The organism is Corallococcus sp. Z5C101001 (genome assembly GCF_007352635.1).
In the GTDB taxonomy this organism is placed as follows: Bacteria; Myxococcota; Myxococcia; order Myxococcales; family Myxococcaceae; genus Corallococcus; species Corallococcus silvisoli.
Genome location: NZ_VKLU01000010.1, coordinates 229,586 through 287,256, shown reverse-complemented (window position 1 = coordinate 287,256; position 57,671 = coordinate 229,586). Strand labels below are relative to the sequence as shown.

General features: G+C 72.1%; 42 protein-coding genes (2 of these 42 running past the window's edge). 21 read left to right on the top strand and 21 right to left on the bottom strand.

Annotated elements, in window-relative coordinates; genetic code table 11:
* The 7 genes from FOF48_RS23545 to FOF48_RS23515 all read left to right on the top strand — a co-directional run.
* A protein-coding gene (locus FOF48_RS23545) for an ATP-binding protein (RefSeq protein ID WP_255442575.1) crosses the window boundary here: on the top strand, positions 1 to 683 show its end. It extends 1,453 nt beyond the left edge of the window; 683 of the gene's 2,136 nt are visible here — the last part of the coding sequence; its start codon lies off the left edge, out of view; the stop codon is at positions 681 to 683.
* A complete protein-coding gene (locus tag FOF48_RS23540) occupies positions 680 to 2,023 on the top strand; it encodes a sigma-54 dependent transcriptional regulator (protein WP_143905008.1) in 1,344 nt (447 codons plus the stop codon). The genes FOF48_RS23545 and FOF48_RS23540 overlap by 4 nt, the downstream gene beginning before the upstream one ends.
* A gap of 166 nt (positions 2,024 to 2,189) precedes the next feature.
* Positions 2,190 to 2,600: a response regulator transcription factor gene (locus tag FOF48_RS23535; RefSeq protein ID WP_143905007.1), complete on the top strand. Its 411-nt coding sequence runs from the start codon at positions 2,190 to 2,192 to the stop codon at positions 2,598 to 2,600.
* Between the two features lie 154 nt (positions 2,601 to 2,754).
* Positions 2,755 to 3,144, top strand: a complete 390-nt coding sequence (locus FOF48_RS23530) for a response regulator (protein WP_143905006.1) — start codon at positions 2,755 to 2,757, stop codon at positions 3,142 to 3,144.
* Between the two features lie 61 nt (positions 3,145 to 3,205).
* The gene (locus FOF48_RS23525) at positions 3,206 to 5,284 is read left to right on the top strand and encodes an OmpA family protein (RefSeq protein ID WP_255442573.1); all 2,079 of its coding nucleotides are present in this window, start codon (positions 3,206 to 3,208) and stop codon (positions 5,282 to 5,284) included.
* A complete protein-coding gene (locus tag FOF48_RS23520) occupies positions 5,281 to 6,456 on the top strand; it encodes a FecR domain-containing protein (protein WP_255442572.1) in 1,176 nt (391 codons plus the stop codon). The genes FOF48_RS23525 and FOF48_RS23520 overlap by 4 nt, the downstream gene beginning before the upstream one ends.
* A gap of 1 nt (position 6,457) precedes the next feature.
* Positions 6,458 to 7,945, top strand: a complete 1,488-nt coding sequence (locus tag FOF48_RS23515) for a CHASE2 domain-containing protein (protein ID WP_143905005.1) — start codon at positions 6,458 to 6,460, stop codon at positions 7,943 to 7,945.
* Positions 7,946 to 7,981: 36 nt separating this feature from the next.
* Here the strand turns inward: FOF48_RS23515 and FOF48_RS23510 are convergent, their stop codons facing one another.
* Entirely contained in the window at positions 7,982 to 8,884 is a 903-nt protein-coding gene (locus tag FOF48_RS23510) for a ribosomal protein L7/L12 (protein WP_143905004.1), read from the bottom strand.
* A gap of 234 nt (positions 8,885 to 9,118) precedes the next feature.
* On the opposite strand from FOF48_RS23510, the gene FOF48_RS23505 reads away from it, so the two are divergent.
* Both FOF48_RS23505 and FOF48_RS23500 read left to right on the top strand, forming a co-directional pair.
* Positions 9,119 to 10,918, top strand: a complete 1,800-nt coding sequence (locus FOF48_RS23505; RefSeq protein WP_143905003.1) for a diguanylate cyclase domain-containing protein — start codon at positions 9,119 to 9,121, stop codon at positions 10,916 to 10,918.
* A gap of 171 nt (positions 10,919 to 11,089) precedes the next feature.
* Positions 11,090 to 12,121, top strand: a complete 1,032-nt coding sequence (locus tag FOF48_RS23500) for an LLM class flavin-dependent oxidoreductase (RefSeq protein WP_143905002.1) — start codon at positions 11,090 to 11,092, stop codon at positions 12,119 to 12,121.
* Here FOF48_RS23500 and FOF48_RS23495 read toward each other — a convergent pair.
* From FOF48_RS23495 to FOF48_RS23480, 4 genes are all read right to left on the bottom strand, one after another.
* Positions 12,072 to 12,578, bottom strand: coding sequence for a DUF6232 family protein (locus FOF48_RS23495; RefSeq protein WP_143905001.1), 507 nt, complete (start codon positions 12,576 to 12,578; stop codon positions 12,072 to 12,074). The genes FOF48_RS23500 and FOF48_RS23495 overlap by 50 nt on opposite strands.
* Entirely contained in the window at positions 12,571 to 12,936 is a 366-nt protein-coding gene (locus FOF48_RS23490) for a DNA-binding response regulator (protein ID WP_143905000.1), read from the bottom strand. The genes FOF48_RS23495 and FOF48_RS23490 overlap by 8 nt, the downstream gene beginning before the upstream one ends.
* A 117-nt stretch (positions 12,937 to 13,053) precedes the next feature.
* Positions 13,054 to 14,421: a sigma-54 dependent transcriptional regulator gene (locus FOF48_RS23485; RefSeq protein WP_143904999.1), complete on the bottom strand. Its 1,368-nt coding sequence runs from the start codon at positions 14,419 to 14,421 to the stop codon at positions 13,054 to 13,056.
* Complete coding sequence (locus FOF48_RS23480) at positions 14,399 to 16,531, bottom strand: ATP-binding protein (protein WP_143904998.1); 2,133 nt, start codon at positions 16,529 to 16,531, stop codon at positions 14,399 to 14,401. The genes FOF48_RS23485 and FOF48_RS23480 overlap by 23 nt, the downstream gene beginning before the upstream one ends.
* A 196-nt stretch (positions 16,532 to 16,727) precedes the next feature.
* On the opposite strand from FOF48_RS23480, the gene FOF48_RS23475 reads away from it, so the two are divergent.
* Genes FOF48_RS23475 through FOF48_RS23455 form a run of 5 tightly spaced genes read left to right on the top strand, consistent with a single transcriptional unit; the run spans position 16,728 to position 21,338 of the window.
* A complete protein-coding gene (locus tag FOF48_RS23475) occupies positions 16,728 to 17,414 on the top strand; it encodes a TetR/AcrR family transcriptional regulator (protein ID WP_143904997.1) in 687 nt (228 codons plus the stop codon).
* Entirely contained in the window at positions 17,411 to 18,211 is an 801-nt protein-coding gene (locus tag FOF48_RS23470) for a CoA transferase subunit A (RefSeq protein WP_143904996.1), read from the top strand. Before FOF48_RS23475 ends, FOF48_RS23470 begins: the two co-directional genes overlap by 4 nt.
* A complete protein-coding gene (locus tag FOF48_RS23465) occupies positions 18,211 to 18,957 on the top strand; it encodes a CoA-transferase subunit beta (RefSeq protein ID WP_143904995.1) in 747 nt (248 codons plus the stop codon). The genes FOF48_RS23470 and FOF48_RS23465 overlap by 1 nt, the downstream gene beginning before the upstream one ends.
* A gap of 44 nt (positions 18,958 to 19,001) precedes the next feature.
* Positions 19,002 to 20,039: a zinc-binding dehydrogenase gene (locus tag FOF48_RS23460; RefSeq protein ID WP_143904994.1), complete on the top strand. Its 1,038-nt coding sequence runs from the start codon at positions 19,002 to 19,004 to the stop codon at positions 20,037 to 20,039.
* Positions 20,040 to 20,081: 42 nt separating this feature from the next.
* Complete coding sequence (locus tag FOF48_RS23455; protein WP_143904993.1) at positions 20,082 to 21,338, top strand: hydroxymethylglutaryl-CoA synthase family protein; 1,257 nt, start codon at positions 20,082 to 20,084, stop codon at positions 21,336 to 21,338.
* A 209-nt stretch (positions 21,339 to 21,547) separates the two neighbouring features.
* On the opposite strand, the gene FOF48_RS23450 is transcribed toward FOF48_RS23455, so the two are convergent.
* From FOF48_RS23450 to FOF48_RS23425, 6 genes are all read right to left on the bottom strand, one after another.
* On the bottom strand, positions 21,548 to 22,840 hold the full coding sequence (locus FOF48_RS23450) for a hypothetical protein (RefSeq protein ID WP_143904992.1): 1,293 nt from the start codon (positions 22,838 to 22,840) through the stop codon (positions 21,548 to 21,550).
* 100 nt (positions 22,841 to 22,940) lie between these two features.
* Positions 22,941 to 23,882 (bottom strand): hypothetical protein, encoded by a 942-nt coding sequence (locus FOF48_RS23445; RefSeq protein ID WP_143904991.1) that lies wholly within the window; start codon positions 23,880 to 23,882, stop codon positions 22,941 to 22,943.
* Between the two features lie 59 nt (positions 23,883 to 23,941).
* Entirely contained in the window at positions 23,942 to 31,996 is an 8,055-nt protein-coding gene (locus FOF48_RS23440) for a non-ribosomal peptide synthetase/type I polyketide synthase (protein ID WP_143904990.1), read from the bottom strand.
* The gene (locus tag FOF48_RS23435; protein WP_143904989.1) at positions 31,993 to 35,022 is read right to left on the bottom strand and encodes a type I polyketide synthase; all 3,030 of its coding nucleotides are present in this window, start codon (positions 35,020 to 35,022) and stop codon (positions 31,993 to 31,995) included. Before FOF48_RS23435 ends, FOF48_RS23440 begins: the two co-directional genes overlap by 4 nt.
* A 2-nt stretch (positions 35,023 to 35,024) precedes the next feature.
* Positions 35,025 to 40,526 carry a type I polyketide synthase gene (locus tag FOF48_RS23430; protein ID WP_186002044.1) on the bottom strand — a complete coding sequence of 1,834 codons (5,502 nt, stop codon included), beginning with the start codon at positions 40,524 to 40,526 and terminating at the stop codon, positions 35,025 to 35,027.
* Positions 40,527 to 40,830: 304 nt separating this feature from the next.
* Positions 40,831 to 41,346, bottom strand: coding sequence for a carboxymuconolactone decarboxylase family protein (locus FOF48_RS23425; protein ID WP_143904987.1), 516 nt, complete (start codon positions 41,344 to 41,346; stop codon positions 40,831 to 40,833).
* Positions 41,347 to 41,674: 328 nt separating this feature from the next.
* Here FOF48_RS23425 and FOF48_RS23420 point away from each other — a divergent pair, with 328 nt between their 5' ends.
* The 5 genes from FOF48_RS23420 to FOF48_RS23400 all read left to right on the top strand — a co-directional run bounded on the left by FOF48_RS23420 (position 41,675) and on the right by FOF48_RS23400 (position 46,265).
* Complete coding sequence (locus tag FOF48_RS23420; RefSeq protein ID WP_143904986.1) at positions 41,675 to 42,226, top strand: carboxymuconolactone decarboxylase family protein; 552 nt, start codon at positions 41,675 to 41,677, stop codon at positions 42,224 to 42,226.
* Positions 42,223 to 42,699, top strand: a complete 477-nt coding sequence (locus FOF48_RS23415; RefSeq protein WP_143904985.1) for a redoxin domain-containing protein — start codon at positions 42,223 to 42,225, stop codon at positions 42,697 to 42,699. Before FOF48_RS23420 ends, FOF48_RS23415 begins: the two co-directional genes overlap by 4 nt.
* A gap of 84 nt (positions 42,700 to 42,783) precedes the next feature.
* On the top strand, positions 42,784 to 43,413 hold the full coding sequence (locus tag FOF48_RS23410) for an RNA polymerase sigma factor (RefSeq protein WP_143904984.1): 630 nt from the start codon (positions 42,784 to 42,786) through the stop codon (positions 43,411 to 43,413).
* 111 nt (positions 43,414 to 43,524) lie between these two features.
* On the top strand, positions 43,525 to 44,904 hold the full coding sequence (locus FOF48_RS23405; protein WP_143904983.1) for a ferritin-like domain-containing protein: 1,380 nt from the start codon (positions 43,525 to 43,527) through the stop codon (positions 44,902 to 44,904).
* Positions 44,905 to 45,107: 203 nt separating this feature from the next.
* On the top strand, positions 45,108 to 46,265 hold the full coding sequence (locus FOF48_RS23400; RefSeq protein WP_255442567.1) for a methyltransferase domain-containing protein: 1,158 nt from the start codon (positions 45,108 to 45,110) through the stop codon (positions 46,263 to 46,265).
* Here the strand turns inward: FOF48_RS23400 and FOF48_RS23395 are convergent.
* Positions 46,243 to 47,289, bottom strand: coding sequence for an isopenicillin N synthase family oxygenase (locus FOF48_RS23395; RefSeq protein ID WP_143904981.1), 1,047 nt, complete (start codon positions 47,287 to 47,289; stop codon positions 46,243 to 46,245). The genes FOF48_RS23400 and FOF48_RS23395 overlap by 23 nt on opposite strands.
* Before the next feature lie 143 nt (positions 47,290 to 47,432).
* On the opposite strand from FOF48_RS23395, the gene FOF48_RS23390 reads away from it, so the two are divergent.
* Complete coding sequence (locus tag FOF48_RS23390) at positions 47,433 to 48,440, top strand: oxidoreductase (RefSeq protein WP_255442594.1); 1,008 nt, start codon at positions 47,433 to 47,435, stop codon at positions 48,438 to 48,440.
* 61 nt (positions 48,441 to 48,501) lie between these two features.
* On the opposite strand, the gene FOF48_RS23385 is transcribed toward FOF48_RS23390, so the two are convergent.
* The 8 genes from FOF48_RS23385 to FOF48_RS23350 all read right to left on the bottom strand — a co-directional run bounded on the left by FOF48_RS23385 (position 48,502) and on the right by FOF48_RS23350 (position 56,768).
* The gene (locus tag FOF48_RS23385) at positions 48,502 to 49,326 is read right to left on the bottom strand and encodes a GNAT family N-acetyltransferase (RefSeq protein WP_143904979.1); all 825 of its coding nucleotides are present in this window, start codon (positions 49,324 to 49,326) and stop codon (positions 48,502 to 48,504) included.
* Between the two features lie 31 nt (positions 49,327 to 49,357).
* On the bottom strand, positions 49,358 to 50,971 hold the full coding sequence (locus tag FOF48_RS23380; RefSeq protein WP_186002043.1) for a glycosyl hydrolase family 18 protein: 1,614 nt from the start codon (positions 50,969 to 50,971) through the stop codon (positions 49,358 to 49,360).
* A 160-nt stretch (positions 50,972 to 51,131) separates the two neighbouring features.
* Complete coding sequence (locus FOF48_RS23375) at positions 51,132 to 52,136, bottom strand: hypothetical protein (protein WP_143904977.1); 1,005 nt, start codon at positions 52,134 to 52,136, stop codon at positions 51,132 to 51,134.
* Between the two features lie 1,522 nt (positions 52,137 to 53,658).
* Positions 53,659 to 54,153 (bottom strand): endonuclease V, encoded by a 495-nt coding sequence (locus tag FOF48_RS23370; RefSeq protein WP_143905126.1) that lies wholly within the window; start codon positions 54,151 to 54,153, stop codon positions 53,659 to 53,661.
* Between the two features lie 73 nt (positions 54,154 to 54,226).
* Positions 54,227 to 54,883 (bottom strand): carbonic anhydrase, encoded by a 657-nt coding sequence (locus FOF48_RS23365; RefSeq protein ID WP_255442566.1) that lies wholly within the window; start codon positions 54,881 to 54,883, stop codon positions 54,227 to 54,229.
* A gap of 96 nt (positions 54,884 to 54,979) precedes the next feature.
* The gene (locus FOF48_RS23360) at positions 54,980 to 55,789 is read right to left on the bottom strand and encodes a sigma-70 family RNA polymerase sigma factor (protein WP_143904976.1); all 810 of its coding nucleotides are present in this window, start codon (positions 55,787 to 55,789) and stop codon (positions 54,980 to 54,982) included.
* A gap of 57 nt (positions 55,790 to 55,846) precedes the next feature.
* Positions 55,847 to 56,332 (bottom strand): DUF6691 family protein, encoded by a 486-nt coding sequence (locus FOF48_RS23355; protein ID WP_235685810.1) that lies wholly within the window; start codon positions 56,330 to 56,332, stop codon positions 55,847 to 55,849.
* Between the two features lie 10 nt (positions 56,333 to 56,342).
* Positions 56,343 to 56,768 (bottom strand): YeeE/YedE family protein, encoded by a 426-nt coding sequence (locus FOF48_RS23350; RefSeq protein WP_143904975.1) that lies wholly within the window; start codon positions 56,766 to 56,768, stop codon positions 56,343 to 56,345.
* Between the two features lie 99 nt (positions 56,769 to 56,867).
* Here FOF48_RS23350 and FOF48_RS23345 point away from each other — a divergent pair, with 99 nt between their 5' ends.
* Complete coding sequence (locus tag FOF48_RS23345) at positions 56,868 to 57,575, top strand: MBL fold metallo-hydrolase (protein WP_143904974.1); 708 nt, start codon at positions 56,868 to 56,870, stop codon at positions 57,573 to 57,575.
* 57 nt (positions 57,576 to 57,632) lie between these two features.
* On the opposite strand, the gene FOF48_RS23340 is transcribed toward FOF48_RS23345, so the two are convergent.
* On the bottom strand, positions 57,633 to 57,671 hold the final stretch of the coding sequence (locus tag FOF48_RS23340; protein WP_143904973.1) for a glutathione peroxidase. 513 nt of this gene lie beyond the right edge of the window; 39 of the gene's 552 nt are visible here — the last part of the coding sequence; its start codon lies off the right edge, out of view; the stop codon is at positions 57,633 to 57,635.

Sequence of the window (57,671 nt, the reverse complement as noted above, 5' to 3'; positions counted from 1 at the left end):
CGGGCGTGGCCCACGAGGTACGCAACCCCCTGTTCTCCATCTCCGCCGTGGTGGACGCGGTGGAGGCCACCTTCGGAACGAAGCCCGAGCTGCAGCCGTACCTGGAGGTGCTGCGCGGCGAGGTGCGCCGGCTCACCCACCTCACCCAGGAGCTGTTCGAGTACGGCCGCCCCGCGCGGGGCGAGTGGACCGACGGCGCCGTGGGCTCCGTGGTCGCGGACGCCCTGTCCGCCTGCGAGCTCGCGCGGGACAAGGCGGCGGTGACGCTGCGCCGCGAGCTGGCGGAGGGGCTGCCTCCGGTGCGCATGGACGCGCGCCGGCTGTTCCACGTCTTCCGCAACGTGGTGGAGAACGCCGTGCAGCACTCGCCCCAGGGCAGCACCGTGTCCGTGACGGCCCAGGCCGTGGAGGAGGCGGGCCGCCCCTGGGTGCGCTGCACCATCCACGACGGAGGGCCCGGGTTCAGGAGCGAGGATCTCCCGCACGTCTTCGAGCCCTTCTTCAGCAAGCGCCGGGGCGGCACCGGCCTGGGACTCTCCATCGTCCAGCGCATCCTGGAAGAGCACCAGGGGCGCATCCGCCTGTCCAACCACCCCCAGGGAGGCGCCGAGGTGACCATCCTGCTGCCCGCCCTGACCCCGGCCGCCGACGCCGGCTCCACCTTGAAGTCGCAGGCATCATGACCCGCACCCGCATCCTGCTCGTGGACGACGAGCCCGGCGTCCGCCTGGGCATGAAGGGCTACCTCACCCAGCACGGGTTCGACGTGGCCGAGGCCACCAGCGTGGCCGAAGCCCAGGAGGGCTTCCGCGCCCACCGGCCCGACGTGGCCGTCATCGACTACCGGCTGCCGGATGGCACGGCGCTAGAGCTTTTGCCCCGGCTCAAGGAGCTGGACGCGGCCGTGCCCCTGGTGGTGCTGACGGGCCACGGCTCCATCGAGCTGGCGGTCCAGGCCGTGAAGGAGGGCGCCGAGCAGTTCCTCACCAAGCCCGTGGAGCTGGCGGTGCTGAAGGTGGTGCTGGAGCGGCTGGTGGCCCAGCGGCGCGAGCGGCAGCGGCAGCTGGCGGACCGCTCGCGCACCGCGCGCACGCAGGTGGATCCCTTCCTGGGCACGAGCCCCGCGATCACCGCGCTTCGCGATCAGGCGGAGCGCATGCGCGACAGCGACAGCCCGGTGCTCATCACCGGGGAGACCGGCAGCGGCAAGAGCGTGCTCGCGCGGTGGCTGCATGAATGCGGGCCGCGCAAGGAGGCGCCCTTCGTGGACCTGAACTGCGCCGCGCTGTCCAAGGACCTGCTGGATTCAGAGCTGTTCGGACACGAGAAGGGCGCCTTCACCAGCGCGGTGGCCGCGAAGCAGGGCCTCTTGGAGGTGGCGGACCGGGGCACGCTGTTCCTGGATGAGATTGGCGACATGGACGTGGCCGTCCAGCCCAAGCTGCTCAAGGTGCTGGAGGAGAAGCGCTTCCGGCGGCTGGGCGACGTGAAGGACCGGCGCGTGGACGTCCGGTTGCTGGCCGCCACGCACCAGGACCTGTCGCTGGCCTCTCGCGAGAAGCGCTTCCGCAGCGACCTGTACTTCCGCATCAGCACCCTCATCCTCCACGTGCCCGCGCTGCGCGAGCGCGCGGAGGACGTGCCGGTGCTCGCCCGCCACTTCCTCGCGGAGATGGGGCGTGCCCGGGGCCGGGGCCAGGTGGAGCTGGAGCCGGACGCGGAGCGGGCCCTGATGACCTACGGTTGGCCGGGCAACATCCGCGAGCTGCGCAACGTGCTGGAGCGCGCCGTGCTCCTGTCCGGCACGCCCCGCCTGTCCCGGAGCGCCCTGCGCTTCGAGTCGCTCCCCGCCGAGGAGGAGTCCCTGGGCGCGGACCTCACGCTGGAGGAGCTGGAGCACCGCCACATCGAACGGGTGCTGGCGCGCGAGGGCGGCCACGTGGAGCGCGCGGCCACGAAGCTGGGCATCTCCCGCAGCTCGCTCTACGCGAAGATCAAGGGCTGGCAACACAAGGGGTCCTGACGGGCCGTACGCGGGTGATGGGCGGGCGCCGTCCGGATTCCGGAGTCCGGTCCACAAAATGGAAACGCCTCCTCACGCCCGGGCCTGCCCTGCCCTCAATCCCTTGCATTGACTCGGGCTGGCGCGGCACGCCGTGCATGGCACAACCGCTGCACTGTCGCTGTGCATGCACGGCAAAATCCTCCTCCTCGATTCGAAGCCCCCGGTTCGTGGGGCGACGGCGCGTCACCTGACGGCCGCGGGCTTCACCGTCCTCACCGCGCGCACGGACGCGCAGGCGCGGAGCCTGGTGGACACGCATCTGTTCGACGCGGTCCTCATCGACCATCCGTTCGGGCGGCCCGGCCTGGACGAGGGGCTGCGCTTCGCTCGTGATCTGCGGATGCAGGACCCCCGCGTTCCGCTGCTGTTGATGACGGCGCTGCCGCTGGAGGAGGTCCGGGACTCGGCCTGGGCGAGCGGCATCACGAAGCTGTTGCCCAAACCCCAACTGATGCCGGTGCTCATCCTCCACCTGTCCGCGCTCATTCCCGCGGCGGCCAACGAGGACCTGCCGCATCCCGTCCCGATGCGCTAGACACGCGGCCCGCTCGATTCCAGACTCTGGTCCGGATTCCGGAAAATGGATCCGCAAGCTGGACACCTCCGTCGCGCGGACGCGGTTTCGCGGGGCCAAGTCCCTGGAAACACATCCCCGCTTCTCACCGCCGCCCCTGGCCCTGGCCTTGCTCATGCCGCCCCGCGTGCCCCGGAACCTGCTGATCATCGACGACGAGACGGTGCTGTGCTGGGTCCTGGGTCGCTTCTTCTCCAGCGCGGGTTACGCGGTCGACTCGGCCACGGACCTGCACGAGGCGCTGGAGCGCGTGAAGCATGGCCGGTACGACCTGGTCATCAGCGATCTGCGCCTGAGCGGCACGCAGTCCGAGGAAGGGCTGATCATCGCGGAGCGAGTGCGTGAGGCCTCCCCCGACACGCGCATGGTGCTGCTGACGGCGTTCGCGACCCCGGACCTGGGCACCCGCGCCCAGGCGCTGGGCGTGGACCTGGTGCTGAGCAAGCCCCAGCCGCTGCCCGCCCTGGCGGAGCACGTGTCGCAGCTGCTGGAGGCTCCGCGCTAGGCGCCGTGCCTCCGCGCGCCCTCCCCCGGCTTCGCGGGCGCGACGGGCGGGCGAGGAGGGCGTGAGCAATACCCGCGAATGGAAGCGAGGCCTCGCTCCGTTCCTCCCCAACACCGATGGTGACGGGATTCTGGACGGGCTGGATGGGATCATCGACACCGGTGGCGATGGATTCATCGACGCGCGCGACGCCGACGACGACAATGATGGACTCCTGGATGGCGAGGAAGACGTGAACCACGACGGCATCACCCATGCCCCCGAGACCGACCGGCGCGACGACGCCATGGACGCCGACGGCCTGTCCGACGGCCTCGGGGCGAAGGGCGGCACGGATCGGCTGGATGCCGACGATGACTTCACGGTGCTCGGCCGGCGCCGCTCCCTCGTGGGCCGGGCGCTGACGGTGGCGGTGGCGGTGGGGCTGACGCTGGGTGCCGCGACGCGGGCGGAGGCCCAGGCCTCGGTGTCGCAGGCCATCGACGTGCAGCAGTACAAGCCGGGTCCGGGCGCGTATGACGTGCTCGGGCTGAACAGCGCCCGCGTCGCGCCGCACCTGACGTGGAACGTGGGCGCGTCGCTCAACTACTCGCACCAGCCGCTCAACTTCTATGACCCGCGTGAGGACACCTTCGTCTATCGCATCGTGGCGCGGCAGGTGTCCCTGGACCTGATGGGGGCGGTGTCCCTCTTCGAGCGGCTGGAGGTGGGCCTGGTGCTGCCCCTGACGGTGACGGGCTCGGAGCCCGCGGCCGCGGTGTCGGAGCAGTTCGCGAGCGGCGTGGGCAAGACGGGACTGGGCGACCTGCGGGTGGTGCCCAAGCTGGCCCTGCTGTCGGAGGGCGCGCTGAACCTGGCGGTGCTCGCCCCCTTCACCCTGCCCACGGGCGGCGCGGACCACTTCCTGGGCGCGAGCGGGCTCACCTTCCAGCCCCGCGTGGCCGGTGAGTGGGCCACGCCGTCGCTGCGGCTGCTCGCGAACGTGGGCATCAACCTGCGCAAGACGGAGCAGCTGCGCAACCTGCGCGTGGGCAACGAGCTGGCGTTCGGCGTGGGCGCCGAGGTGCCCATCACCCAGGCGCTGTCCGCCCAGGCCACCCTCAAGGGCGCGATGGGCCTGAAGGAGGCCGACACGGAGGAGATCCCCCTGGAGGTGCTGGGCGCGGTGAAGTACCGCTTCGCCCAGGGGTTCGCCGCGAACGTAGGCGCGGGGCCGGGCCTGACGCGCGGCTATGGCACGCCCACCTTCCGCGTCCTCGCGGGGCTGACGTACACGCCGGGAGGCACGAAGGCCCCGGTGGCCGCGGCGCCCCCGTGCGCGCTGGGCCCCGAGGACTTCGATGGGTTCCAGGACGACGACGGCTGCCTGGATCCGGACGACGACAACGACGGCATCCCCGACGTGAACGACATCTGCCCCACCGAGCCGGAGACGGTGAACGGCTACCGCGACGAGGACGGCTGCCCGGACACGCTGCCGGAGTCGATGACGGCCAACGGCGCCCCGCCGGCCCCGCTCGCCCTGGCGCCCGCTCCAGCGGACATGGACGGCGACGGCATCCCGGACACCGAGGACCGGTGCCCGATGGTGGCGGAGGACCTGGACGGCTTCGAGGACGAGGATGGCTGCCCGGATCCGGACAACGACCAGGACGGCATCCCGGACGACAAGGACCTGTGCCCGCTGGAGGCGGAGGTCATCAACGGCGTGAAGGACGAGGACGGGTGCCCGGATCAGGGCGAGTCGAAGGTGCGCCTGGAGAGCTCGCGCATCGTCATCCTCGACAAGGTGTACTTCGCCACCAACAAGGACGTCATCCTGCCCAAGTCCTTCGGGCTGCTGGCGCAGGTGGCCTCCATCCTGCGCACCCACCCGGAGCTGGAGCGGGTGCGCGTGGAGGGCCACACGGACAGCCAGGGCGACGACGCGAAGAACCTGGACCTGTCGCAGCGGCGCGCCAACCACGTGCGCGACTGGCTGATGAAGAGCGGCATCGCGGGGCAGCGCCTGGAGGCGGTGGGCCATGGCGAGACGAAGCCGGTGGACACCAACGCCACCGCGGCCGGACGCGAGAACAACCGCCGCGTGGAGTTCAACATCGTGAAGACCGCCGGTTCGGCGGAAGGAGGGTCGCCGTGAGGACCCCGGGCGCCCCGCTGCTGCTCTCCCTGATGCTGTGCACCGTTCCCGCGGCGGGCTTCGCGGAGGAGGACACCGCCTGCGGCGGCCTGACGTTCGACGATGGGAGGATGATCACGGGCCTCCGACTGGAGCCCCGGGGCGCCCGGACGGAGGCGTGCCTGCGCGAGGTGGCGGAGGCCGTGAAGGCACGCCCCGCCATCCGGAGCATCACCGTGGCCGCGAAGCTGCCGGACGCGGAGCGGTTGGACGGCCAGGGCCTGGCGGTGGCGAAGGCGGCGGCGGAGGTGCTGGTGTCCGCGGGCATCCCCCGCACGCGGGTGTCCTTCGTTGCGCCCATGAACGAGCCCCGCGCCCCGGGCCAGCTGCAGCTGGCGTACGTGGAGCGTCCGGCCCAGCCGGCGGTGGCCAGGGTGCGCACGGCCAGCGGCCCGGTGACGGCCCGCCTGGGCGAGGCGGAGCCCCGGCCGCGCGTGGCGGGTGACTCGCTGTATTCGGGGGAGCTCGTGGCGACGGGCGACACCGGCCGCGCGGAGCTGGCGCTGGCGGATGGCAGCAACCTGTTCCTGTCGCCCCAAAGCGCGGTGCGCCTGGGCACGCTGGAGCTGACGGCCGAGCGCCAGCGCAAGGTGCTCCTGGACCTGGTGAAGGGCACGGTGGAGACGGAGGCGGCGCCGGGCGGGACGGGCTCCACCTTCGAGGTGCGCACGCGCGGCGCGGTGGCCGGGGTGCGCGGCACGCGCTTCCGCGTCTCCCAGCAGGAGGACGGCACCAGCCGCGTGGAGACGCTGGAGGGCAAGGTGGCCCTGGGCGCGGAGAGGGGCTCCGTGGACGTGGGCGCGGGCTTTGGTTCGCGCGCGAAGCCGGCCGAGGCACCGGAAGCGCCCCGCGCGCTCCTGGCGGCCCCGGCGCTGGAGCGGCCGCGCGGCGGCATCTACCCCAAGGCGCCCGCGCTCGTCTGGAAGGCGGTCCCCGGGGCGAAGGTGTACCGCGTGGAGCTGGCGGGGACGGCGGACTTCGCGGGCGACGTGCGGGTCCAGGAGACGGCCACGCCCACCCTGGACGCGTCGGCGACGGGTCCGGGCAAATGGTTCTGGAGGGTGCTGGCGGTGGACGCCGACGGCTTCGTAGGCTACCCCTCCCGAATCTTCAGCTTCGACGTCCCTGGATGAGATGACGCTGCCTACCCGCGCTCCCCGGTCCTCGCTGTCCTCGCCCGCGGTGCTGCGGGGGCTCGGCGTGGGCGTGGGGCTGCTGCTCGCCGTCGTCACGGCGGTGACAGGGGGAGCGCCGGGCCCGGGCGAGCGGGCCCTGTACGACGTCGCGGTGAGCCGGCTGTTGCCGCCGCTGCCCACCACGGCGGACCTGGTGCTGGTGGAGGTGGACGACCGCGCGCTCGCGGCGCTCGGCGAGCGCTGGCCGCTGTCGCGCGCCACCTGGGCCCGGGCCTTCCAGGCGCTGGCGGCGCACCGTCCCAACGCGGTGGTGGTGGACATCCTCTTCGACCAACCGGAGTCGCGCGACGCGCTGGACCTGGGCGAGGACGTGCTGGAGCGGCTGCGCGCGTCGGGGCTCACGCGGACGCCCGAGGGCGCGGCGCTGGCCACGGACCTGGAAGCCCGGCTGCACGCGCAGGACGGGGATGCGCGCCTCGCGGAGGCGTTCTCCGGCCTGGGCCGCGTCATCCTGGGCAGCATGGCCCTGGCCGAGGACGCGGGGCCCCTGCCCGGTGAAGGCAATCCGCTCACCGCGGTGCCCCTGCGCGCGGACCGGCTGCGGCTGGAGGCGAAGGGGTTGTCCACGAACCTGTCCGCGCTGCGGCTGGCGGCCTGGGGCAGTGGGACGCTGAACGTGCTGCTGGACGCGGACGGCGTCATCCGGCGCTATCCCTACGCGGTGGGGGTGGGCGGAAAGGCGTGGCCGTCGCTCGCGCTGGCGACCGCGCTGCGCCTGTGGCCGGAGCGTTCGGAGGCGCTGCTGCGCGTGGCGTCCACCGACGATGGCGCCCCCCTGATGCGGTTGCCCGCGCCGGACTGGCTGCCGCGCGTGAGCCTGGCGGACGTGCTGGCGGCGGGGCCGTCCTCGGTGGGGTTGGACCTGGCGCTGCGGGAGAAGACCGTCTTCGTGGGCGTCACCGCCACGGGCTTGCACGGCCAGAGCACCCTGCCCGGCCAGCTCGCCGTGCCGGGCGTGGAGATCCACGCCTTCGCGATGGACAACCTGCGCACCGGCCGGGTGCTGCGCGCCACGGGCGGCGCGGCGCTCGTGGGCATGGGCGAGACGGCCCTGGTGCTGGGCCTGCTCCTGTGGCGGCGGGGGCGCGCGCGAAGCCTGGGCCGGGTGGTGGGACAGTCCGCGGTGATCCTGGTCGCTCACGTGGCGTTCGTGGCGTGGCTGGCGGCGGACATCGGCTGGGTGGTGCCGCTCCTGCCCGGCGTCGTGGGACTGGTCCTGGTGACGCTCGCGGAGGCCGTCGTGCGGACGGGAGACCTTCAGCGCCAGAGCGGCGCCCTCAAGCGCCTGTTCGGCCGCTTTCCGACCCAACCCGGCGCGCCCACACTCAAGGGAACGGACACCGGAGCGGGCCCGGGCGACACGGATGCGCCGGATGCGCCGGATGCGGCGGCCGCGCGGTCCGGGACCGACGGGCCCCGGCGCTAGGGGCGGGCCAGCGGCACGGGCTCGCCGAAACGCGCGCTATGCCTTCGCGTCCTCCTCATGGGCGAGTCGCCGGACCTCGGAGACGCGCTGGAAGGCCAGTTCCTGGATGAACCGCGCCATTTGCTTCAGGTGCTCGGGAAACGCCGTGCCCAGGAGGGCCGTCAAATCCTCGAAGTGCTCCAGCTCGCGCAGGATCTCCGCGCTCAGCAAGCGCTGCGTCACGTCGTCAGGCGCGCACAACGCCAGGAGCGCGTGCAGGTTGTCCCGGGATGCGCGACCGCGCCGTGAGAATGGCAGCCACGCAGCGCCCCCGCGATAGGGCTTGTTGCCAGCCCACCAGGCATGGAGGCGCAGCTCCCGCTCCTCGTCGGGTCGCGGTGCCAGACCTTCCGCGATGGCCTCCAGGTACCCCGCCTCATCTGGCGCCTCGATCCAGGGCGCGGACCTCCATTCGGCGGGGATCGTGGCTCGTTGGAACCCGGTCGCCTCCTGCCTCAGCACCACCCGGGCCCCCAGATCCTCGAAGCGGGCAGCGAACTCCCTGGCTTCGCCCGGGCTGAAGTACCGCCCGAGTTCCACTGGCAGCCTGTCCATCCGCTGCTTCACCTCCTGGAGATTCACGCCGCTCGCTCTCCGGACCAGATGCATGACCTCGACCCGGCGCTTCCCGACAGCCTCCAGCGTGACGATGGTGACGAACTCAGGGGACTCCAGGAAGGGTGAAGGAATCTCTCCCAGCTCCCTGGCCCTACTGACCCAGAAGAGACGCTGGCAGGCCCCACACCGAGAGACGCGAGGCGGCAGCGGCAGCATCGGCATGTCGCACCAGCCATCCGTCCAGACCACGGCACCGAAGGTATTGCTCGAGAGCAGCGAGGGCTGCCTGAGGGGCGCCTCGCACATCGGGCATGCAACGACGATGTCGGGACCGGGCATCATGGAGGTAGACCTCCGACGCTACCGCGCGAGACCTCGAGGCACCACGGGCCCCCCAACCGCCAGGCACTCAACCGGCAGGGGCGCCGCGGCCCTCGTGCGCCGCGGACGGCTCGTACGGAGGCCGCGGGATTCCCACACGTGTCCCCACGTCCGGCCCCTGGGCCCGGCAGCGCGTGTCCCCACGCAAGGCCGAGTACACGGACGGGGCAGGCGTGGCACCATGCTCCGACCGCCATGCCACGCTACGCACTCATCGCCGAACCGGATTCCCACCGCGCCACGGGGCTGCTCGCGCTGGCGCAACAGGAGGGCCTGGAGGGCGTGGTCGCTCGGGATGGCGCGGAGGCCCAGGAGTTCGTGCGCAAGCGCGGCGCCCCCACCCTGCTGTTGACGGACCTGGCGCTCCCGAGAGTGGATGGCTTCGCGCTGCTCGCGTGGCTGCGGGGCCGCCCGGACGCGAGCGGCACGACGGTGGTGGTGGTGACGGCCTTCGACGAGCTGCGCGTGCGCGCGTGGCAGCTCAAGGACACCCTGGGCATCCACGCCCTGCTCAGCCGGCGCTCCGGCCCGGAGGCGATGCGCGACGGCGTGCGGCGCGCGCTCGCCGGACAGCTCGCGGGCAGTGGCCTGCTGGAGCCCAGCTCCGACGAGGAGAAGCGGCGCCTCCAGCGCATCGACGAGCTGAGGCTCGTGGACGCGGGGCCTCCCGACACGGAGCTTCAGGAGCTGGTCTCGGAGGTGGCGCAGGCCTTCGGCGTCCCGGTCGCGCTGCTGACCCTGGTGCTGGGCGACCGCCAGTGGTTCAAGGCGCACGTGGGCCTGCCCGCCGCGCTCGCCCGCGACCGGGGCACCCCGCGCGACTGGTCCTTCTGCCACCACGTGGTGCAGGGCCGCGAAGCCATGGTGGTGCCGGACGCCACCCGCCACCCCGTGTTCCGCGACAACCCGCTGGTGCGCGACGGCATCGTCGGAAGCTACGCCGGCGCGCCGCTCGTCACCGCCAGCGGCGATGTGCTGGGCTCGCTGTGCGTCATCGACACGCGGCCCCTGATGCTCGGCCCGGAGGACCTGGCGGCGCTGCGCGAGCTGGCCGGCCGCGTGGCGGAGAACCTGGAGCACACCACCGGAGGCAGGCGGGGGCGCTCCGCCGCGCCGCGCCCCCAGGGCTCCCTGGAACCGGTCCTCACCGAGGCCTCCGCCCTGGCGCTCGTGCGCGAAGCCGTGCGCGCCCTGGACGTACCGGTCCTGGTGGTGGCCCCGGACCGCCAGCCCTTCGCCGCCAACGCGGCCCTGGCGGAGCTGCTGGGCCTGCCGGAGGAGCGCCTGTCCGGGATGGCCTACGACGCCCTGTGCCAGCACGTCGCCAACCTGAGCACGGATCCCGGCGGCACGCTCCGGCAGCTGGACCTGGCGGCGGAGGGCTCCCGAGGCCTGCACCTCACCCTCACCCTGGAGCGGCCCCGGCACCGGGCGGTGCGCTGGGTGGCGCGCCCCTTCCTGGTGCCCGGCGGCGTCGCGCAGTTGCTGTCCTTGATCGACCTGGGCGTCGACACCGACCCGAGGGGCCAGCGCGAACGGCTCCTGCGCCAGGACGCGCTCACGGGCCTGGACACCCGGCGCGTGGGCGAGGAACGACTGGCCAAGGAGATCGGCCGCTGCCGCCGCGAGGACCTGCCCATCAGCCTGGTGCTGGTGGACCTGGTGGGCCTGGGCGACCTCAACCGCACGCGCGGCTTCGACGCGGGCGACGGGGCCCTGCGGGAGCTGGCCCGCCGCGCGGACGCGCTGTGCCCCCCGCCGGGCTTCGCGGTGCGCTGGAACGGAGACACCTTCCTGCTCGCGCTGCCCGGCGCGGATGCGGTGGGCGCGGAGGCCGTGCGCCAGCAGCTGCACGCCGTGCCCGGCCTGCCCGAGCTCGCCTCCACCGCCGTCACGGTGCGCGGCGAGGAGGATCCCCACGGCACGCTGGCCCGGGCCCACGCCGCGCTCGCCCGCTCGAAGCCAGAGCGGCCCCCGGGCCCGCCGGGCGCCTGAGCGCCAGGGGCAAGCCTGGCTGATGGATGGGGTGGGGCCCGCCTGGGGAGGCCCGGGAGGCCCCGGGGCCTCAATGGCGTGAAAACCCGGGGGGCCCCGGCTATCGAAGGGCCTCTCTCCCGCCTTGCGCGCGCATCTTCCGAGCCCTCCCGGGGCTCAGGGGTCCCGACGATGATTCCCTTCTCCGTACTCGACCTGTCTCCCGTCATCGCGGGAGGCGACCCCGGACAGGCCCTCCGGTGCACCTTGGATCTGGCCCGCCACGCGGAGGCCTGGAACTACCAGCGCTACTGGCTGGCCGAGCACCACAACATGACGGGCATCGCCAGCGCGGCCACGTCCGTCGTCATCGGGCACGTCGCGGGGGGCACGTCCAAGATTCGCGTGGGCGCGGGCGGCATCATGCTCCCCAACCACGCGCCGCTGGTCATCGCGGAGCAGTTCGGCACCCTGGAGACGCTCTACCCCGGCCGCATCGACCTGGGCCTCGGCCGTGCGCCAGGCACCGACCCGCGGACCTCCGCCGCCCTGCGCCGCGGGCTGATGGGCGCGGACTCGTTCCCCCAGGACGTGGTGGAGCTGCAGAACTACTTCAAGGACCCCACGCCGGGGCAGGCCGTGCGCGCGGTGCCGGGCGCGGGCCTCCACGTGCCGCTGTGGCTGCTGGGCTCCAGCACCTTCAGCGCGCAGCTGGCCGCGGCCATGGGCCTGCCCTTCGCCTTCGCGTCGCACTTCGCGCCCGCGCAGATGATGAGCGCGCTGCACCTGTACCGCACGCAGTTCCGCCCGTCGGACGTGCTCCAGAAGCCGTACGCGATGATTGGCGTCAACGTCTTCGCGGCGGACTCGGACAAGGAAGGCCAGCGCCTCTTCACCTCCCTGCTCCAGGCCTTCATCAACCTGCGCCGGGGCCGCCCGGGCCCGCTCCTGCCGCCGGTGGACAGCCTGGACGGTCAGCTCAATGAGATGGAGCTGGCGGAGATCGAGCACATGCTCGCGTGCACCGTGGTGGGCTCGCCCGACAGCGTGCGCGACGGCCTCCAGTCCCTCATCGAGCAGACCGGGGCCGACGAGCTGATGATCACCGCGCAGATCCACGACCACGCCGCGCGGCTGCGCTCCTTCGAGATCGTCGCGAAGGTGCGCGACGGCCTCAAGGCTGGGGACGCGCCGCCCGCACCGTCCCCGCAAGCCTCGCGATGAGCTGCGCGTCGCGGCTGCCGAAGACGCGCCGCGCGCCGCCGGGCAGGCCCAGCACCAGGTAGTGCATGTCCTCCACCAGGAGCAGCGCGGCCATGGAGGCGAAGAAGCCCAGCGCGGTGAAGACGAGCCCCGCCTCGTAGGCACCGCGCATCGCCGTGACGCTGACGGACAGCCAGGACAACAGGGGCAGCCCCACCACGGCGCCCAGGCCCACCACGAGCAGGTAGGGCCACACCTTCGGCGTGCGGCGCACGGTCTCCACCTGGAGCACGTCGCGCAGCGCCCAGGTCCGGCCACCCACGACGAGCCGCTCACGGGTGACGCGGACCTGGCCCTCCTGGAACAGCACGGGCTCCGCCGCGTCCGCCGTCTCCAGGGGAGCCACGGGCCGGCGCTCGACTTCACGGCGGGGGACGACGGGGTGCAACACGGTGACGGCGGCCATTGGTTCACCCATGGGTGGTCTCCAACGAGGGAAAGTGCGAGCGCAGCAGGTCGCGCAGCTCATCGAGCGGACGGCCCAGCGCGAAACATGCCCGGGCCCCCTGACACAGGGCGCGTGACACCAGGCGCTCGTCCGCGAAGGGAAGGAGGATGACCACCGGCGCGGCGGAGGCACAGGCCCGCGCGCGGGTCAGCACCGGGAGGATGGCCTCTCCGCGCTCCACGTGCGCCAGCACCAGGTCCGGCCGGGCCGCGTCCGCCGCGTCCAGGAACAGGGCGATGCCCAGGTCGCCCAGCACGTCCGCCAGCAGCGATGCCAGGGACTCATCCGCACCGAGCAGCAGGGCCCGGGTTGTGCGCAGGGACGCCACGCTCCCACGTCACAGCAAGCAACATGCCGGAGCCACCGTCCCGGGGGACGGTGGGAGTGGTCACCGGTGGACCGTGGCAATCCGCCATCACCCCATGGCGGATTGCCAGACCGCGGTTCAGCGCTCCCGCTCGCGACGATGGATGGTGGACACATCGATGCCCAGGAGTTCAGCGGCGCGGGTCTTGTTCCCCCCGCAGTGCTGGACCATCCAGTGGATGTACTCCCCCTCCAGCTTGCGCAGGGTCCACACCCCTTCCTGGGCCTGGCTGAGGGGATTCGCCGGCCCCTCGGGCACCGGCGCGTGGGGGCGCAGGTCCTCCAGCCCCACCGTCTCCCGCGGCACCAGCACCACCAGCCGCTCCACCAGGTTCTCCAGCTCGCGCACGTTGCCCGGCCAGGGCATGGCGCCCAGCGCCGCCACCACCTCCGGAGACAGCGCCGTCACGCGGGAGCGCGGGTTGCGCGCGCGGGAGCGGGCGGTGAAGTGCTCCACCAGCTGCGGGATGTCCTCCCCCCGCTCCTTCAGCGAAGGCACCCGCAGCGTGACGACGTTGAGCCGGTAGAACAGGTCCGCCCGGAAGCGCCCCTCCCGCACCCGCGCCTCCAGGTCCTGGTGCGTCGCCGCCACCACGCGCACATCCACCGTGCGGCTGGCGTCCGAGCCCACCGCCCGCACCTCGCCGTCCTCCAGCACGCGCAGCAGCCGCGCCTGGAGCTCCGTGGGCATGTCCCCAATCTCGTCCAGGAACAACGTCCCGCCGTGCGCCTCCACGAACAGGCCGCGCCGGACGGAGGTCGCCCCGGTGAAGGCCCCCTTCACGTGGCCGAACAGCTCGCTCTCCAGCAGCGGCCCCGGCAGCGCCGTGCAGTTGACGGCCACGAAGGGCCCGGAGGCGCGCGGGCCCTCGACGTGCAGCGCGCGGGCCACCAGCTCCTTGCCGGTGCCGCTCTCGCCCCGGAGCAGCACCGGCGCCGCCGCGTGCGCCACCCGGTCGATGAGCTCGTACAGCGCGCGCATGGGCGCGCTCCGGCCCACCAGCGCGCCCAGCCCCGAGCGCTCCTGCGACGCCTGCTTCAGCGCCCGGTGCTCCGCCCGGAGCCTCCGGTCCTCCAGCGCGCGGCCCAGGTACAGCCGCACCTCGTCCAGGCGGAAGGGCTTGGTGAAGTAGTGGTACGCGCCCCGGCGCATCGCCTCCACGGCGCTCTCCACGCCGCCGAAGGCCGTCATCAGCAGCACCGGCAGCTCCGGGTCCACCGCGCGAGCCGCGCCCAGCACGTCCAGCCCGTCCACCTTCTCCATGCGCAGGTCGGTCAGCACCGCGTCGTACACGCGGGAGCGCAGGAGCGTCAGCGCCTCCTCGCCGCCCGTCGCCAGGTCCACCGTCCAGCCCGCGTCCACGAGCGGCTCCTGGAGCATGCGCCCCATCTCCACGTGGTCGTCGACGACCAGGATGCGGGCCTCAGCCGGCGCGTTGCTCGACATGTCGCTCCTCCGGCACGGCGCGGGCCACCGGCCACAGCACGGTGACGCGGGTGCCCTGCCCCGGCGTGCTCTCCAGCTCCACCCGCCCGCCGTGGTTGCGCACGACGTGGGCCACCATCGTCAAGCCCAGCCCCGTGCCCTGCCCGCGCTTCTTCGTGGTGAAGAACGGGTCGAACACCTGGTTGATGCGCTCCTTCGGGATCCCGCACCCGTCGTCGCGCACCGTGAGCGCGACCAGCCCCCACGCGCCCTCCTCCGGCCCGGCCAGCGCGGAGGCGGACACCTCCACCCGGCCCCCCTCGCGGCACGCGTCGCACGCGTTGAGCGTCAGGTTGAGCAACACCTGCTGGAGCTGATCCGCGTCCGCCGCCAGCGCGGGCACCGACTCCGGCACGTCCAGCGTCAGCGTCACCTGGCGCCGCTCCGCCTCCACGCGCAAGAGCTCATGCAGGGCCGTGGCGAGCGGCCCCAGCGCCACCGGCCGCACCATCGCCGGCTGCAAGCGCGAGAAGTCCAGGAGCTGGCGCAGCGTGCGGCTCACCCGGTCGATCTGCTCGACGATGACGCCCAGGCCCGGGCCCTGCGGGTGCGCGGGGCCCAGCTTCCCCTGCACGTACTCCGCCCGGCCGCGCACCACGCCCAGCGGCGTTCCAATCTCATGCGCGATGCCCGCCGCCAGCACGCCCACGGTGGCCAGCTTCTCCGCGCGCAGCAGCTTCGTCTCCAGCGCGCGCACGTCGCTCAGGTCCTCCACCACCAGGAGCACGCGCGCCTCCTCCTTGGGGTCCTCCACCGTCAGGGGCACCGCGTGCAGGTTGTACGTGCCCTCCTCCCCGAAGAGCGCCAGCGGTTCGCCCAGCAGGCTCAGCGTCCGGTCCTCCCGGCCCGCGGACGCGACCAGCGCGTCGAGCCGCTCCACCACCGGCGCCGGAGCCCCGGGGAACGCGGCCAGCAACGGCGCGCCGGTGACGTTGCCGGGCACGCGCGCGCGAAGCGCCTCGTTGACGGCGCTGATCCGCCCGTCCGCCGTCAGCGCGAGGACGCCCGTGGGCAGGTGGTCGAGGATCTTCCGCGTCCGGTCGTGGAGCGCCGCCAGCCGGGCCGCGTGCCGCCGGCTCTCCTGGAGCGCCACCGCGCGCCGCCGCGCCAGCACCACGTACACCGCGAAGGCCACCAGGAAGAACGCCACCAGCGCGCCCGCGCCCAACAGCCGCACCACCAGCGACTGCTCATGCGAGCGCAGCGTCGCGGTCGAGACCAGCGCCGCCACCGCCCAGTGACTTCCGCCGCGCATGCGGATGGGCGTGTAGACGGCCACCACCTCCGCGCGCCCCAGCCCCAGCCGCTCCGCCTCGTGCTCGGACAGGGGCAGCATCCCGCGCGCCCCGGCCTTCAGCCTCGTGACGAGGAAGGCGAAGGCGGGCACGCCCGCGTCCTTCTGCCCCACGCGGCCGAACCACTCCGCCAGGCCCGGGTCGCTCGCGGGCGTGGGCTGCCCGTGCGTGCCCACGAGCAGCATCCGCGCCTCCAGGTCGGAGGTGACGATGCGCAGCGGCGCGAAGAAGGTCTCCGTGTCCACCAGCACCGCCACCGCGCCCTCCGGCTTGCCGTCCGTCGCGGGCAGCGCCGTGGCCAGGATGCGCAGCCACCCGCCGTTGGCCGCGTCCAGGATGGGCGACGTGGTGACGTCGCCGGGAGGCCGCAAGAGGGCCCGCCGCGCCGTCCCCGCCATCTCCGCCACCAGCCCCTCGCGCGACACCGGCGTCTCCGGCTTGCGGTCGAACAGGAGCAGCCGCTCCGCGCCCTCGCCGTCGTAGGCCGCGATGGCCTTGTACTGCCCCACCGCCTCCAGCAACGCGCGTAGCTCGCGCCGGTGCTCCGCCAGGCTCCCGGGCTGGGACATCAGCTCCCCGGCGAAGCGCAGGTTGCGGCCCACCTCCTCCAGCGAGTCCGTGACGCCGCCCACGGCCTCGTCCAGCTGCTTCTGCCGGTCCCCCGCGAACTGCTCCACCAGGGCCGTCCGGCTGCGCTTCACCAGCGTCCACACCCCCACCCCCACGCTCGCCAGGGCGGCGCACAGCAGGAGGATGGGCAGGAGCGTGGACCGCATGGGTGGCCCACAACCTAACCCGGCAAGGGGTCCCAAGTCCTTGTTTCCAGGACCTTTTGTCTCACCCGCCCTCCAGTACGTGACCATTGACGAACCGCGTCGGGCAGTGCTACCTACCGGTCGGTAGGCGAATTGACCTACCGGTCGGTAGGTGGTTCTTCCGGGCGGGAGCAGGCCGCCGGCAAGGAGAGCACGCGTGACACCCACGGGGCGCAAACCGGACGAGGGCGAGCGGTACCGGACCATCCTGGAGACGGCGGCCCGGCTCATCTGCGAGCGGGGCTACGAGGGCACGTCGATGCAGGAGATCGCCGCCGCGTGCCGGATGACGAAGGCGGGGCTCTACCACCACATCCAGAACAAGGAGCAGCTGCTCTTCGCCATCATGAACTACGGCATGGACGTGTTCGAGGAGCAGGTCCTCGGGCCCGTGGCGGACGTGGCGGACCCCATCGAGCGGCTGCGCCAGTGCATGCGGCAGAACATCCACCTGGTGACGAGCGGCCGCAGCAAGGAGGTCATCATCATCCTCCACGAGCACGCCACGCTCACCGGCGAGGCGCGCGAGTACATCGACCGGCGCAAGAAGCGCTACGTGCGCTTCCTGGAGGACGCGTTCGCGGAGGCGAACCGGCTGGGCCGCCTGCGCGGCGTGGACCCCACGGTGGCGGCGTTCTCGCTCCTGGGGATGATCCTCTGGGTCTACAAGTGGTTCAAGCCGGACGGCCGCCTCACCGAGGAGCAGATCGCCGACGGGATGGTGGAGCTGCTCTTCCCCAGCCTCTCGCTGGGTGCCTCGGCGCCCGCGCCCTCGGAAGCCCCCGACGACACACCCGCGCTGCGCATGGTGCCGCGCGCCGCCTCCGGGGAGGAGCCCCAGTGAACCGCGCCCGGTGGTGTTCCCTGACGGAGGCGGTGGCCTCCATCCCGAACGGCGCGTCGCTCGCGGCGGGCGGGTTCATGCTGGGCCGCGCGCCCATGGCGCTGGTGCTGGAGCTGGTGGCGCAGGAGAAGCGCGACCTCCAGCTCATCTCCCTGCCCAACCCGCTGCCGGCGGAGTTCCTGGTGGCGGGCGGGTGCCTGAAGCGCGTGGAGCTGCCCTTCGGCGCGCTGGTGCTGGAGAACCGCGTGCGCCCCCTGCCCTGCCTGAAGCGGGCCATCGAGGCGGGCGACATCGCGTGGCGTGAGCACGACGGCTACCGCGTGGTGCAGCGGCTGCGCGCGGCCTCCATGGGGCTGCCGTTCATCCCCGCGCCGGACGCGGACGTGTCGGAGCTGGCGGAGGTGGATGCGCCGCGCACGGTGGAGGATCCCTTCACCGGCCGCCGCGTGCCGGTGGAGCCCGCCTACTACCCGGACGTGGCGCTCATCCACGCGCGGGCCGCGGACGACAAGGGCAACCTCCTCATCGAGGACCCCACCACGGACCTGCTCGTCGCGGGCGCGGCGAAGCGGGTCATCGCCACCGTGGAGGAGCGCGTGTCGAAGCTGTCGCGCGTCACCGTCCCGGGCTTCCAGGTGGAGCGCGTGGTGCTCGCCCCCGGCGGCGCGCTGCCCACGGGCTGCCTGGGGAAGTACCCGCACGACGACGCGATGCTGTCCGCCTACCTGGCCGCGGCGGAGGCCGGCGGCGCGAAGGACTTCCTGATGTCGCTGCGCGCGACGCGGAGCGCGGCGTGATGGCGACGACGACGGTGGACCCGACGCCCGCGGAGACGGTGGTGTCGCTGCTGGCGCGGGAGATTGAAGACGGCTCGGTGGTGGCCACCGGCGTGGCGTCTCCGCTGGTCATCCTGGCGATCGCCGTGGCGCGGGCCACGCATGCGCCGGGGCTGACGTACCTGGCGTGCGTGGGCTCCCTGGATCCGGCGCTGCCGGAGCTGTTCCCCTCCTCGGAGGACCTGCGCTACCTGGACGGCCGGTCCGCGGAGGTGAGCATCGCGGACCTGTTCGACCACGCGCGCCGGGGCCGGGTGGACACGGTGTTCTTCGGCGCGGCGGAGATCGACCCGGCGGGCCGCACCAACATGACGGCGTCCGGCAGCCTGGAGAAGCCGCGCGCCAAGTTCCCCGGCGTGGCGGGCGCGGCCACGCTGCGCCAGTGGGTGAAGAACCCCGTCCTGCTGGTGCCCCGTCAGTCGCGCCGCAACCTGGTCCCCCAGGTCCAGGTGGCCACCACGCGCGACCCCAGCCGCCCGGTGCGGCTCATCTCCGACCTGGGCACGTACGAGCTGGGCGGGCCTCGCGGGGCGCGGCTGCTGTCGCGTCACCCCTGGGCCACGGTGGACGCCATCGCCGAGCGCACCGGCTTCGAGTTCGCGGTGCCGGACGCGCTGCCCGTCACCTCCCTTCCCGACGCGCGCACGGTGGAGGCCATCCGGGCGCTGGACCCCCGGAACCTGCGCGACGCGCTCGTCGGCGGCTGAAGCGTTTCCTCTCCCCTTTGTCGCGCTACGAAATGAGGCACCAGATGGAAGCTGTCGTTCTTCGCCAGTTCGGGAATGCAGAGAACCTGCGTCTGGAGACCGTGCCGGTGCCCCGGCCGGGCAAGGGCGAGGTGCTTCTGCGCGTGCACGCGTGCGGCGTCTGCTACCACGACGTCATCAACCGCCGCGGCAACCTGCCCCGCACGCACGTGCCCGCCATCCTGGGCCACGAAGCCGCGGGCGAGGTGGTGGAGGTGGGCCCGGAGACGGTGGGCTGGAAGGTGGGCGACCGCGCCGCCACGCTCCAGCGCATGTCCTGCGGTGAGTGCGCGCTGTGCCTCTCCGGCCGCAACAGCCTGTGCAAGCAGGACAACCGCTTCTTCGGCGAGGAGCTGCAGGGCGGCTACGCGCAGTTCATGGTGGCCCCGGTGCGCGGCCTGGGCCGCGTGCCCGCGGACCTGCCCTGGGCGGTGGCCGCGACGGTGTGCTGCACCCTGGGCACCGCGGTGCACACGCTGCGCACGCGCGCGAAGGTGAAGGCCGGGGAGACGGTGCTCATCACCGGCGCCAGCGGCGGCGTGGGGCTGGCCGCCGTGCAGCTGGCGAAGGTGGACGGGGCGCGCGTCATCGCCATCACCTCCGGCGAGGCGAAGGTCGCCGCGCTCAAGGAGGCGGGCGCGGACGAGGTCATCGTGTCGCGCGGCCTGGACTTCGGCTCGGAGGCGCGCAAGCGCACGCAGGGCCAGGGCGTGGACGTGGCGGTGGAGATCGTCGGCAGCGCGACCTTCGACCAGACGCTCAAGGCCATGGCGCCCGGTGGACGCGTGGTGGTGGTGGGCAACCTGGAGTCGGGGGTGGTGAACCTGAACCCGGGGCTCGTCATCGTGAAGGAGCTGGAGATCCTGGGCGCGTACGCGACCACGCGCGTGGAGCTGGATGAATCCCTGCGGCTCACGGCGAAGGGCCTCATCCGTCCCTTCGTGTCGGAGGAGGTGGCGCTGGCGGACGCGGGCCGTGCGCACTTCCGGCTGGAGAACCGGGAAGTGGCGGGCCGGCTGGTGCTGGTGCCGCCGGCGGCGTGAGGCCTTTCGCGGTCGCGACCTTTTGCTCTTGAGGAGTTCCCCATGAAGAAGCGGGTTGGAATCGAAGCGCTGGCGGTGGCGGTCCCTCGCCGGTACGTGGACATCGAGGACCTGGCGCGGGCGCGCGGCGTGGACCCGGCGAAGTTCACCGCGGGCCTGGGCGCGAAGGAGATGGCGGTCAACGACCCGGGCGAGGACTCCGTGTCGCTGGCGGCCACGGCGGCGGCGCGGCTCCTCCAGCAGCAGGACGTGGATCCCGCGAAGCTGGGCATGCTGGTGGTGGGCACCGAGACGGGCGTGGACCACTCGAAGCCCATCGCGTCGCACGTGCACGGCCTGCTCAAGCTGCCGCGCGCCATGCGCACGTTCGACTCGCAGCACGCCTGCTACGGCGGCACGGCGGGGCTGATGGCGGCGGTGGAGTGGATCGCCTCCGGCGCCGCGGCGGGCCGCTCCGCGCTGGTGGTGTGCACGGACATCGCGCGCTACGGCCTGAAGACGGCGGGCGAGCCCACCCAGGGCGGCGGCGCGGTGGCGCTCCTGGTGTCGGAGACGCCGGACCTGCTGGCGATGGACGTGGGGCTCAACGGCGTGAGCACCGCGGACGTGTATGACTTCTGGCGTCCGGTGGGCCGGCGCGAGGCGCTGGTGGACGGGCACTACTCCATCACCTGCTACCTGGACGCGATGGCGGGGGCGTACCGCGGCTGGCGCGAGCGCGCCCTGGAGCAGGGCCTGGTGCGCTGGGACTCCAAGCTGCCCAGCGAGCAGCTGGCGCGGATCCTCTACCACGTGCCCTTCTGCAAGATGGCGCGCAAGGCGCACGCGCAGGTGCGGCTGTGCGACCTGGAGGACTCCGGCAACGGGCCAGCCACGCCCGAGGCGCGCGATGAGGCCGCGAAGTCCCAGGCCAGCTACGACGCGCAGGTGGCGAAGTCGCTGGGGCTGAACGCTCGCGTGGGCAACGTCTACACGGCGTCGCTGTATCTGGCGCTCGCGGGCCAGCTGCACGCGGAGGGCGCGGCGCTGGCGAACCAGCGCATCGGCCTGCTGTCCTACGGCAGCGGCTCCTGCGCGGAGTTCTACTCCGGCGTGGTGGGCGAGAAGGCCCCGGAGCGCATGGCCCGCGCGGACCTGGACACGGTGCTGGCGAAGCGCGAGCGCGTGTCGGTGGAGGAGTACGAGCGGCTGATGAACCTGCCCTACGACGCGCCGGAGGCGATTGCTCCGGAGCCGGGCACGTTCCGGCTGGCGGAGATCCACGAGTACCGCCGCAAGTACGCGGGCGGCGCGGCGTAGCCACGGCGTGCCCGTCGCGGGAGCCCTCCTCCTGGCTCACACCCCCAGGAGGGAGAGCACCGCGCCTTGGGCTTCGTCCTCCAGTGTCGGCACCTCCGGAGGGCCCTTCGGGTTCGCGCCGTGACAGGGGCCCACCGCTCCCGCCGCGAGGACGGGCGGCCTCCGGGAGCAAGGTCAGGAGCGACGTTCACCCTGGCGCATTCGCGCCCTCACATCCGGCGTCCCCGGAAGCTCCACCGCGAGCGGCGGCCCCATGCCGCCGCGACCAGCACGAGCGCCCCCGGCACCAGCCCGGGCGCCGCCGCGCAACCATCCTTCGGCGGCGGCTGCTCCACCGAAGGCCCGGGGGTCACGGGCTCCACCCCGGCGTCGCTGCCGGGAACGGGCGCTCCGAAGAGCTGCGCCAGCTGGGGCCAGAGGGCCGGACATCGCTGCTGCACGGGCGTCGTGGCGGGACACTGGTGCGCGCCCTTCACGTCGCTGAGTCGGAACATCGGCTCCCAGGTCGTTCCCTCGTCGGCGCTGCGCGCCAGCGCCCAGCCCCCGGTCCAGCTCGCGCCACAGGCGTAGAGGGAGCCGCCGCGCTTCAGGGAGCAGGCGTTTCCGTTCGGCTCCGCGAGCTCCACGAAGGGCTCGTCGTCGTGGCCCCGGAAGAGGCGGGTCGTGGTGGAGACCCAGACCGTGCGCCCGTCCTCGGAGGACTCCACGCTGGCGATCCGCTCGTAGGTGTCCATCACGGGCGTCAACGTGGCGCCGCCGTCCGTGCTCTTGAGCAATGAGTCGCGGCCCTGGGCGGAGACCCGCGCCCAGAGCACGTCGGGCGAGGTATCGCTCACGCGCAGCAGGACGAGATCGTACGGGAGCTGGAAGCGGGTCAGCGGCTGGGGCAGCCGGGTCCAGGTCTGGCCGCCATCCTCGCTGCGGGTGAGGAACTGGCCGTCCGCGTCCTGGCCCGAGGCGTAGACGCGCAGCGGATCCGAAGCGGCGACGCGGATGGACGTGAAGCGGGAGGTCGGCGTCGGCGCGAGCACGAGCGTCCACGACCCGCCGCCATCCTCGGAGCGGTAGAGCCCGTTGCTCAGGGAGGGCCGGCCGGTGCTGACGTAGAGACGCTGCTCGTCGGACGCATGCATGGCCAGGCTCGTGACCCAGGTGTCCTTGAAGAAGGCATCCGGAGTCCACGTGCAGCCGGCATCGTCGGAGCGCACCAGCGCGCTCCCCGTGGCGGCGAGCAGCGTCCCTCCGGACAGCCAGAAGTAGCGCTCCGGGCGCCAGATGGCGATGCCCATGCCCTCCGGGCAGATCCACCGCCACGTCGCGCCGTGGTCGCGGGAGATGAGCGCGCCCGACGGGTCGCCCATGATCCAATCGTCCTCGTGACCTCGGCGTACGCTGATGCTGCTCGCCTCGTCAGGCATGCCCCAATGCGCCACCGCCGGCGCCGCCCACAGCGACAGGAGGAGCGGCAGCCTCCAGGACAGGAGGACGGAAGTCTTCGTCACGGTGTGGCTCCGGTGCGGCGATGCGCCTCGCGGGCGAGGAGGAGGGGTGAAACTCCGCGCGCCGGGGCCTCCGGCGCGCGGCACTTCGATGGACCGCGCGTCAGTTCGCCGCGTTCCGGTACTCGAAGTCCTCGAGCGTCATCAGGTAGTCGCCCTTGTCGGCGCGGTAGCGCATGCAGTAGCGCGTCGGGTAGAGGCCCGAGGCCTCCATCGCCGGAGGCGCCTTGATGACCCGGCAGTCATCGGCCGGCTTGCTCTTGGCGAAGCTGCCCTCGACGACGGTCTCGAAGTACGTGATGTGGCCGTCGTACGCGCCGTAGACGAACGCCTGCGTGAAGGGCTCGCCGTTGAAGGGCGACTCCGCGATGTCCGCCAGGTGGTTGCCCATGCGCGCGGAGACGCCGCGCTGGTTCTCGAAGCCCGTCGGGTAGAAGGGCGCCGGAGGGTCCTTGATGGCCTTCGCGTAGTCGTTGCAGTCCGTGTAGACGCCGCACGGCCCGGTGCGGATGAAGTTCCGCTTCACGAAGTCCTGCATGAAGAAGTGCAGGTCGAAGTGCCCCTTGTCGAACGCGCCGATGGGGCCGTGCCCCCGGCCCTGCCAGTTGAACATGATCCACTGGAAGGGGACGTCCTTGAGCTTGGGGAACCAGAGCACGCGCTCGTGCCCGCCGTTGCACTCCTTCTCCGGGTCCGTCACCCCGTCGTTGTTCATGTCCCAGCACGTCTGCCCGTCGTTCGTCGGCACCATGGGCAGGGTGTCCATGGCGGCCTGGTCCACGGTCACGCCAATGGCCTTCACCGAACCGTCCGCGTTCTTGTGGACGATGGACTGCACGTAGCCATCGCCAAACGACACACGGTTCTCCATCAGGTCGCATGGGCCTCGGTAGGCACCGTGCTTCATCTCCGAGGACAGCTCCTTCTCGGAGACCTTCTTGGACTGGTTGTCGATACAGGCATCGACGGTCTCCCCTTCATCGGAACAGCCAGCCATGCCCAGCAGGGCCACACCCAGGATCCACGGACTCAGACGCAGCGACACGGTGCACTCCTTGTGAACGAAGAACGAATCCAGACGACGCAGGACAGCCCCGCCCCTGCTCACGCGCGAAGGGCGGACGAAAGCGAGCCCACGAGCGCGTCGAGCCCGTGGCTGAACAGCGTGTAGTGATTGCCTTCCAGCTCCACGAGCTCGCCGCCCGAGGACAGCTGGAGCCACGCCTCCGCGTTCTGCCGCGAGGCGCCTCCGGGCTGCGCGCCCCGACAGAACCAGACGCGGCCGGCGTAGGGCCGGGCCTGGTACGCCGTGAGCGCGCGCATGTTCGCCTTGAACACCTCCGCGTGCGCCCCCAGCGTCGCGCGGTCGAGCTCCGGCGCGATGGCCTCCTGCGCTCGCAGGTCATCCACCACGCGCTCCAGCACCGCCTCCGAGGGCAGGGACCGCAGCGCGCCGGCATCCACCTTCACCCGGCGGGCGGACAACGCGCCCAGGTCCTCCGCGAAGCGCGCCATCAGCGCCGCCTCGTCCATCGCGTCCCCGCCCTGCCCCGCGGGCGGCACGAGCACGTCGATGAGCGCGAGCGTGGCGACCGTGTCACCCGCCGCATGGAGCTGGCGTGCCATCTCGTAGGCCACGACGCCGCCCATGGACCACCCACCCAGGTGATACGGGCCGCGCGGCTGGACCTCGCGGAGCGAGTCCAGGTAGGCGGAGGCCATGGCCTCGATGGACCGGGGCGGCGCACCAGGCGGAACCTGGAGCCCGAAGACGGGCTGCTCCGTCCCCAGCTTGCGCGCCAGCTCCGCGTAGCAGAGGACGCTGCCCCCCACGGGGTGCACCAGGAACAATGGAGGCTTCGTGCCCGCGGGCTGGATGGGCACCAGCGCCCCCCTGCCCTCCTGGGACGTCCCTTCCGCCCCGGACAGCGACGCGGCGAGCAGCTCCACCGTGGGCATCTCGAAGAGGGTCGCGAGCGGCAGCTCCCGGCCCAGCTCCTGGCGCAGCCTCGCCATCAGCCGCACCGCGAGCAGCGAGTTCCCGCCCACTTCGAAGAAGTTGTCGTGGATGCCCACCGGTCCCGGCAGCAGCCCTTCCCAGAGGTGCACCAGCTGCTTCTCCAGGTCCGTGCGGGGCGCCACCCGGGCCACGGGCTGCTTCGGCTGCCGCGCGTCCCCCAGCGACGGCAGCGCGGAGCGGTCCACCTTCCCGTTCGCGCTGAGCGGCAGCGCGTCCAGCGTCACGAACGTCTGCGGCACCATGTACTCCGGCAGCTTCGCGCGGAGCGCGTCGCGCAGCGCGTCCATCGCGGGAGGCGCCTCGGCGTCGAGCACCACGTACGCCACCAGCCGCTTGTTGCCCCGCTTCTCACCCACGGCGGACGCCACGGCGGCGCGCACGCCCGGGTGCTGGAGCAGCGCGGTTTCGATCTCGCCCAGCTCGATGCGGAAGCCCTGGACCTTGACCTGGAAGTCCTCGCGGCCCAGGAACTCGATGTCGCCGCTGGGCAGGAAGCGCCCCAGGTCGCCCGTCCGGTACAGCCGCTCTCCGGTCAGCGGATGGCGGATGAAGCTGGCGCGGCTCTTCTCCTCGTCCTTCCAGTAGCCCCGCGCGACGCCCACGCCGCCAATGAAGATCTGCCCCGGCACCCAGGTGGGGCACGGCACCAGCGCCTCGTCGAGCACCAGCATCCGCTGGTTCACCATCGCCTTGCCGTAGGGAATGCTGGGCCAGGCCGGGTCGACGTCGCCAATGGGATACAGGATGGACCAGATGGACGCCTCGGTGGCGCCGCCCATGCTGTAGAGCGCGGCCCGGGGCGCCACGGCGCGGATGCGCTCCGGCAGCGACACGGGGATCCAGTCCCCGCTCATCATCACCGTCCTCAACTGGGGCCAGGTCTCCCCACAGCCCGCCAGATGGTCGGCCAGCATCTCCATCAACGCCGGGACGCTGTTCCACACCGTCACGCGGTGCTCGCGCACGAGGTGCAGCCAGCGGCCGGGCTCCCGCAGCTCCCCGGGGTCCGGGATGACCAGCGCTCCGCCCGCGGCCAGCAGGCCGAAGACGTCCCAGACCGACAGGTCGAAGTTCATCGCGGACAGCGCGAACCCCCGGCTGTCCGCGGTGATGTCGAAGCGCGTGTTGACGTCCAGGAGCGTGTTGAGCGCCGCCCGGTGTTCAATCATCACGCCCTTGGGGTGGCCCGTGGACCCGGACGTGTAGATGACGTACGCGAGGTCGTCCGGCCGCTGCACGCTCGCCAGCGGGCCGGCCTCCGGGCGCAGTGCCTCCGGTCCATCGATGGCCAGCACGGCGCCCGGATCCACGCCGGACAGGTCCAGCTTCAGCCAGGACTGGGTCAGCACCTGCCGGGCCCCCGTGTTCTCCAGCAGGTAGCGCAGGCGCGCGGGAGGCAGGTGGGCGTCGATGGGCACGTAGGCCGCGCCGGACTTGAGCACGCCCATCGCGGCCACGACCTGCTCCCAGCCCTTCTCCATCACCACGGCGACGAGCGCGTTGGGCCGCGCACCCTGCTCTCGCAGCCAGCGCGCGACGCGGTTGGAGGCGGCGTCCAGCTCCGCGTACGTGAGCGTGCGGCGCGCGGTGATGACCGCGGGCCGGTCCGGCCCCAGCGCGGCGGCCTTCACGAAGGGCTCGTGGATGAGGCCCTGGACGACCGGGGCCGCGGTCGCGTTGGCCTGCTGACGGGCCTCCAACTGCTCCGGCGGCACGAGCAGCCGCGTGCGCTCCGTCCAGGCGGACTCCTCCGCCGCCAGACGCAGCACCAGCCCGGAGTAGGCCTGGAACATGGCGTCGATCATCCCCGCCGGGAACAGCTCCTCGACCACGTCCCAGTTGAGGATGAGCCCCCCGGCGTCCTCCACCACCTGATGGTCCAGGAACACCTGCGGCGTGCGGATGCTGCTGTGGATCTCCTCGCCGCCGGTGCCCATGGCGAGCAGGTGCTGGGCCAGGCCGGCCGGCGCCGCCTCGCCTTCGCGCGAGTGGAAGTTGATGGTGCTCGCGAAGACGACGGGCATGCGGGCACGCCGCATGTCCCCGTCCCGCCGGTTCAGCTCGCGCAGCACCCGGACCCCGCTGAACGAGGCGTGGTCCAGGTCGTTCCACAGCTGCTGCTGAAGCCGCTCCGCCCGGGCGGAGAGGGACTCCGCGCGCTGCACGTCCACCTCCAGCAGCGTGGTGGCGCTGAAGTTGCCAAGCACGCGGTCCACGTGCGGGTGCAGCGGGACGCGGTTGAAGAACAGCACGTTGAGCGTGAAGGCGCGGCTGCGGCCCCACGTCGCCAGCACCTCGGCGTAGGCCGCGCACAGCACCATGGAGGGCGTCACGCCCGCCCCGCGTGCCAGCTCCTTGAAGCGCGCCCACTGCGCCTTCGGCAGCCGGAACGAACGGTGCGTGAAGCGCGGCAGCTCCAGCGTGCCCGGGTGGCGCGCCATCGGGAGCTCCGGCGCCGGGGGAAGCCTGGGCACGCGCTCGCGCCAGTACCTCTCCGCGGCGGCGTAGTCGGGGCCGCTTTCAAGCGCCTGCACGCCCAGGACGTAGTCGCGGAAGGTGATCTCGATGGGCCGCAGCGCCCCCGCCCCCTCGCGGTACACCGTGGACCACTCCTTGAACAACAGCGACGTGCTCCACGCGTCCACCACCAGCGCGTCGAAGCCCAGGTGCAGCCGCGTGCGCTCGCCGTCGATGCGCGTGGCCCGCACGTCGAACAGCGGGAAGCGGTCCGTGCGGAAGACCTGCGTCGCCATCTCCGTCCGGAGGGCCGCCAGCGCCTGCTCGACGTCGGAGGCCTCCTGCCCCCGGAGGTCCACCGTACGGATGACGAACGGGGGAACCGTGGGCAACACCCGCTGCTGCCCGTCCGGCGTGACCACCGCGCGCAGCATGTCGTGGCGCTGGATGATGACGTCCAGGCTCGCGCCCAGCCGCTCCAGGTCCACGCCCAGCAGGTCCACCTCGATGAAGAAGTAGGTCGACACCCCGCCCAGCTCGAACGAACGCGTCCGGCCCAGCAGGTACGCCTGCTGGAGGTCGGTCATGCCGAAGGGCTGGTGGCGTGCCTCCTCGTCGTGCCGCAGCACCCCCACCGGCCCCGAGGAGACCTCCGCCCGCACCGCCAGCGCCTGCTCCGGAGCACCCGCCGCGGTGGCCTCCATGCCGAGCTGGCCCAGGACCTCCGCGCACAGCGCCTTGAGGTTGGCCCCCGCCAGGAGGCCGCCGAGCGACAGCGCCACGGACAGCTCGTTGGCGACCGCGCTCTTGAGCTCCAGCGCCATCAGCGAGTCGAAGCCCGCGTGGCCCAGCGGCGCGTCCAGGTCGACCTCCGCGGCCGTGGCGCGCAGGATGATCGCGACCTGTCCACGCAGCCACTCGAGGAGCCGGGGCGCGCGCTCCGGCACCGGGAGGCGCGCGAGCACGTCCCGCAGGCCCGTCGACGCGGGACGCGCGGCACGCAGCGGCGCCACCTCCGCGCGCGTCGCCTTCTGGAGCCCTTCGGTCGTCGTGCGCTTGAGCAGCGCCCCTTCCGCGCGCAGGAAGACACGGCCCTGGGCGTCGGCCAGGTCCACGTCCGCGACGAGCGTCGTGTCGCCCTGCTTCCAGGGACGCAGCCGCACGTGGGCCTGGCTCGGCCCCGCCGGAGCGGTGGTTCCGACGACGAACCGCGCCACCTCGACGATCATGTAGATGGCGTCCGCGGGCACATCGCCCGGCAGGCACGCGAAGACCGCCTGGAAGAGCGCATCCACCAGCCCCGGGTGGACGCGGTAGTCCTCCGCCTCCCGGCCCTCCGGCGCGCGCATCATCGCGAGCGCCTCGCCCTCGCGGAAGTGGACCTGCTCAATCCAACGCGCCGAGTGCCCCAGCACCAGCTGACGCTGCTCCATGCGCGCGTAGAACTCCGCGCCGTCCAGCTTCCGTGTGCAGTGTTCGAGGACGGCTTCAGCGGACTCCAGGCGTGTGGCCTCTCCGGCCCCCGCAAGCCGCCCCTCCACGTGCATCGCCCAGGCGCCCGAGTCCTCCGGCGCTCCGGGCGGCACGCTGTAGAGCGCGAAGCCGCGCTCCCCCTTCGCGTCCTGCGCGTCCACCACGAGGTGCGCGACGCGCGTCTCCTCCTCGTCCAGCAGGAGGCCGCGCCGGACCGAGAGGCCCTCCACGCGGCACGCACCGCCCCCCGGCGTCAGGGCACTCCAGGCCTGGAGCGCGGCCTCCAGGAAGACGCCCACGTTGACCACCCGCATCCCGCCCATGCGGCAGTCGCCCAGACAGGGGTGTTGGGCGGCGTCGTACCGCACTCGGAACTGCGCGGAAGGCAGCGGCGACGGCAGCCGGTGTCCCAGCAGCGTGGGCGCCCCGTCCTTCTCCTCGAGCACCGCCGCGCGACGCGTTCCCGCGCCCGACGCCGCCGTGGGATACCAGTACCGCTTCCGCTCGAAGGCATACGTCGGCAGCGGGACGCGGTGGGGATCGAGCCCCGTCCCGAACGCATCCCAGTCCAGGTCCGCGCCCCGCGTGAACAGGGCTCCGGCGGCCTCCAGCATGGAGCGCAGGGGCTCCAGGCCCTTGCGCATCGAGGGCAGGAAGCTCCGCGCGTCACTGGCCGCGAAGCGCTTCACCATGCCGATCAGGTGCGGCGCGGGCCCCACCTCCACGAAGGTGTCGAAGCCGCTCTCGAGCAGCCACTCCATGCTGGCCTGGAACCGCACGGCCTCGCGGGCGTGGTCACGGAGGTAGCGCGGCCCCAGCGTGGCGGCGTCCACGGGCCGGCCGGTCAGGTTGGAGATGAGCGGAATGGACGGCTCGCGGAACGTGAGCCGGGACGCGGCGCGCTCCAGCTCGTCCAGCATCGGGTCGAGCAGCGGCGAATGGAACGCCTGCGAGACGTTGATGCGCTTGTGCTTGAGCCCCTGCTCCGTCAGGCCCCGCAGCACGTCCTCCACGACGCCCGCGTCACCGGAGATGACCACGTTGTCCGGCGCGTTCACCGCGGCCACGGACACGCGCGCCGACCGCCCCTCCAGCGCCGCGCGCACCTGGGCCTCGCTGGCGAAGACGGACGCCATCGCGCCGGCCTCGGGCAGCGACTGCATGAGCGCGCCGCGCACGGCGAGCAGGGCCACCGCCGCCTCGGGCTCGAAGACGCCCGCCACGCAGGCCGCGACGTACTCGCCCACGCTGTGCCCCAGCACGGCCGAGGGCGTCACGCCCCAGCTGCGCCAGAGCATCGCGAGCGCGTACTCCACGGAGAAGAGCGCGGCCTGGGTGTACCGGGTCTGATCCAACAACCCCGCCGTGAAGCCCTCCGCGCGCAGGAGCGTGAGCAGGGGCACGTCCCAGTGCGGCGTCAGCGCCGACGCGCAGCGCTCCAGGGCCTGCCGGAACACCGGCTGCGTGGCATGAAGCTCCACCGCCATGCCCGGGAACTGACTGCCCTGCCCCGTGAACAGGAAGGCCACCTTGGGCCCCTGCCCGACCTGCGCACGCCCCAGCGAAGCGCCCGCGGGAAGCTCTCCCGCCGCGACAGAGGTCAGCGCGCGCTGGAGTTCGTCCAGGTTGTTCGCGGGGAGCGCCAGCCGCTCCGTGAAGCGGGCCCGCCCCGTGTTCACGCTGAAGCACACGTCCTCCAGCGGGAGGTCGCGCTTCGAGGCGAGGTGCGCCGCGTGACGGCCCGCCAGCTCCGTCAGCGCCGCCGGGCTGCGCGCGGACAGGGTGAAGAGCTGGGCGGAGGGCTCGAAGGCCCTCGCCTCGCGCGCCACCCTCGGAGCCTCCTCCACCACCAGGTGGGCATTGGTCCCGCTCGCGCCGAACGAGCTCACGCCCGCGACGCGCGGACGCTGGGCGCGAGGCCAGGCCTCCGGCTGGGTGACGATGGCCACCGGCAGCGCGTCCAGGTCGATCTCCGGGTTCAGCTCGCGGAACTGGACCTGCGGCGGCAGCTCTTCGTTCTGGAGCGCGAGGATGACCTTCATCAGCCCCGCCGCGCCCGCGGCCGGCTCCAGGTGCCCGATGTTGGCCTTGATGGACCCGATGCGGATCCGCTCCGCGTCGGTGCGGCCCTCGCCCAGCGCGGCGCCCAGCGCGCGGACCTCTATCGGGTCGCCGAGCGGCGTCCCCGTGCCGTGCGTCTCCACGTAGCTGACGCGCTCGGCCCCCACCCGGGCCGCCCGGAGCGCGCCTCGGATGACGTCCTGCTGGGCGGCGGGATTGGGCACCGTGAGGCCACCGCTGCGGCCATCCTGGTTGACGCACGAGCCCCGGATGAGCGCGTGGATGTGGTCCTTGGCCGCCACGGCGTCCGACAGACGCTTGAGCACGAAGACGACGCAGCCCTCGCCCCGGGTGTAGCCATTGGCATCGCGGTCGAAGGTCTTGCAGTAGCCGTCCGGCGCCAGCATCCCCGCCCGCGACAGCACCACGAACCACTCCGGTGACAGCAGCACGTTCACGCCGCCCGCCAGGGCCAGCGAACACTCCCCCGAGCGCAGGCTCTGACAGGCCTGATGGATGGCCACGGCGGAGGACGAGCAGGCGGTGTCCACGGACAGACTGGGACCGCGCAACCCCAGCCAGTAGGACAGGCGCCCCGCCGCGAACGTCGACGCGTTGCTGGTGAGGCAGTACGCGTCCAGCTGCTCGATGGGCGTCTCCTGCATCAGCTTCTGGCAGTAGTCGTAGTTGGTGATGCCGACGAACACGCCGGCAGTGCTCCCCTCCAGCTTGTCGAAGGGCTGCGCGGCGTTCTCCAGCGCCTCCCAGCTCACCTCCAGGAAGAGGCGCTGCTGTGGATCCAACGTGGCCGCCTCTCGCGGCGAGATGCCGAACACGCCGGCATCGAAGCGGTCGACCTGCTCAAGAAAGCCGCCCCGGAAGGGCTGCCCCTCCGGCGTCGCCGCGTGCCCTCGCTCCGGCGGGAACGCGCGGATGCCGTCGCCCCCGGCCCGGAGAAACCGCCACAGCGCGGCGGGGTCGTCGTTGCCACCCGGAAGGCGGCAGGACATGCCGACCACGGCGATGGGCTCGGTCCGCTGGGACTCGACGGCATCGAGCTTGCCGCGGAACTCACGGATGCGCTCCAGGGCGCGCTGAAGCAGCTCGTCGCGGTTGGGCGCTTCGGTGGAAGCCGGCTGGTGGCTCATGACAGGTCCTTGCTGGAAAGGGAGGAGGTCTCTTCGAGCTCCCGGGCCAGGAGGTCGGCGATGCTGTCCGCGCCGGCTCCTGTCTCCAGGGGCATGAACCTCGAGGGGGTCGCCTCGGTGCGGTGCGCGGTGGACGGTGCCGGGGGCGGCACCAGGAAGGTGGCCAGCTGTCGGGACAGCCGCTCCACGGAGGGGTTCTCGAAGATGACGGTGACGGCGAACTTGCGCCCCAGCTGCTGCTCCATCCGGTTGCGCAGCTGCCCTGCCATCACGGAGTCCATGCCCATCTGGAAGAAGCCCTCCTTCGGGTCGAGCCGCGCGGCGTCGAATTTCAGGATGCGCGCCACCTCCGTGTGCACCAGGCTCCGCAGCCGGGTGCCTCGCTCACGCTCCGGCAGCGCGGCCCACTCGGCCTGCCTCGCCGTGACCGGCGCGCGAACATCGCCGACGCGCCGGGAGGCGGGCTCCGGGGGCGTGTCACGCACCGCCGCGAGGGGAAGCTCCAGGCTGGTGCCCCGCGTGGAGGTCCGCAGGTTCACCGGCCGCTCCTTGAACCAGAAGGACTCGCGCTCGAAGGGATAGAGCGGAAGGCGGCGGAAGCGCTGATGCGGCGCGAGCAACCCCTCCAGCCGCACGCCCAACCCCGCCGCGTGCAGCGCACCCGCGGACTCCAGCAGGGCCTCCAGCCCGTCCTGGCCCGCACGCAGACTGGGCACCGCGAGCGCATCCGTCGGGCCCTGCCGAGCGGCGACCTCCATCACCGTCGCGACGAACACCGGCTCGGGGCTCAGCTCGACGAAGAGCGCGTGACCCGCGCGCAGCGACTCCTCGAGGGCCGGCAGGACCGACGCCGGATGGCGCAGGCACCGGGACCAGGAGGCGGCGCCCTGAACCTCGCCGTCCAGCTCTGTCCCTTCCGCCGAATACATGGGCACCGACGTGGGCCGAGGGGTCAGCCCCAACCGCTCCGCAGCCAGTGCTTCGGGGGACGCGGTGCCCTTCGTCAGCAGGGCGCCACACCGGGCCGCCACGCGCGCGGCGTCGTCCAGCGAGAGCGCGCCCGCGACATGGGCCGCGGCGATCTCCCCCACGCCCTGCCCCACCACCGCGCCCGGCTCGACGCCCCACGAACGCCACAGCTCGGCGAGCGCCACCTGCACGGCGAAATGCTCACCGACGCTGTCGACGCCTCCGCGCGGACCTGCCGCCAATTGGAGCGCGCCACGACAGCGCTCCAGGGCCTGGGCGAACACCGGACAGTCTCGGCCCAGCGACTCCAGCCGAGCTCCGGAGAGCGGCTGCTGCGCGGGGAAGACGAACACCGCGCGCCCGGGCCTCCCCGCGGGCCCCGACCGCATCGCCGGGGCACCCTGGTGGAACGCCCGGAGCTTCTGGATGGCATCCTCGCGCGACCGGACCACCAGCCCCACCCGGTGGTTGTGGTGCGTCCTGCGCAGCGCCGCCGTCGCGCAGAGGTCCTCCAGCGGCTCGTGCTGGCCGGGACCGCTCGACAGGTGATCCGCCAGACGCCAGGCCACGTTCGCCAGCGCGGTGCGGCTGCGAGCGGAGAGCACCAGCAGGTGGGCTCGCTCCGCCACGGCCGCGGTCGGACGCGGCGCCGCCTCGGGCCGCGAGGACTCCACGGATCCCAGCACGACGTGCGCGTTGGTGCCGCCCGCGCCGAACGAGCTGACCGCGCCGTACCTGCGCTCGGCGGGGCCCGGCCACGGCGTCAGCTCGGTCGGGACGAAGAGGCGCGTGCCGTCCAGCGAGATGTGGGGGTTGAGCGCCTGGAAGTGCAGGTTCGCCGGGATGGCGCCGTGCTTGAGCGCCAGCGCCACCTTGAGGAGGCCGACGATGCCCGCGCCCGCCTCCAGGTGTCCGATGTTCGTCTTGATGGAGCCGAGCGCGCAGGGCCGCCGCTCCCCTTCCGAGCCCCCGTAGATTTCGGACAGGGCCTCGACCTCGATGGGGTCGCCAAGCGAGGTGCCCGTCCCGTGCGCCTCGATGAGGCCCACCTCCGCGCCGGTGAGCCGCGCCCGCTCCAGCGCCTTGCGGATGACCGCGCGCTGCGCCCCGCCGTTGGGGGCGGTGAGGCCGTTGCTGAGCCCGTCCTGGTTGACGGCCGAGCCGTGGATGACGGCCCAGATGTTGTCACCCGCGGCGAGCGCGTCCGACAGGCGCTTGAGCACCACGACGCCGCAGCCCTCGCCGCGCACGTAGCCGTCCGCACGGGAGTCGAACGTCTTGCAGCGACCGTCGGGCGCCAGGGGCAGGCCCTTGGAGTGCGCCACCGACACGACGGGCGACAGCAGAAGGTTGAGCCCGCCCACGATGGCGGTGGAGCTCTCGCCGCCGCGCAGGCTCTGGCAGGCCTGGTGCACCGCCACGAGCGAGGAGGAGCAGGCCGTGTCGAAGGCCATGCTCGGCCCGCGCAGGTCCAACAGGTACGAGAGGCGGTTGGGGATGATGCAGTTCGTGCCGCCCACGAGCGAGTACGTGTCGAGGACGTCCGGCTCGGAGAGCTGGAGCTGGAGGTAGTCGTTCCCGTTGGCCCCCACGAAGACGCCGGTGTCGCTGCCCGCGAGCGCCTTCGCGCTCAGGCCCGCGTCCTCCAGCGCGTGCCACGCTACTTCCAGGAAGAGGCGCTGCTGCGGATCCATCTGCGACGCCTCGCGGGGCGAGATGCCGAAGAAGTACGGGTCGAACCGGTCGGGCGCGTCGAGGAAGGCGCCGTACCGCATGTGCATGCGCCCCGGCGTGGCCACGTCCGCGTCGAAGTACCGCGACACATCCCACCGGTCCGCGGGCACCTCGCTGACCGCGTCCACCTTCCCGCGGAGCATCTTCCAGAGAGACTCCGGGGTCTCTCCTCCCCCTGGGATGCGGCACCCCAACCCGATGATGGCGATGGGCTCCCGGCCACGTGACTCCAGGGCCTCGAAGCGGGCCCGGAGGTCCTTCAGCGCGTCGAGGCTGCGCTTGAGCAGCGTGGGATCATTCGCGGTTGGCAATGGGGCCGTCATGGTCAGGACTCCTCGATGAGCTGTTGGACCTGGGCGAGCTCGGCCTCCAGCAGCCGCTCGAGATCCAGGTCGGAAGGGACTTGCGCGACGGGCGGCGCGGAAGGCGGCGGCGCGGCCCGCTCCGGAGGCGGCCGGGACACGGCCGCGGCGGCGGGGGTGGCCTGCTTCAGGACGAAGCCGGTCAGGGCCTCCACCGTGGGGTGGTTCCAGAGCGCGGTCGCGGAGAGCCGGATGCCCGTGCGCGCTTCGATGCGATTGCGCAGCTCCAGCGACATCACGGAGTCCATGCCCAGCGTGCGCAGCGGCTGGTCCATGGGGACCCGAGCCGGGGCCAGCTTGAGCACGGTGGCGACGACCTGCCGCAGCTCCTCCTCCGCGCGAGGCCGCCGCCGCGTCGGCTCCAGCGCGGCCAGCTCGTCGAACAGCGTGCGGGGCACGACGGCCGACGCGCGGGCCTCCTCGCTCCGGGGCGCGGGGCGCGCCACGTCGAGCACGCGGACCTTCAAGCCGTCGACGTGGAACAGCGGCTCGCCCGCGTCGGTGAACGCCACCACGTCTACGCGGAACAGCGGGCCTTCATCCCCCGGACGCAGCCGCGCATGGGCGTGGAAGGTTCCTTCCGGAACGCGGTGGAGCGCGAACGCGTCCACTCCGACGCTGATGAGCTGCCGCCCCCGGAACACGAGGCTGGGAGGCAGCGTGGCGATGGCCAGCTGGAGCGCGGAGTCGATGCAGGCCACCGGGGCCAGCTCCGGATCCACGGACGCGGCGGGCGCGACCACGCGCCCCAGCGCCTGAGCATCGCGGGACCAGACGCACTCCACGCCGCGGAACGCGGACCGGTACTCCAGCCCACAGCCCGCCAGCAGCTCGTAGTACCGGACCTGATCCAGGAGCATCGCCGCGGAGCCCCGCAGTGCGTCCCGGGCCGCGAGCGCTTCGAGCGCCCGTTCACGCCCGGCCTGCTCCTGGCCCGCGTCCAGCCAGGCCCGCGCGTGGGGGACCCAGGCTCCGCCCTCCCCCTGGGAGAAGGTCTGGAGCTCCCGCTGGGAACCTCGGACCGAGAGCACGGTCTGCACGCGTGGGGCAGGTCCGGCTCCCAGCACGAGCGGGTGCGGGAAGGTGATGTCCTTCAGCGCCACCGGCGCGCTCCCCATCGCCAGGCGCGCGGCCCGCACCGCCAGGGTCAGGTAGACAGCCCCGGGGACCACCGCGTCGCCGCCCACCCAGTGGTCCGAGAGGAAGTCGGACACCTCCGGGCCCCACTCCGCCTGCCAGTGGTGGAGGCTCGGCTCCACGGCGGACGGCAGGTGCCCCCCCAGAAGCCCTTCACTGCCGCGGCGAGCAGGCCCGGACGAGCGGGCCACGGGCGCGGGCTCGATCCAGAACCGCTCGCGCTGCCACGGATAGGTGGGCAGGGTGACGCCAGGGCGGCCGGCGCGAGCGACCGCGCCCCAGGACACGTCCATTCCCCTCGCGTAGAGCGCCGCCAGGGAGCGGAGCGCCGTCTCCCGTTCGGACTCGTTGCGGCGGAGCGAGGGCAGCACCTCGCCCGCCTCGCCCACGTCCGCCAGCTCCTGCTCCACGGCGGGCAGCAGGATGGGATGCGGGCTCATCTCGATGAAGACGTCATGGCCCGCCGCGCGCGCTCGCCGGACCGCGGAGGCGAAGAGGACTGGATCCCGCAGGTTGCGAACCCAGTAGGCGGGCTCGAAGTCGCGGCCGTCCGTCTCGGCGTCCAGCACCGTGGAGTAGATGGGCACCGCCGCCGTCGTCGGCGCGACGCTGGCCAGCACCTCCAGCAGCTCCGCCTTGATGACGTCCATCTGCGGGCTGTGGGAGGCGACATCCACCTTGACCCAGCGCCAGAAGACGCCCCGGGCCTGGAGCGCCTGGGAGATGACCTCCAGGGACTCACGGTGGCCGGACAGCACGGTGGACCGGGAGCTGTTGCTCACGGCCACGGAGACGCGCTGTTCGTGGCCCACGAGTGCGTCCCGGGCCTCGTCCAGCGTCAGCTCCGCCGCGAGCATGGCGCCCTGCCCGCTCACCCGGCGGAGCAGCTGGCTTCGGCCGCAGATGATCCGCGCGGCATGCGCGAGGCTGAGCGCGCCAGCGACATAGGCCGCCGCGACCTCGCCCATGCTGTGGCCGATGACCGCCTTCGGCTCCACGCCCCAGGAGCGCCAGAGCGCGGCCAGACCCGCCGCCACGGCGAAGAGCACTGGCTGCACCACGTCCACCAGGGCCATCCGGGACGCCTCCGCGGAAGCCTCCAGCTCCTCCAGGACGGACCACCCGGTGAGCGCGCGGATGGCGCCATCGCACCGCTCCAGCTCCGCGCGGAAGGCCGGCTCCTGGCGAAGCAGCTGCCGCGCCATCCCGTGCCACTGCGAACCCTGCCCGGGGAAGACGAAGACGACCGACGGCTGCTTCGCGAGGGCTGGCGTCACCAGCCGCTCGTGGGGCTCGCCGCGAGCATGCGCCTCCAGCGCCAGGGCCAGGGACTCTCCATCGCGCGCGACCACCGCCAGCCGCTCCGCGTGGTGCGTCCGGCGCGTCGCGACCGTGGCGGCGACATCCTCCACGCTCACCTGCGGCCGGGCGCGCAGGGACGCGGCCACCCGCCCCGCCAGCTCGCGAAGCGCCTGCGGCGTGTGAGCGGAGAGCGGCACCAGCTCATCGCGCGAGTCACCACCGCCCGTCCCGGAGCACCCCAGCCGGAACAACGTGGCGCGCGCCTCGTGGAAGGCCAGCCGTTCGTCCTCGTCCCGCGTGGTGGACGGAAGCACCACGGGAGGCGGTCGGCGCCCCTCCGCGGCCTGCTGGAGCGCGCCCACCAGCACGGGGTGGGGGCTGAGCTCCACCAGCGCGTCCACGCCCTCGGCCACGAGCGACGCGAGCACGGGGGCGAGCCACACGGGCGTCCGCAGGTTCTGACCGAAGTAGCGCCCATCCACCTCCGGTCCGTCCAGACGCCGTTGGAAGGCGGTGGAGATCATCGGCAGCCGCGCGGGCTTCGGCCGGAGGCCCTGGAGCACCGCTTCGAGCTCCGGGAGGATCGCGTCGATCTGCGGGCTGTGCGCGGCGACGTTCACTCGGATCCGCGCGCAGAGCTCCTTGCGGCGCTTCAGCTCGGCGAGGAGCGCATCGAGCGCGACCGGCTCTCCCGAGAGCACGGTGGACCGGGGACCGTTGTGGCCCGCCAGGACGACCGCGCCGTTCGAGTCCTCCAGGAGTCCGGCCAACGCCACGGGCGGCAGGTTGACGACCGCCATGCCGCCGCGATCCGCCAGCAGCTTCTGGAGCCGGCTGTAGTGGTGGATGACGAGCGCCGCCTCGTCGAGGTCGAGGATCCCCGCGATGTGCGCGGCCGCGATCTCTCCCAGGCTGTGCCCCACGACCACGTCCGGCGTGATGCCCCAGGCGCGCCACTGCTCCGCCAGGGCGACCTGGAACGCGAAGAGGAGCGGCTGGACCACGTCCACGTCGTCGTAGCGGGCGGAGCCCTCCGCCTTGAACAGCTCCTCCCGGAGCGATTCGCCGGAGTGGACCGCCAGGGCCGCGTCCGCGCGCTCGAAGGCGGCGCGGAAGGCGGGCTCGGTGAGCAACATCCGCCGCCCCATGCCGACCCACTGTCCCCCCTGGGGAGAGCAGACGAACGCCACCTTCGCGGGCCGGTCCAACGCGGTCCCGCGCGTCACCGGCGCGGGCTCCGCGCCCTCCAGGAACGCGCGCAGGCGCCCCTCCAGCTCCACGGTGGAGCGGACGCAGAGCGTGATCCGCTCCCGCCCCGAGCCCTCCGCCGTCAGCGTCTGACAGAGCCTGTCCAACGGGGCCCCGCTCCGCACGGCCTCGAGCGCGAGCCGGGCCCGCGCCCGAAGGACCTCCGCGTCGTCGGCCGCCAGTCCCAGCCAGGCGAGCCGGGGCGACGGTGCCTCCTGGAGCACGACGTGGGCGTTGGTGCCGCCCCAGCCAAAGGCGCTGACGCCCGCCACCGCGGGCCCGTCCGGCAGCGGCCACGGCTGGGCCGCGCGCGCGACCTCCAGGCGGAGCGCGTCGAAGGGGATGAGCGGATTGGGGCGCTCGAAGTGGAGGCTCGGCACGACGGTGCGCCGCTCGACGCACAGGCACGCCTTGAGGAAGCCCGCGATGCCCGCGGCCCCCTCCAGGTGGCCGATGTTCGTCTTCACCGAGCCGATGAGCAGGGGGCGTCCGTCGGCGCGCGCCTTCGCGAACACGGCGCCCAGGGCCCCCGCCTCGATGGGATCCCCCAGCGCGGTGCCCGTGCCGTGCGTCTCGACGTAGCCGACCGCGCCCAGCTCCACCCTCGAGCGCGCATACACCTGACGGAGCAGCTTCTCCTGGGCCTCCGGGTTGGGCGCCGTGAGGCCGTTGCTCGGCCCATCGTTGTTGCTGTGGGTCGCCCGGATGACGCAGCGGATGGAGTCACCCGCGGCGAGCGCGGCGGAGAGCGGCTTGAGGATCACCACGCCGCCCCCCTCTCCCCGCCCGAACCCGTCCGCGCTCGCATCGAAGGCCTTGCACCGGCCATCCGCGGACAGGCCGCCGAAGCGCGTCAGCGCCACCATCGTGTGCGGCGAGGCCATCACGCTGACGCCGCCGACGATGGCGGTGGTGCTCTCCCCCGCCCAGAGGCTCTGGCAGGCCAGGTGGACCGCCACCAGCGACGACGAGCAGGCCGTGTCCAGCACGAGGCTGGGGCCCTGGAGGCCCAGCACATAGGACAGGCGGTTGGCGATCATGTTGAGCGCCTGCCCGGTGGCCGTGTGCGGCGTGATGCGCTCCGGCTCCGCCCCCCCCAGCTCCGCGTAGTCCCTCCAGATGGCCCCGACGAACACCCCCGTGGCCGTCGAGCGCAGCGCGCCAGGAACGATGCCCGCGTCCTCCAGCGCCTCCCACGCCAGCTCCAGGAACAAGCGCTGCTGCGGATCCATCTCCGTCGCCTCGCGCGGAGAGATGCCGAAGAACAGCGGATCGAACCCGGCGATGTCCGCGAGGAAGCCGGCACGGCGCGGCACCCGCTGCGCCCCGCCACCCCGGTCCGCCTGCTGGAGCCGCCCATCGCTCCACCGTCCAGGCGGCACCTCCGTCACCGCGTCACGCCCCTCCCGAAGCAGCTCCCAGAAAGAGGCGATGTCCGGAGCGCCGGGGAGGCGGCAGGCCATGCCCACGACCGCGATCGGCTCGCCGTGGGCCACCGACGACGCGGCCTCCACCGGTGCCGCGTCGTCCGCGCCCTCGGAGGACAGGTGCCGCAGCAGCGCCTCCACGCTGGGGTGGCGCCAGAAGACCGTCGGAGACACCTCCCGCCCCGCCAGCGCCGACAGGGTCCGCCCCAGCGCCACCGCGCCCAGCGAGTCGAGCCCGTAGTGGGTGAAGGGCCGGCGCGCGTCGATCTGCGCCGGAGCCACGCCGTTGCGCAGGGCCAATGCCTCCAACAGGTGGGCCCGGAGTGCCGACAGCACGGACGCTTCCGTCACTGGAGCAGACATCATCTCGCCATCCCCAAGGCAGTTCCCCCTGTCAGCCCTTCCCCAAGGGCGTGGGTTCCACGTCAGCGTGTCCGGGACCGCGGTCGCGCTGTTTCATGCTCAAGACAAAACAAGACCTCGCCGCCGGCCGCGGCCGCACGCACCCGCGCGGCAGGGCCGGGGCGTGAGACATTGTCAAATGTCTGAAATGGAGCCGGAGATGGACTCGCGACGGGCGGAAGCTCCGCCTGGAAGGCCGGGCGGTCCGCTGCCGGGCCCCCTGCGCGCCCGGGGCCACCGGGCGCCGGAATGCCTAGCGCGTGACGGCCCCCGCGGGGCGGGTCCAGGCGAATTCCTTCAGGGCGGGCTCCAGCTCCACGCCACCGAGGTGGTTCGCGTAGTTCACCAGCACCTGCTGGGACAGCGCCAGGAGGACGTCCAGCGCGTTGGCCGGGGTGAAGCCCTGCGCCGTGAACCGGCTCCAGAGCGCGTCATCCACGAAGCCCTTCTCGCGAACCACCGTGCGGGTGAACTCCGCGAGCACCTCCAGCCGGGGGTCGGGAAGCGCCGCTCCCGTCCGGAGCGCGGCGACGATCGCATCCGGTACCTGGAGCTTGCGACATAGAAAACTATGGAAGGCCATACAGTACGAACAGTCATTCTCCCAGCCGATGGTCATGATGACCACCTCGCGCTCGTGCGCGCTCAGGGAGGACTGCGCCAGGATGGGCCCCAGCTGCGCGAAGCCTTGCGTCGCGCTGGGCGACTCCGCCATCAACCCCAGCAGGTTCGAACGGAAGCCCGCGGACTTCTCGACAGCGGCCAGCACCGGACGGGACTGCTCCGGAGCGCTTTCAATCGTATGAATCCTCAGTCGCCCCAAGACTCACGCTCCCCATTGCGTTATTGCTTTAAATCAACAATGCCACCTAAGCATTGACCTTTCAACAACGATTCGCATTCCTTCCATTTCTTTCAAGCGGCGCCCGAAATGAATTTGATAGGAATTTCCGGGCACTTTTCATCCTGGAATTCCCCTGCGATTCCAGCCACTTGCGATTCGACCGCGAAGATTCGACGATCGAGGCGTAACGCGCGGGGGGGTTCGCGACCTTAATGACTGGCAAACCGCAATCATGCGGTCCCATGGAGTTTTCATGTCCCGTCTCAACCTTGTCGACGCTTCTCACGCCACGCTCAAACCCATCAAGGAAAAGCTGGGCGCCAACCTCCCTCCGCCGGTCCGGGTGCTTGCCAATTCGCCCGCGGCGATGAATGCCTTCTTCGCCCTGCACGGGACGCTGGGCCAGGGGCAGCTGTCGCCGCGCGTCCGGGAGCAGCTGGCCATCGCGGTGGGCAACGCGCAGGGCTGCCGCTACTGCGTCTCGCACCACACGCAGCTGGGCCGCCGGACGGGGCTCTCCGATCAGGAGCTGGATCAGGCGCGCTCGGGCCGCGCGCCCGACGCCAAGGTGGAGGCCGCGCTCCAGTTCGCCCGGCAGATCGCCGCGCGCCGTGGCGCCGTGACGGACGCGGAGCTGGCGACGGTCCGCGCCGCGGGCTGGAACGACGGTGACGTGGTGGAGATGCTGGCGCAGGTCGTCGCCATCACCTTCGGCAACTACCTCAACCATCTGGCGCAGACGGAGATCGACATTCCGCCCGTGGACCTGGTGCCCGCGGCGGTGATCGACGGAATCCACGCGTGACCGCGACCTTCGAGCCCGGAGCCCGGTTTCCGGACCTGGAGCTCCAAGACAGCGAGGGCAAGCCCACGCGGTTGGGCGAGGCCATGGGCGGCGAGGCGGCGGTGGTGTTCTTCCTCCGCAACGCCGCGTGCCCCGTCTGCCGCAACCACCTGAAGACGCTGGCGAAGCGCCAGGGCGACATCGCGACGAACGGAGCGCGCGTGATCTCCGTCGTCCCGGACGGCCCGGAGGAGGCGCGGGAGCTGGCGGCGTGGCTGGGCCTGCCCGTGCCGGTGCTCACGAGCGGTTCGGGGTCGCACGCGGACGCGGGCCTGGAACCGATGCTCTGGGGCAAGCTCCAGCCCAGCGGCACGGTGCTCCTGGGCGCCTCCCGGCAGGTCGTCTACGGAAGGCAGTCCGCCCTGCCGCCGCTGGGCTTCAATGAGAAGGAGTTGATGAACGCGCTCGCGCAAGGCGGGCACCGCGCCGGGTAGGCGTGCGTCGCCCTGCGTCATCCAGGAGTTCCTGGCCTTCCCCCTTCGGCGCGAAAAGCCGAAGGGGATTAGGATGGCGGAGCCATGCCTGATGACCGAGTCCGAGACCCCGCCACGGAGCGAGCCGAGTTCCTCTCCTGGATCACCCTGCTCGTCCACCAGCACCGTGCGCGCCTCGTGACGAGCGCGAGGCGGCGGGGGTTGCCCCCCGAGGACGCGCTCGACTGTGTCCAGGATGCGTTCGTGACGTTCCTGCGGATGCCGGAGGCGACGACGTTGTCGGCCCGCTCGAACGAGGTGGAGCGCCTGCTCTCGACGCTGGTCGCCCACGCCGCGCTGAACCAGCGGCGCAAGCTGGCCCGGCGGTCCCTGCCCGCGGAGATCGAGCTCTCCGAAGTGGCCTCCGACCTGCCCTCCGCGGACACGCTGGTGGCGGAGGCGGAGGCGCGGGTGAGCCTGGTGCGCTGTGTCGAACAGCTCTCGCAGATGCAACAGGCGGTGATCCGGCTCCGGCTGCTGGACGAGTGTCCCGGCGAGGAGGTCTCCACGCTGCTGGGACTGTCGCCGGAGAACGTCCGCATCCTGTTGTTCCGCGCGCGCCAGCGCCTGCGGGAGTGTCTGGTGCTGGCCATGAAGGATCAGGACGCCCCCCACCAGGCCGCGACGGAGACCGCCCCGGCGTCGCCGCAGGGCTCCGCGCTGGACCGGGTGTGAGCCCGCCCGCCTGAGCCTCGGACAGAAAGCGGCGCGTGAGATGTCCCACGCCCGCCGGTTCGCGTGTCCATGGAGGGCGGGGCCCGTCCCGCGCCATCCTGTGAGGCCTTCATGCGAGCAGCCCGGCTGCTTCGTCTCTTCTCACGCGCCCTGAGGACCACGCTGGCGGCCCCGCTGCTCGTCGTGGGATGCCAAGGGAACGACTTCGCGGAGCCTGTCGCGCCCGCCGAGCCCACCGCGCCCGCCGTGCCTACCGACCTGGGCCAGTACTCCGACGTCGAGTGCGTGAATGGCGCGCCCGCCATCAGCGACCTGTCGATTGAGCCTCCTGCGGATTCGGTCCAGCTCCGCGCCATCTACCTTCAGCGCAAGCCCCCCACGGTCCATGTCCGGACGACGGAGGGAGCGGTCTGCGCGACGGCCTCCGACCCGCGGGCGTGTGAGTCCCGGCTCGACACGCTGGAGGTTCAAGAGGGCTTTCCGCGCACCTGTGGCATCTACGTGGACTGTGGTTCTGATTTCCTGACGATGACCCGGGGTGACGAGGCGGCGGCCTTCACGAGCGCGGCGGCGGTCAAGGAACTGCTGGGCCGCATCGACACGCCCCAGGACGCGGCGCTGCTGGCCTTCGCGGCGGGCTATTCCCTGTGCGAGTGGACCGGGGACCGGCACGGCAAGGTGCGGCTCCTACCGGATGGGACCTTCAGCGTCATCGGCACGCAGGGCTACCCCTGTGGCGAAGGCACGGCCCTGACGCAGCACGTGCTGGCCATCACCCGTGCTGGCGAGCTCACGGAGAAGCAACGCACCGTCCTCGAGAAGGGCGACCCCCTCTGCACCATCGGCCGGCGGCCCGTGGGACTCCAGGAGGCGCGCGCCGGTGACTGCGAGGATGCGCGGGGCCGCTACTTCGCGGACGCAGCGCGGCTGGAGGCCGCGTCCATCCACGCCTTCCTGCGCCTGCGTGAGGAGCTGGCCCTGCATGGCGCGGACACGGCGTTGCAGGACGCGGCGCTCTTGAGCGCGGAGGACGAGGTGCGCCACACCGCCGTCACCGCGCGGCTCGCCCTCCGTTACGGCGCCATCCCTCCTCCGCCCGCGGTGGCCGCCCTTCCCTTGCGTCCCCTGAGGGAGGTGCTGCTCGACAACGCCGTGGAGGGTTGTGTGCGGGAGACCTACGGCGCGCTGCTGGCCCACCATCAGGCCCTGCATGCGCGCGACCCGGAGATCCGCGAGGCCATGCTCCGCATCGCCCAGGACGAAACGCGCCACGCCGGCCTGTCCTGGGACATCGACGCGTGGGCTCGCTCGAAACTGTCATTGGAGGAGCGCTCCATCCGGAGGGAGGCGCGGCGCCGCGCCGTCGAAGCGCTGCGCGCGGAGGTGGCCGTGCCGCTCGACCCGCGGCTCACCGCCGACGCCGGACTGCCATCCCCCGAGGTCGCGGAGACCCTGCTGGACGTACTTGAGCAGGAACTCTGGGCCTGCTGATAGGCTTCTGGGGCCGAAAGGGAGTCTTGCCCCTCTGCCTCGGAGTCATTCATGGGTTCGCATTGGATGCTGTCCAAGGTCACCTTGACTGACGCGCTCGGGCCATCACTCCGGCCCAGCCCCCTCTGGCCATGAGCTCGACACCGCGCCCGCCCAGGTCTCCGCTGCTCGCCCGGTCCGCGGGCCCGTTTGGCAACCGCCTGGTGGCGACACGGGTGATCGCGGCGGGAGAGGTGCTCATCGAAGCCATGGAAGGCCTCCAGGTCCCGGAGCCTGGACGTCACACGCTCCAGGTGGGCCGCAACCGCCACCTGGAGGCGCCGCCGGACTCCCCCTGGCGCGACCTCAACCACGCGTGCGAGCCCACTGCCCGGCTGGAGTCCGCTCCTGGGACGGCCCAACTCCAGCTCGTGGCACGGACGGGGATCGCCGCGGGTCAGGAGGTCACGATCAACTACCTGACCACCGAGTGGTCCCTGGCGGAGCCCTTCGCCTGCCATTGTGGCGCGACCACGTGCGTGGGGCAGGTGCGCGGCGCCCGCCACCTCACCGACGCGCAGCGCGATCCCCTGGCCTCGGAGTTCCTGCCGCACCTCCAGCAACAGCTGCTGGTGCTGTCCGCGACCCCGCCGTGGTACCGCGACGCCTTCTCCATCACCGACGCGGTCTGGTACCGCTCGCTCGATGCCACCGCGGAGCGGGAGGTGGAGCAGGTCCTGCGCCTCCTGGAACTGAAGCCCGGCGCGGACATCCTGGACCTGTGCTGCGGACATGGCCGCCACGCGCACGAGCTGGCCCGGCGAGGCTTCCGCGTCACCGGCCTGGACCTGTCCGCCGAACGCCTGGGCATGGCCCGCGAGCGCGCGCTCCGCGACGGAACGCAGCTCACCTGGGTGGAGGCGGACATGCGCGCCATCCCCACGGGAGGCCACGACGCCGTCATCCTGCTCTCCTCCTCCTTCGGCTTCCTGGAGGACGACGCGGCCCACCTGGAGGCGCTGCGCTCCGCGTTCGCCGCGCTGGCCCCCGACGGCCAGCTCCTCATCCAAACCGACAACCGCGACCACGCCATCCGCCAGCCCCCGCGCCAGTGGGGAGAGGACGACACCCTGCTCTGGTGGGAGGAGAACCGCTTCGACCCGCTCACCAGCCGCAACCACCGCCGCTACAGCGGCCGGCATTTGAAGACGGGCAAGACGTACGAACAGCGCTTCCACTACCGCCTCTTCTGCGCGCACGAGCTGGGCGCCATGCTGGAGCAGGCCGGGCTGCGGGTGGAGGGCTGCTGGGGCGGGCTGGACGGCCAGCCCCTCACGCTGGACAGCCCGGAGCTGGTCCTCAGGGCGCGGCGTCCGCGCTGAGGGACAGCACCTCCGAGCGCAGCTCGGGGAACACCTTGCCCACCTTGCCGAGCAGGTAGTCCCCGTACGTGCCCCGGAAGGCGTGGACGCTCTGACGGTCCCAGCGCTCCGCGTGGTCGTCCTCGCCCGCGTCCCTCAAGACCGGCGAGTCGATGGCATGAATCTCCGCCGTCCAGTCCGGATCAAAGAAGAGCGGCAGCGACAGCCGGTCGCGGCCCGCGCGGTTGAGCACCCGGTGCGGCGTGGAGCGGTACACGCCCCGGGTCATCCGGTCGAGCATGTCACCGATGTTGCACACGAACGCGTCCTCCACTGGCGGCGCGTCCACCCAGCGCGTGTGCCCATCCTGCCGCGTCTTCACCTGGAGCCCGCCCGCGTCGTCCTGCTTGAGGATGGTGAGCACGCCGTAGTCGGTGTGTTCACCCACGCCCCACACCGGCAGCCCCTCGGCGTCCACCTCCGGGCCCGGTGGGTAGTTGAAGATGCGGAACAGCACCGTGGGGTCCGCCATGTACCGCTGGGAGAAGTGGTCCGCCTCCAGCTCCAGGCTGAGCGCGAGGCCGGACATCAGCGAGTGCCCCAGCGACGTCAGCGCCGCCATGTAGTCCAGCACCGCGCCACGCAGCGCCTCGGGTCGCGCGGGGAACAGGTTGGGTCCGTGCAGCGGCGTGCCGGCGCGCACGCGCGGATCCTCCGGCGGCAGCTCCGTGCCGAAATACAGCCCCTCCTTGCGGTCCGGCCGGCCGGACGTGAGCTCCCCGCCCACGGGGAAGAAGCCCCGCCACGCCCGGCCGCCCAGCGACATGCGCACCCGCTGCTTCTCCTCCTCCGGGGACGCGAAGAAGTCCCGCGCCAGCGCCTCCAGCCGGGCCTGGAGCCCCACGTCCACCCCGTGCCCCACGACATAGAAGAACCCGGTGTGCCGACACGCCGCGCCCATGCGCGCGGCGACCTCTCGGCGGGCCTGGAGGCTCGAGGTGGGGTCGACCAGGGCGCGGACGTCGATGAGGGGCACGGTGTCCATGGGGCGGACTCTAACGCGCCACGGCCGATGCGGGTGTTGGGAAGCCGCCAGCAACAGGCCCTCGTGTCCATCCGCTCCAGGGCGGATTCCCGCTAGCCTCCGAGCCCATGACATCCGCTCCCGTCCCCGGCTCCCCGTTGCGTGTGGGTCTCCTCGGCTATGGCCTGTCGGGCTCGCGCTTCCACGGGCCGCTCATCGCCGCGGAGCCCGCGTTCAAGCTGGCCGCCGTGGCCTCGCGCCGCGCGGAGGTCGTGGCGCGCGACTGGCCGGGCGTCCGCACGGGCACGGTGGAATCACTCCTGTCGGATCCGGACCTGCACGTGCTCGTCGTGTGCACGCCCAATGACATGCACGCGTCGCTCGCCGAACAGGCCCTGCGCGCGGGCAAGCACGTGGTGGTGGAGAAGCCCTTCGCGCTCGACGCGGACCAGGCGCTGCGGCTGGACGCGCTCGCGAGGGAGCGTGGGCTGTGTCTCACCGTCTTCCACAACCGGCGCTGGGACGGCGACTTCCTCACCGCGCGACAGCTCCTGGCCCAGGGACGGCTGGGGACGCTCTACAGCCTGGAGAGCCACTTCGACCGGCTCCGCCCGCAGGTGAAGGCGCGCTGGAAGGAACAGGATGTGCCCGGCGGCGGCACGCTGTGGGACCTGGGGGCCCACCTGGTGGATCAGGCCGTGCAGCTCCTGGGCATGCCGGAGTCGGTGGCCGCGGACCTGGGGAGACAGCGTCCCGGCGCGCAGGGCACGGACTGGTTCCACCTGGTGCTTCGCTACGGCGCGCTGCGCGTGCTGCTGCACTCCGGCTCGGTGGTGCACGCACCGTGGCCCCGCTTCATCTTGCAGGGCGACCGGGATGCGTACGTGAAGCACGAGCTGGACCCACAGGAGGGGCAGCTGGAAGCGGGCCTGCGCCCCGGCCACCCGGACTTCGGTCGCGAGCCCGCCGCGCGCCATGGCCGGCTGCTGGCATCGGGAGAGACCGTCGCCACCGTGCCCGGCGACTACGGCCAGTTCTATCGCCAGCTCGCCGCGGCCATCCTCCACGGCGAGCCCGTCCCCGTGACAGCCGTGAGCGCGAGCCAGACCGTGCGAGTCATCCAAGCGGCCCTCCAAAGCGACGCGGAGGGCCGCCGCATCGCCCTCGCGTGAGTCGGTGCGCCCGCCCCAGCGCCCGGAACATGGGCGGCGCGGGACGGCGACCCCGCCTCGCTCAAGGCGACGGCACCAGCCCCGCGCCGGGCTTCACCAGCACGGCGCGGGAGTACGCCATCTGGAACCCCATCCGCATGGCGTTGCGCTCGGTCGGGATGCCGGGCGCGGACATGATGGCCGCCAGGTCGCTGCCCCGCTCCAGGCCCCGCTCCAGCCGAGCGGAGATCAACGCCTGCTGGATGCCGCGCCGCCGGTACGCGGGCAGCACCGACGTGCCGAACAGGGACGTGAGCCCTTCGCTCGACTCGCAGCCTCCAGCCCCCACGGCGACGCCCTCCAGCCACGCCACGAACGAGTCCGTGTTGGGGGCGCGTGCCCCCTTCAGGCCCAGCTCGAAGAACACCTCTGGCATCGCCTCGCCTTCGGGGACGAAGCCACTGTTGGCGACCTCCACGAACCGGCGCACGGCCGCCTCGTCGGACGGGTCCACCCGCTCGATGCGCAACCCCGCTGGCGCCCCCTGCCCCTGGGAGACCCGGCCGGCCCCCGCGCGAAGCGGCCGGTACAGCACCGTCTCGAACTCGCGCAGCACGAAGCCTCGGTCCGCCAGCCCCCGGAGCAGGGCCGGCGGCGTGAAGGGGCTCAGCTCCGCCTTCGGCTCCACCCCGCGCGAGGAGAAGAAGTCCACCAGCGCGTCCAGCTCCGCCCCCGTCACCTCCCGGTCGTAGCCATAGCCGCACGACTTGTTCACGTAGGCGCCCACGCCGCCAAACGCCATCCAGCCGTCGGCCAGCGGCGCGGACTCCGTCGCCAACGCCACCGCGCCGGTCGCCTGCTTTCGCTCGAACCGCCTTGCGATCTCCACCAGGTTCACATCGTTCATCCCGCCCCTTTACCCCGGGCGGATTCACCTGTCAGGGCGCGGAGACGCCGCCCGCCACCTCCCCGTGCGGACGCGCATCCCGGACGACAGGCCCCAGCGGGCGCACCTGACCGGGGACATACGTGGGGGCCATGTCGAACACGGTGTGCAGCGTCTGGGCGCCCAACCCCTCGCGCGCGGCGTTGTGGAGCAGCCCGGTGTCCTGGTGCGCGCCCCCGCAGAACATGCCCCCCAGCCCGTTCGCGGCGACGAACTCCGCCTTCGCCTTCACCGTGCGCGGCGTGTCCAGGGTGATGAGCTGCCGCGCCTCCTCGCTGTAGAGATAGTCCGCGTCCGCCCAGCTGTCCGTGCACAGCTCGAAGCCATTGCGGCCCACGGGGGGCCGGGCGGAGAAGTCCACCTGGTTGCGCAGCAGATCGTACAGCTCCACCACGCCCGCCTCGAAGGTGCCCAGCGCGGCGCCTTCCGCGTTGTACTGGAGCGAATCCCGGCTGGCCCCCGCGGCGGCCTGTCCTTGCGCGGCGTACCCCAGGTGAAGACAGGCCGGCTCCACCTTGCGCGACACGAGGAAGTCCACGGCCAGCTCGATGGAGTGCATGGAGCCCGGGTAGCGCTTGAGGTTCGCGTGGTGCGCGATGGCGCGCGACGTCCCGGTGCTGAAGAAGTCGAAGCCCTTCAGATACACCCGGTCCAGCCCCACCTCCCGAAGCGCCGGCACGTTCGCCATCCGCAGCTTCGCGAGGTCGCAGCTCGCCGCGATGGAGATCTCCTTGCGGCCCAGGCTCCGCGCCGAGTCCAGCGCCGCCCGCAACTCCCCCACCAGCCGGACATAGTTCGCGCCGTCGTCCTTGGACGACTCGTCGCTCTCCAGCCGCCCGCCCCCCAGGCAATCCCAGTCCAGGTCCACCGAGGAGAACATCGGGAAGAGGGAGAACATCTCCAGGACGCTGGAGATGAACTCCGCGCGCTCCCGGGCGCTGGCCGCCATCCCGGAGAAGTGGCCGGACATCAGCCATCCCCCCACGGAGAAGGCCAGCTCCAACGGATGTCCTCGCGCCGCGGCCTGCAGCTGAAGGTTCCTCAAGCCCCCCAGGATGCCCAGGGCCCGGTCCTGGGAGAAGTACAGCGCGTGGTAGTTGGAGAGGCTGGCCCCCACCTTCGCCATGGCCATTCCCTGGAACGGGAACGACGCCACGTCCTGGAGGTAGTCCACGATGGTGATGCGTCCACGGCGGTCCAGCTGAGAGCCCCGGGCGTGCTTGCGGATCTGCGAAGCGCGGGGCCCCGCGTCCCCCACGATGCCCAGCGCCCCGAACACGAGCCGGTCATACGCCGTGGGCGGCAGGCGCGAGACATCGAACCCCCGCCCGAAGAAGCGCGGCTCACGCAGGCCCACCGGCCGGCCGTCCTCCATGCCCAGGTCCGAAACACACGCGGACAACTGCGGCCGCCGCTCCGTCCGGGAATACGAATTATAGACAGGCCGCCCCACGCGCACGGATGTATAGGAAAGGTTCCCTCCCAACCCATCGCCCCGGTACCCCACGCGCTGATACCCCAGCCGCGTCGACACATCGTCCTGCGTCAGGGCGTCCGGAACGAAGGGCTCCAGGAGCCCCTGCGAATCCCGACTGGGATTACCCATCCGCGAAAAACCACCCCGCCCCACCCCATCCCATCCACGCTTCGAATCCATCATTTTCGTATTTCCTCACACCGACCCAAGAAAGAACCGCGACACAAAAACACAAACGAGAAATGCAACCCCCAGGGCGCGGGCGCCACGCCGCCTCCAGGGCAATGCCTCACAAGGCGGCCAGCAGCTCCCTGAAGGCGGGCTTGTCATCCAGGTGCCGCTGGAGCGCCGCCACCAGTTGGCGTGCCTGCGCGCCCGGCATCAGGGGCAGGGCCTGGTAGTAGATGCACCCCTGCTGGAAGAGCGTGCGCCCTCCCTTGTCGGGCGGCGGTCCGGCGCCCGGACGGGACAACCCCAGGCTCCCGCCCACCGCGCCCAGCACCGTGAGCAGCTCCGCGATGAGCGCGCCCAGCAGCACCAGCCGGTCCCGCTGCCCGGGCGGGTGAGGCCCCGCGGGGGCCAGGCCCATCCGGTGGAGCCATTCCGGAGACAGGAGCTCCGGGGCCGGCCCGCCCAGCCGCGCGGCGAAATCCAGGACCGTCTTCGCGGGCGTGGAGCGCAGGCTCGTGGCCAGGCACCACGGCGTGTGGAGCGCCCCCTTCTTCGCGCAGACGAGTGCCGCCACGGGGATCTGTTCGGGGGTGAGCCGCACGTCCAGCACGCGCCCCGGGCGCATCGACTCCGGCGTCCAGGCCGCGGCGGGGCGGCGGCCTTCCGTGGCGTGGAACACCTCCGTGTCCGGCGCCACCCTGACGACGTAGTCCAGCCCCAGCGCCGCCAGCTGGCGCACGACGCGAGGCTCGCTGAAGGTCTCGGCCGCCAGGAACACCGCCTTGAGCGCCGGGGGCACCACCTCTCTCAACCGCGCGAGCACCGCGGCCTCCACCGCCGGACGCTCCCGCTCCAAGGCGGCTGCATCCACCGTCCTCCACACCAGCGGCGTCGGAAGGGAGCGCTTCGCCAGCAGCGATGCGACCAGCGTCGCCTGCCCCGCGGCCGGGAAGCGCATCCAGCGCAGTTCGATGAGCGCCCGGAGGCGAGTCGCCAGGACATAGGGCACCCAGTCACCAAAGAGGCCCCAGGCGCCGGGCGCATCCTCGCGGAAGAGGGCTCCCTGGGCGCCGCGCCAGACATGGGGTGCGGCAGAGAATGACGGGGACGGATGAGCGGACATGGAAAGGCTTCCTTCAGCGCGGCCCGCCTGATGCGGACACACGACTGGAATGAGGGGACCGGCCAGCGGGGCCGGGGCGGTTGAGACCGTGAGGAGTGGAAGGAGCGGCGGGGGCGGACACCGGGGCGCGTGCACCGGCATCCTGGCTCCCGGCCAGGAGCCACTTCGATGCGCGGCGACGCTGGCCGAGGAGGGACCGCCGCCAGGGGGGCGGAGGCCCCTCAAATCAGGGCCTGTGACGCCCGACAGGAGCGTGGGCTACGTCCGACGCATGCTCGCCTCGAACAAGCCCAGCGGAGGCGCCACCTCCGGCCCCACGCTTCCCTCCCCGGTGACCCGCACGTCCTTCATTTCCTTCGCGTCGCTCGCCATTGCGCTCCGCTCCTCCAGGGGCACGCCACCGTGACGTCCTCGCAAGCGGGAATGGACGTCCCCGGGAGCACCCGGCTCCCGCCACGGCTGAATGCCTCAATTGCTTGCGAGCCGGAAGCTGGAACCCGCCCCCAACTCCAGCAACTGCCTTTTGGGTCTATATCGGAGAAGATAGACACACCCACCCGATAAAATTAAAATCACATCTCAACCCGCGCGATTCTGGAACGAGAACTCCAGACCCGAGTGCCGGACGATGCCCCATGGGGCACGCGCGTGACAGATGCCTCCCGCCAGAGCCCTGATCCGCCCAATCACAGCACACCAAAGAGCGCCCAGCCGACACCAATATCAACGACACGTTGACAGCGTTTCATGGACCTGAGACAGCCAATTCCTACCAACCCGGTCATCACTCGCAAGCCAAGGGCAATGTCATTTCCTCCTCTGGGGCAGGACGTCCAGGGTAGCATGCCCACGCTCAATTGCTCCCGAGTGGGATGGAATCCCTTGGTACGAAGGTCCACGGCAACCTGCGCACACTCCCGTGCACACCATCCGCCGGCAGGGCCGGATTGCGTACGCGGAACCACCCTCTTCAGCCCTCGCGTCCGGATAGGCGCGCACACCTCCGCCAGTACGAAGACGCCTCCCTACCTACCCCAGGTGTCCCCACCCTCCCACGGGGTTCCCCGACCTGACCCTCGGGGTGGGGCGGCATCTCCAGACATACCCGCTGGGACGCCGGACCCGGCCCCCTGGAGCGACTGATAATCGTGACCACTGGATTGAGATTTCGAGCCACACAATCCATGCACCTCAACGCCACGACAGGGCTCGACACTGAATCACATTCATGACGACACATCCGCCCTTCACGAACCCGATACAACCGTCGCTTTCCGGCGGCGTTGTTTCGAACGACGAAAGACCGTCGCCTGCATGGCGACAGCGCCGAGAGACGTCTCAAGGACTGACTGTCGAAGACGACGCGGATGCGGATGACCATGGCCCAGCACCTGCTCGACACGTCGTGCGTGCCCGCCCGGCTGGCGCGTATCCCAAGGTCGTCTTTGTTATCGACCGTGCCCGTTGGCGGCCGGGGTCATCCGAGGCCCGGGGCCGCCGGGCGTGTTTCACTCCGGCGCGCTCACGCTTCGCGGCACAGCCGGTCCACGCGACGGAGCAAGGTGGGGAAACGCGCGTCGCCGTGCATGCGCTGGACGCAAGCCGCCGCGACCGCCGCGTCCAAGCCCGCGACCGTGACGAACAACGGACGCTGACTCCGGGCGCGGAGCACCGGCACGGCCAGGGTGTTGTCGTGAAAGGAGCGCTTCGCGACGCCCACCACCGGGACGCGCCGCCCCAGCGCTTCGTACAGGTGGGCGCCCAGGCCGGGCCGCGCCTCGCCCAGCCACACGTACCCGTCGATGACCACCGTCTCCAGCGGCTCCGCCACGGCGCCGAGCACGCGCAGCAGGTGGGGCAGCTCCCGGCGGAAGAACTCGCCCGGCACGTACTCCTCCGCCGGCGGGCCGCGTTCGACCTGCCGCCCGGCTTCGCACGCGTCCGCCCAGTCACGGAAAAGGAGGCACGCGGCCACGGTGCACTCCCGCCGGTAGTCCACGTCCACGCACGCGATCATCCAGGGCACGCTCCTCCTGGCCATCCTGCCAGGAGCCGCGGTCCCCGACACGCCTGCCTTCCTTGCCGGGCCCTCACTCCTTCGTGAGGTCGTAGACCTCCTGGATGTTGTGGAGCGTCTGCACGAAGTCGAGCTTCAGGTCCTGGAGGATGCCGTTGCGCAGGTCGAACACCCACGAGTGCACGATGGGGAAGCCCCGCGTCAGATAGGACTTCTGCACGGCGGCTGTCTTGATGATGTTGATGCTCTGCTCCAGGACGTTGAGCTCCACCAGGCGTTCATAGCGCCGGGTCTCGTCCTGGATGGTGTCCAGCTCCTGCTTGTGGAAGCGGTACACGTCTCGGATGTTGCGCAGCCAGGGGTTGAGGATGCCCAGGTCCTTGGGCTGCATCGCCGCCCGCACCCCGCCGCAGCCATAGTGGCCACAGACGATGATGTGCTTCACGTCCAACTGCCGGACGGCGTAGTTGATGACCGACATCACGTTGAGGTCGACGTTGTTGACCAGGTTGGCGACGTTGCGGTGCACGAACACGTCACCGGGCGCCAGGCCCATGATCTGGTTCGCGGGGACGCGGCTGTCCGAACATCCGATGTAGAGGAAGTCCGGCTGCTGCGACACCGACAGCTTGGTGAAATAGTCAGGGTCCGCGCGGAGCTGTTCCTCCGCCCAGCGCTGGTTGTTCTCGAAGATCTTGTCGTAGGGTGTCACGGGGCGCGACGCTCGCACGGGCGGCCTCCAGCGTCGAGCAGTCCCTGAGCCCAGCGCCGTCCAGCCAACGTCCGTGCCCCCCGACCGTCGGGAACGCGATGACGCGCGAGGGCCTCAGTCCGCCAGCGCGCGGGCCAGCGCCTGTCGCACCGCCGAGCGCACCGGGGCCGGCACGGCGTCCCCGGGGATGCTCCGGCACAGGGACACCGAGCGCTTGAGCGCCCCATGCGCCCGCGCACAGCGAGGGCACCGCGACAGGTGCGCCTCCAGGCGCGCGCAGGTGGCTTGATCCACGTCCCGCGCGACGTACTCCGACAGCTCCCGCGCCAGCTCCGCGCACCCCGGCGCGTCCGGCTGGGCGCCCTCCCCCAACAGCGTCACCACGTGCGCACGAAGCTGGACCCGGGCGCGGTGCAGCCGGCTCTTGAGGGCCCGCACCTCGATGCCCACGACCCGCGCCGCCTCCTCCGCCGTGAGCCCCTCCACGTCCCGAAGCGTCAGCGCCTCGCGCTGCTCCTCGGGCAACGCGAGGATGGCGGCCTGCAACACCTCTCCCATCTGCCGCGCGAGGGAGGCCCTGTCCGGAGTCGCCTCGTCCGCCGCCACTTGCGCGGCCGCGGGCGCATCCAGCGGCTCGAACGCGGCAGGCATCCCGGCGCGCAGGCGGCGCAACCGGCCACAGTACGTCCGGGCCAATTGGTACAGCCACGTGGACAGCGCCGCCTCGCCCCGGAAGGTGTGCAGGCCGCGAAAGGCCGCGAGCAGTGTCTCCTGGAGCACATCCCGGGCGTCCTCCTCGGAGCCGCACATGCGCAGGCCAAAGCGATACACCTGCTGCTCATGGCGGCAGAGGAGCTCCTCCAACGCCCCGGCGTCTCCAGCGCGAGCAGCCTCCATCAGCTCCACCTCGGTCCGGGGTCTCATCACCCGCCGGCCTCCTCCTCACGCGCCCGGCACGTCGCCCGGGTGCGCGGCCTCCCCTCAGGATGAGACATGGCGAGGCTCCGCGCCGGAGGCTGGGCGCTCCTGGCCCCGCGCGTCATCTCCGGCGCCGCGCTCCGGGGCCACCCACCGGGCGAGCGCCATCCCGCCCAGCATGGAGGACACGAAGACGAGCAGCGCCGGTCCCCCCTGGCCCAGCGACGCGAGCGCGGGTCCGGGGCAGTAGCCCGCGAGCCCCCACCCCACGCCGAACAGGGCCGCGCCCCCGACGAGCCGTGCATCCACCCGTTGGAGGGAGAACACAGGGAACGCAGGAGCGAACAGGGGCCGCGCCCGCCGCAGGATGAGGGGCCGCAGCGCCGCGTGCACGGCGACAGCGCCCCCCATCACGAACGCCAGCCGGAAGTCCCAGTCCCCCGCGACGTCGAGGAAGCCCAGGACGTTGGAGGGGTCGGTCATACCGCCCAGGCCCAGGCCCACGGCGAAGAGCAGCCCACTGAGGAACGCGGCGAGAGAGGGTCGCATGGGGTGCGCCTCAGAAGACATGACGGCTGAGGAAGACGGTGAGGATGCCGGTGGCCATGAAGGTGAGCGTGGCCACGAGCGAACGTGGCGAGCCCCGGCTGAGGCCGCAGACGCCGTGCCCGCTGGTGCATCCACTGCCCAGCCGTGAACCCAAGCCCACCAACAGCCCGGCCAAGGCGAGCAGGAGCACTCGGCCCCCGTCCAGCGGCTCCGGAAGGGCGAACGTCCCCGGGCGCGACCGCGCCAGCAGCAGGCCGCCTGCCAGCAGGCCGCCCAGGAACTGCGCGCGCCAGGAGATGTCACCTTTGACAGGAGCCAGGAGCGAGGCCACCACCCCGCTGATGCCCGCCACCCGTCCGTGGGCGAGCAGCAGCAAGGAGGCACTCAGGCCGATGAGCGCCCCGCCCAGCAGCGGAAGCGCGAAGGAGGAGTCCATGTGCACTTGGAGCCTGCTTTCCAGTCCAGGGATTCGCACGAAATGCGCCGCGGAATCCCCTTCCCCATCCCCTGGCTCTCACCGACAGGAGGTTTCGAGATGATCTTCCGACAGCTTTTTGATTCCGAGTCGTCAACCTACACCTACCTCATCGGCGACGCTTCCACCGGGCAGGCCGTCCTCATCGACCCCGTCCGGGAACAGGTCGACCGGGACCTGAAGCTGGTGGGCGAGCTGGGCCTCAAGCTCACCTACGTCTTCGACACCCACGTGCACGCCGACCACGTCACCGCGTCGGGCCTGCTGCGGGAGCGCACGCGGTGCACGGTGGCCAGCGGGGCCGGAGGAGCCGCCTGCGCGGACCTCCAGCTCCATCACGGGGACGAGGTGCGCGTGGGCCCGAGCATCTTCTTCCGGGTGCTCGCCACGCCGGGCCACACCGACGACAGCGTCAGCTACCTGCTGGAGGACCGCGTCTTCACCGGGGATGCCCTGCTGGTGCGCGGCAACGGCCGCACCGACTTCCAGAACGGGAGCGCGAGCCAGCTCCACGACTCCATCACCCGCGTCCTCTTCTCGCTGCCCGACGAAACGCTCGTCTACCCCGCGCATGACTACCACGGCCACACGGTGACGAGCATCGCCGAGGAGAAGCGCTACAACCCACGGCTCGCGGGCCAGAGCCTCGAGGAGTTCATCCACACCATGGAGACCCTTCACCTGCCCAAGCCCCAGCGCATCGACGTCGCGGTCCCGGCCAATCGCGCCTGCGGACGCACCCCGGCACCACCTCCCCAGGGACACTGACCCGGGGCCCGGCGATGGGGCACGGGCAGCGCCCGAGCCCCCGCCAGGGTCCTGACGTCAGGCCGGCTTCGCCAGCTCGCCTTCGATGGCCTGGAG

Bases quoted from the DNA above. Each gene is read 5' to 3' on its own strand.
- FOF48_RS23505 (WP_143905003.1), top strand. From the start codon at position 9,119: ATGCCACGCTACGCACTCATCGCCGAACCGGATTCCCACCGCGCCACG.
- FOF48_RS23485 (WP_143904999.1), bottom strand. From the start codon at position 14,421: ATGTCGAGCAACGCGCCGGCTGAGGCCCGCATCCTGGTCGTCGACGAC.
- FOF48_RS23405 (WP_143904983.1), top strand. From the start codon at position 43,525: ATGCGAGCAGCCCGGCTGCTTCGTCTCTTCTCACGCGCCCTGAGGACC.
- FOF48_RS23380 (WP_186002043.1), bottom strand. From the start codon at position 50,971: ATGGGTAATCCCAGTCGGGATTCGCAGGGGCTCCTGGAGCCCTTCGTT.
- FOF48_RS23535 (WP_143905007.1), top strand. From the start codon at position 2,190: ATGCACGGCAAAATCCTCCTCCTCGATTCGAAGCCCCCGGTTCGTGGG.
- FOF48_RS23465 (WP_143904995.1), top strand. From the start codon at position 18,211: ATGGCGACGACGACGGTGGACCCGACGCCCGCGGAGACGGTGGTGTCG.
- FOF48_RS23495 (WP_143905001.1), bottom strand. From the start codon at position 12,578: ATGGGTGAACCAATGGCCGCCGTCACCGTGTTGCACCCCGTCGTCCCC.
- FOF48_RS23515 (WP_143905005.1), top strand. From the start codon at position 6,458: ATGACGCTGCCTACCCGCGCTCCCCGGTCCTCGCTGTCCTCGCCCGCG.
- FOF48_RS23500 (WP_143905002.1), top strand. From the start codon at position 11,090: ATGATTCCCTTCTCCGTACTCGACCTGTCTCCCGTCATCGCGGGAGGC.
- FOF48_RS23360 (WP_143904976.1), bottom strand. From the start codon at position 55,789: ATGAGACCCCGGACCGAGGTGGAGCTGATGGAGGCTGCTCGCGCTGGA.
- FOF48_RS23435 (WP_143904989.1), bottom strand. From the start codon at position 35,022: ATGACGGCCCCATTGCCAACCGCGAATGATCCCACGCTGCTCAAGCGC.
- FOF48_RS23345 (WP_143904974.1), top strand. From the start codon at position 56,868: ATGATCTTCCGACAGCTTTTTGATTCCGAGTCGTCAACCTACACCTAC.
- FOF48_RS23440 (WP_143904990.1), bottom strand. From the start codon at position 31,996: ATGAGCCACCAGCCGGCTTCCACCGAAGCGCCCAACCGCGACGAGCTG.
- FOF48_RS23480 (WP_143904998.1), bottom strand. From the start codon at position 16,531: ATGCGGTCCACGCTCCTGCCCATCCTCCTGCTGTGCGCCGCCCTGGCG.
- FOF48_RS23530 (WP_143905006.1), top strand. From the start codon at position 2,755: ATGCCGCCCCGCGTGCCCCGGAACCTGCTGATCATCGACGACGAGACG.
- FOF48_RS23375 (WP_143904977.1), bottom strand. From the start codon at position 52,136: ATGTCCGCTCATCCGTCCCCGTCATTCTCTGCCGCACCCCATGTCTGG.
- FOF48_RS23510 (WP_143905004.1), bottom strand. From the start codon at position 8,884: ATGATGCCCGGTCCCGACATCGTCGTTGCATGCCCGATGTGCGAGGCG.
- FOF48_RS23410 (WP_143904984.1), top strand. From the start codon at position 42,784: ATGCCTGATGACCGAGTCCGAGACCCCGCCACGGAGCGAGCCGAGTTC.
- FOF48_RS23395 (WP_143904981.1), bottom strand. From the start codon at position 47,289: ATGGACACCGTGCCCCTCATCGACGTCCGCGCCCTGGTCGACCCCACC.
- FOF48_RS23370 (WP_143905126.1), bottom strand. From the start codon at position 54,153: ATGATCGCGTGCGTGGACGTGGACTACCGGCGGGAGTGCACCGTGGCC.
- FOF48_RS23540 (WP_143905008.1), top strand. From the start codon at position 680: ATGACCCGCACCCGCATCCTGCTCGTGGACGACGAGCCCGGCGTCCGC.
- FOF48_RS23460 (WP_143904994.1), top strand. From the start codon at position 19,002: ATGGAAGCTGTCGTTCTTCGCCAGTTCGGGAATGCAGAGAACCTGCGT.
- FOF48_RS23350 (WP_143904975.1), bottom strand. From the start codon at position 56,768: ATGGACTCCTCCTTCGCGCTTCCGCTGCTGGGCGGGGCGCTCATCGGC.
- FOF48_RS23385 (WP_143904979.1), bottom strand. From the start codon at position 49,326: ATGAACGATGTGAACCTGGTGGAGATCGCAAGGCGGTTCGAGCGAAAG.
- FOF48_RS23355 (WP_235685810.1), bottom strand. From the start codon at position 56,332: ATGCGACCCTCTCTCGCCGCGTTCCTCAGTGGGCTGCTCTTCGCCGTG.
- FOF48_RS23420 (WP_143904986.1), top strand. From the start codon at position 41,675: ATGTCCCGTCTCAACCTTGTCGACGCTTCTCACGCCACGCTCAAACCC.
- FOF48_RS23455 (WP_143904993.1), top strand. From the start codon at position 20,082: ATGAAGAAGCGGGTTGGAATCGAAGCGCTGGCGGTGGCGGTCCCTCGC.